Origin of the sequence: Planktomarina temperata RCA23 (assembly GCF_000738435.1) — a bacterium.
Classification (GTDB): Bacteria; Pseudomonadota; Alphaproteobacteria; order Rhodobacterales; family Rhodobacteraceae; genus Planktomarina; species Planktomarina temperata.
This window is the reverse complement of record NZ_CP003984.1, coordinates 2799848-2857518: the sequence shown is the minus strand read 5'-3', so window position 1 is coordinate 2857518 and position 57671 is coordinate 2799848. Positions and strand designations below refer to the sequence as shown.

Sequence of the window (57671 nt, the reverse complement as noted above, 5' to 3'; positions counted from 1 at the left end):
ATTTGCTTTCTGATTTCTTGCGTTCCGAAAATGTTTGGCGCGCTTTTATGACTTTGATGGCCGCATTGATGGCCAGCACAGTCATTCTGATATTTGCTTAAACGCGACATCGGATTAGCGCATGATGAAGGGATTGGCGACCGCGGAAGCCGTTGAAATCATAATGCTCTTGGTTTGTAGATACTGGTAAATCGCGTTCTGGCCGTTCTCACGACCCAGTCCGGAATTCTTGTAACCGCCCAGCGGGGTCATGTAGCTGATCACGCGGTAGGTGTTTGCCCAAATGGTCCCCGCCTGAAGTCGTTCCGAGAAATGTTTGATCTTGCGAATGTCCTGCGTCCACACCCCCGCAGCAAGGCCATAACTGCTGTCATTGGCGATGCTCAGCGCTTCATCAGCGCTGTCAAAGGGAATGACAGACAGAACTGGGCCAAATACCTCTTCCTGTGCAATGCGCATGTCGTTGCGTACTCCGCCAAAGATGGTGGGTTCCACAAACCAGCCATTGCCCAACTCTGGCCGGTCGGGTCTGCGGCCGCCCATCAGGGTCTCCGCGCCTTCGCCTTTGGCGACGTCGATGTAGCCCAGAACCTTTTCCAGTTGTTGCTCGGTCGTGACCGGACCCACCTGGGTGTCAGTATCCATCGGGTCACCTATCCGCGCGGTTCTGGCGAGCTTCAGTAATTTGTCGAGGAACGCGTCATGGACACTGTGCTCGACCAACAGGCGTGATCCGGCGATGCATGTTTGGCCCGAGGCGGCGAAAATGCCCGAGATTACGCCGTTTACAGCATTGTCCATTTCAGCATCGGCAAAGACGATATTGGGGGATTTTCCACCCAGTTCCAGCGTCACCTTCTTGAACGTCCGCGCGGCGACCTCTGAGATAAGCCTTCCTGTCTTTTCAGAACCGGTGAAGGCCACTTTGGCGACATCTTCATGTTCGACTAGGCTGGCACCGACTTCTGCACCAAATCCTGTCACCACGTTGAATACACCTTTGGGCAAGCCAACCTGATCCACGATCTTTGCCAGTTCCAATGTCGAGGCCGAGGTGAATTCCGACGGCTTCGCGATAAACGTATTGCCAGCCGCCAACGCCGGAGCGAGTTTGTAGGCCAACAACAACAACGGCGAATTCCACGCGGTGATACCAACACAGACACCCAGAGGCTCATAACGGGTGAAGTTCAGCATATCGGGTTTATCAATCGGGATTACGCTGCCTTCGATTTTGTCGGCAAGACCCGCGTAGTAATAGAACCACTCGGGCACGTATTTCAGCTGAAAGAACATTTCGTTGAACAGTTTGCCGTTGTCCTGAACCTCGGTGCGGGCCAGCGCCTCGGCGTTATCGGCAATCAGGTCACCCAGCTTGCGCAACAAATGTCCGCGATTGGTGGCCGTCATGCCCGTCCAATCGTCCGAGCGAAAGGCACGTATCGCCGCTGCAACAGCGTGATCTGCATCCTCTTGCTGCCCACGAGGGATCACGGCCCAAGGCGCACCCGTGTAGGGGTTCTTGCTTTCGAATGTCTCTTTGCCCGCGGCATCTGTCCACGCGCCGTCGATATACATCTGGTAGGTTTTCATGTATTCTCTCCGATTGAAAACCCGTCAGAGGTCCGCGGGTTTAAGTGTTTTGCCCAGGATCATGTCAGCGGCTTTTTCCGCGACCATCATCACAGGTGCATTGGTGTTGCCTGAAGGCATGACAGGCATGACCGAGGCATCCGCGACGCGCAGCCCCTGCAGGCCACGCACCCGAAGCTGGCTGTCGACGACGGCACCCGGATCCCCATCTGGCCCCATTCGAGCAGTTCCGATCATGTGGTAGACCGTGATGCCCTCGCGCCGCGCCCAATCCAGTAACTCGTCATCGCTTTGCAGATCTTGATCAGGGTTGGTTTTGCCTGTCAGCCAAGGCTGCAGAGGCGCTGTTGTCATCAGCTTGCGCCCCAAGTGGATTGAGCGCAGCAGCACCTGCTGATCGCGCGGATCAGAAAGGTAGTTTGGATTTATCTCTGGCGGATCAAACGGATTGCGCGACACAGGTCGTACATACCCATGGCTTTCTGGACGCATTTGCCAGACGCCAACAGTCATCCCCGGCATATTGTCCAATAGGCCAACGGTACCTTCGCGGAAGCTGGCAGGCGTCATCACATATTCAAGATCCGGGGTTTCCAGCGCATCTGAGGATTTCCAGAACAGATGTGTCAGAGATGGACTGACAGACAACAGGCTGGGACGGCCCCAAAGCCATTTCACAACCTCAAGCCCCAACGGGAGACCCCGCGCCATTGAATTGAAAGTTTTGACGCCCTTCAGGGTCGATACCATGCGCACGCCATAGTGGTCGCGCAGATTATTACCGACGCCGTGTAGATCGACCCGTACCTTAATGCCCAGATCGCCAAGAACTTCGGCAGGACCAATGCCTGATAATTGCAGCAGTTTGGGCGTGTTCAGCGCTCCTGCACACAAGATCACCTCGCGCCGTGCACGCACCTCAACTGCATTGCCCTCGCGCCCGTCGCGCAGATATCGCACACCATTGGCGCGGGTGCCCTCGAACAAAATTTCAGCCACCTGCGCATTAGTGTGTATATCAACATTGGGCCGCTTGCGGGCTGGACGCAAAAACGCTTTGGCCGCGCTATAGCGATAGCCTTTGTGGATAGTGCGCTGGAAATACCCGGTTCCAGCCTGATCGCCACTGTTATAGTCAGGATTGCGCGGGATGCCCATTTGGGCGGCACCTTTAATAAACGCCTCACAGACGGGATGGATCAGATCAAGATCGGTGATCGGCATCTCACCGTCGCGCCCACGCACCGCGTCGTCACCTGGCCCAATGCGCCGCTCGGAGCGTTTAAAATAGGGCAGTACATCGCCGTAACTCCAACCCGTGTTGCCCATCTGCGCCCAGTTGTCGTAGTCCGCACTTTGACCGCGCACATAATTCAATCCGTTGATAGAACTCGACCCGCCAAGCACACGGCCCTGCGGTAAGGGGAAGCTTCGGTTTGCGGTTGCAAGTTCTGGTTTGGATTTAAAGTTCCATGTCATTTTGGGTGAGTAAATGTTCTTGATGTACCCAGCAGGGATATGGATGAACGGATGTCGATCCTTGGGGCCTGCCTCAAGCAAACAGACCGAAGCTCCATCTGCACTCAGACGGTTCACCATGATCGACCCAGCAGTGCCACCGCCGACAACTATATAATCAAAGGTATCTGCCTTACTGGCCATGATAGCTCCTGATCATGACATATGCGGTGCTTAACCTGCTCATTTCAACAATTGTTCTTCCATGCTGGTGCGCAGCTTATAGGCATCCGTGGTTCTGTCTATTTTGATGTCATCCCAGGTGATTGCTGCACCTTCCTTTACGGCCCGGATCAGTGGCACATTATGTGCTAGTCCCAGCGGCACATTGCCTTGCCGTACCGAAGATACTGCGGGCCGCAAACCGCCCGATACCGTATAGCCGCCTTCTCCGTCCAGCATCTCGCCCACGGCCAAATCGCGCTTGGCAACTGCGGCACAATCGGCATTAAAGCAAATTGCGGCACCTGTTGCCTCTGCTCTCAGCGCCACCGACGCAACCGACACAGCGAGTTCCAAACCAATCATATGCCAGCGCTTGTAGAGCGTCATATATTTTCCCGAGGGATCGGTCACGACCTTGTATTCCTCGAAGCAGTTTTTCAGATATTCGGTATCGGCCTCGAACACGACCCAGACGCCTTTGCGAATATCATAGGGGATCTGTTCGCCTTCGCGGGTCAGACAGGACACGACGTCAACCAGTCCCTTGCGCTCCAACACGCCCCCTTCTGATTTTGGCCGCATCAGGGTGGGGATGTCGTCGATCCCACCTGGAGGGAAGATCAACCCGTTCTCGGGTGCTTCCAGCCCGGTCGCATTGGCAATTGCAGCAGATTCAATGGCCGGTTTCGACCCGTCAAGAAAGGCGTTGAACATCTTGGGGTTCAGGCGTCCACGCTCGGCCTGTTCACTGGTCAGGCCCCAATGTTCCCAAACCGTGTCGGGTGTTGATTGGCGAAAATGTGGCAACCATTTGTGGCCGCGGCCAGCAGCCACTACGCTAAAGCCACAGGTGCGCGCCCAATCGACCAGATCACTGGCCAACGCAGGCTGGTCGCCATAAGCCATTGAATAAATCACGCCGGCCTCGGCCGCTTTCTGGGCCAGACCGGGACCGCAGAACGCATCCGCTTCGACGGTGACGTTGATCACGTTCTTGCCCTGCGCGAAGGCTGCCAGACAGTGCGTCACAGCGGCCAGCGGATTGCCGGTTGCCTCGATGACAATGTCGACTGCCGGATGGGTAATCATCGCCTGCCAGTCATCGCCTACATAGGTTTTGCCCGAGATAGCAGCGTCATTAAGGCTTACCGCGCTGTGGGCTTCATCGGACCAGCCAGCCAGCTTCATATTGGATTTTGCGTTTGCCGGGATGAGGTCAACCACACCCACGATGTGAATGGCGGGGATGCGCAAGGCTTGCGCCAAAAACATTGTGCCGAATTTTCCAGCCCCGATCATCCCAATCCGAATAGGGTTACCGAGGGCTGCGCGTTCCTGCAATTTCTTGAAAAGATTCATGGGGTCACCTTATTTTCTGGTTTTGCCGGATTGCGTGAGGAAATCGAAATCACAGCCATCAGGAGCCTGAAGGACTGCTCGTTCATAAAGCGCTCGATAGCCGCGCTTGTGCCCTTCGAGTGGAGCGAATTCACCAAGTCGGTTGGCGATTTGCTGATCTGGTACCAATAGGTTAATGGATTTGTCTTTCACCGACAGGCGAATGCGATCGCCGTTTCGAACAGCCGCCAATGGCCCGCCGGCTCCTGCCTCGGGAGAAATATGCAGAACGATTGTGCCAAAGGCGGTACCCGACATACGCGCATCCGAAATGCGCACCATGTCTTTTACACCAGCCCGCGCCAGTTTTTTTGGGATCGGCAAATAACCTGCCTCGGGCATGCCTGCGGCGATCGGGCCCGCGCCTTTCAGCACCATGATGTCACCCGCTTTGATATCTAGGTCAGGGTCATCAACGCGCTTGGCAAGGTCTTGCAGACCCTCGAAAACGATGGCGCGACCTTCGGTTTCAAAAAGAGCGGGTGTTGCTGCAGCGCGTTTGAAAATGGCACCATCGGGGGCGATATTGCCTTTGAGCGAGATTAACCCGCCTTGATCCGAGACAGGCTTCTCAAATTCTCGGATCACTCGGCGATCGACCCAATCCATTTCTGGTTCCAGTCGATCCCCCAGAACCTGACCGGTCACATCGACCGTATCAAGATGCAGCAGATGGCGAATTTCACGCAAGATTGCGCCCACTCCCCCGGCTGCAAAGAAGTCTTCCATATAACCGTCGCCTACTGGTTTCAGGTCCACCAGCACAGGCGTCTCATCTGAAATCTGGTTCAAACGCGCGTTTGGAATGCGAATACCCAAGCGCCCGGCCACCGCGGTCAAATGCACGATCGCATTCGTCGAGCCACTGACGGCCATCAAAACCCGAAAAGCGTTTTCGACCGATTTCTCCGTAATGATCTCGCTGGGCAGGCGCGGATTAGTTATCAGATCGACTGCTGTTTTACCGCTGAACTCAGCCGCGACCAGCCGATCCGAATGCACTGCTGGGATTGCCGCACTTCCAGGCAACGACATACCTAGCGTCTCTGCAATGCATGCCATTGTGCTGGCCGTACCCATGACCGCACAAGTGCCGGCAGTTGTCGCCAAACGCCCTTCAACAACGTCGATTTCTTCGCGCTCGACCTCGCCCGCGCGGTATTTGCCCCAAAACTGGCGGCAATCTGTGCAGGCACCCAGCCGCTCACCCCTGTGGCGACCTGTCATCATCGGGCCTGTAACCAGTTGCACAGTTGGGATGTTGGCCGATGCGGCACCCATCAATTGAGCGGGCACCGTTTTGTCACAGCCACCGATGAGCACAACAGCATCCATCGGCTGCGCGCGCACCATTTCCTCGGTGTCCATGGACATCAGGTTACGATAGACCATGCTGGTGGGGTTCAGGAAAACCTCACCAAGGGATGTTGTGGGAAAGGGTCTTGGCAATGCGCCCGCCGCCAGAACACCCCGCGAAACTGCTTCGACAAGCTCGGGCATTGTGCGATGGCAGTTGTTGAAACCTGATCCCGTTTCGGCGATGCCGACAATCGGCTTGCGCAGCATTTCCTTTGACAAGCCCATGGACCGCGCAAAGGATGAGCGCAGGTATTCGGCAAAATCCTTATCGCCGTAATTGGTCAATCCGCCGCGAATGCCGTGTTCTTCACTCATGCTTTGTGCTCCTTGAATGTGGTCGCGCGAAAATCCGTACCGAGCAAACGCTCAAACACTAGGATCATTCCACCTTTGTCCTTGTCGCCATGGCCTTCCAACAGGGCCTGCTGATAGGTTGCCGTTGCTGCGGCCAAAACTGGTGTGGGGAAGTTGTGGCGTGCAGAAATCTCTGAGCCGCTGATCAGGTCTTTGTAGGCAGCCTGCATGGGGTAACCCTTGCTGAAATCGCCTTGCAGGATATTTGGAACGAAAAATTCCGAGGCATAGCTCCGGCCGGTTCCGGAATTCACCACCTCTGCAACCTGCTCGGGATCAATCCCCAATTTAACCGACAGAGGCAGAATCTCTGCGAGGGCCGCCGCGTTGATATCAAACAACAGCTGATTGACCAGCTTGGTCAGCTGCCCTGCGCCCGCATCGCCCATGTGCAGAATCTTGGATGCCATAGTGGAGAGCGCTCCCTGAACTTCTGCCAGATCGCTTGCGTCACCACCAACCATCATAGTCAGCGAACCGTCCTCGGCTCGCTTTTGCATGCCGGAAACCGGCGCGTCGAGAAATCGTAGGCCAGCAGTCTGTAGGCGGTCCCTGATTTCCAACGTCGCGCCATATTCAATGGTGCTGGTGTCAACAACGACCGCGTTTGGTTTCAAGTGTTGCGCCAATCCTGTATTTGAATCGAACAGCGCACTATCGACGATCTTTGCAGCAGGAAGGCATGTAATCAGGACATCAACGTCAGAAAATTGGTCGAGCTTGTCTGCTCTTTTAGCACCGTATCGCTCAACTTTGGCAATGGCGCTTGCATTTTGGTCATAGACCAATACATCATGATCGTGAGCTAGGTTGATCGCCATTGGCGCTCCCATTTGTCCTAATCCAACAAAACCAAACCTCATCGATTACTCCTCTCTATTTATGACGTGTTTGTACGCTATCATCACTTTCGGTTTTACAAGGCATACCGAATGGCGACCCCCCCATTCGACTCTTGTGGGTTCACATTGAGAAGTTTTCATAATTGGGAGTGGTCTCGAATTGACCGTGAGTTGTCTGGTAAGATCAAAAAAGATATAAATAAAAAATCTGTTCGTTGGCGTTTTAAAATGAATCCACTCAAGACGCACAGGACGGGTTTGCATCCCCGTCCAATGACGAAACACTCCCCATTTGCCACATGAAACCTGGCCCGGGGTTCCTGGATCATCTTGCTTAGGTCTGTGGACTGGGGATCAAGAGCCAAGGTCCACGGATAGTAGAGCACCCATCCACGTTTCCGCCTTCAGTGTTACCTGTGCACAGGTGTCGTTGGATAGTTTTGCTCGGGCCGCGGTCCTTGGACCAACGGCAGAGGGTTGCTGTACGTAATCGCTACAGTTGATCTGTAGGGCTAAGGACCTCTCACCACTATTGTAAGGCCCCGCGCCTCTGACCGCGGGCCTTAAGTATTAGCCTTGTAAATTCATTGGGAGGGGGTTTTGTTTGACACCACCAACTGAGGAAGCAGACATTGCGTTGGCCAAGCACTAACGGCTGCTATGCGGACAAAGCGGCCTTTTGCAGCTGCGGCTACTGCTGACGCAGCAAATGTTGGCACTTGCAGCGCTGGTCATTTTGCGGTGCAGCACTTTTCACCGAACCGGCCGTTCAAACGGGCCGATCTTGGTTGTTCTCAAAATGGCCTTTCTCAGCGGCCTTTTCTAACAAACGAGATGCGGACAAATCTACCTTACGCTGTTCTGGTCTTTGTTTGGCTTTCTGCACTTTTCTCGGCCAAGGCCCTAAAGGGTGCCACGAGCGTGGCTACCGTCAGCGCTCATGTGCCTAAGGCAGTGTTCGACAATTGAGTACATCTGGCTCATTGTTGCCGCCAAGGTGAGGACAGCTCTGTTTAGTCGTCAACATCAATCATGTTCGCGCTTTTTCAAACGCTTCCCAGGCAGTCTCAAACGCATTGAAATCGAACCCTGGCTCGCGGGCTGGACCAAGAACCAGATGTTCGGTGTCTTGCATCTTGCGGATCGCGCGTTCCAAATCGGGGATGACGTCTGGCGGGATCACAACGGCGCCGTGTCGATCCGCGTGTACCAGATCGCCCGGATTGACTGTCAGACCGAAAACCTGAACCGCAGTATTCACCGCCGTCACGTGGACAAAGCCATGGCTGGGACCAATCGATCCCGCGACGACCGGATAATCCGGCGCCATGTCACCCAAGTCACGCATGACGCCGTTGGTCAGCGTCCCCGCCACGCCAAATCCTTTGTGGATCGTCGTATTCACCTCGCCCCAGAAGGCGCCAATAGCATTTGGAAAGTCCTCATCCTCAATGACACAAGCCGCGGGCTGCGGAGCTTCGGAGATCTGTTTGTAGTAGGCCATGCGGCGCGCACGCACGGTTTTGGGCGGTTCTTCTGAAGGGGCAACAGCGGCAATTTTTGCGGTGCTGGCGTAGCCGACCAATACGCCGGTCGGCTCGTTGATCAACATCGTGCCGCGCGTGAAGTCGTTGAAGCCGCGCTTGCCTTGCGCCACCTCGATCGCATTGCAGACCGTGGGCGTGTCGACCGATATCAGAAGCTTATGTAGCGATGGTTGCATGTGAATTACTCCTCTTGCCAACGCTCAAGCGCGGCGCGGGTTGCGTTGGGGCGTTCCAGCGTGGGGAGGTGCCCGGCGTCTTGTATGATAGTCAAAGTTGCTTGTGGCATCAGTTCAGCCATCAGTTCGTGGCGATGTAGCGGGCAAAGACGGTCTTGCGCTCCGGTGAGGATCAGCGTGGGTTTGTCCCAGTTTTGAAGTGTTTGTTTCTGGTCCGGACGGTCTCTTAAGGCGACAGACTGGCGCACGAAGACCTCGGGGCCAAGGTCCAGAGCCATCTCCATACACAAGTCCAACACATCACTTCGGTGCGGGCCATCGGCGAGGTAGTTTGGCTTCATCTCGTCTCGCATGACGCTGTCCAATTCCCCCACCATAGCTTTGTCAATTTGGGGTTGGCGCAGCGCCTTGATTTGGTCGGTTTCCGCTTCGCAATTCGTGTCCATCAGACAGAGACGGGTGACCCTGTTCGGTGCCTGCCGAATGACTTCCATCGCAACGATGCCACCCATCGATAGCCCACCCAAGGCGAAGCACTTGGGCGCCTTCAATAGTACATCTGCGGCCAGTGCCTGAACGGTGTCATGATGCGAAATGGCAAAGCAGAGGTGGGTCGGCATGTGTTGGAACAGCCGCCCGTCGCACATCATTCCGGGCAAGAGAACAAGGGTCATTTGACTTGTGCGGCTCCTGCGGACAGGGCGGCAAGCTTTGCATATGCGATTTCGGGATCAACAGCACCGTATCCGGCGAAGGTTCCAAAACCACAATCTGACCCAGCGATCACGCGATCATGGCCAACGATGTCAACGAAACGTTCGATACGCTGCTGCACAAGGTCGGGATGTTCGACGAAATTGGTGGTCGTATCGACGACGCCGGGGACAAGGATTTTGTCGTCGGGAATGTCCGCTTTGCGATCGCGGAAAACGGCCCATTCATGGCCGTGGCGGGGGTTGGAGGTTTCAAAGAGCAATTTATTTGCCCCCACCGACATCAGCGTGTCGAACATTTTGGACATCGGAATGTCGCAGACATGCGGCCCTTCGTAATTCCCCCAACAAATATGCACCCTTACACGGGACGGATCGATGCCTTCCAATGCGTGATTAAGGGCCTCAACATGAGAGCCTGCGATCTTGAGGAATTCATCATCAGAGAGGTCGTTAAACAGCATGTGGCGGGACAGCGCGAGGTCGGGGCAGTCCAGTTGCAGATCAAGGCCACTGTCTACAATCGTGCTGTATTCGGCGCGCATCGCGTCGGCGAGGGCCGCGAGGTATTCTTCGCGCGTTGCGTAAAAATCGTTTTGCAAAAACAGTGAGATAACACCGGGGCTCGCCGCGTTCATGAAACCGCGTTCAATGCCTTGCTCAGCCATGCCTGCCCTGAGATTGGCGATGTCTTTTTCCAACTCGCCTTGGCCTTTGGATTTCACCTCGCCGACACACATGGGGCGGGCGTATTGCGGGGTGCCGCCATCATCCGCCAAGCGCTTGAGGAAACTGGGGAACTTCTTCAAATCGGCAGGCGCATTGCGGGGGCTGTCGCCGTCGAAACCTGTGTAGCGATCTTTGACGTAGGTGGCGTAGCTAATCTTGGAGGTTTCCCCGTCGCTGACGATATTGACACCCGCGGCCACTTGTTTGGCAACGGTTTCTGACACGGCTTTGGTCATCGCTGCATCAAATGCGGCTTGGTCGAAGTCCTCGCGATTTTCGCGGGCGAAGATGAAATCCACGACCTCTTGGGTGCGTGGGAGGGAGCCGACATGGGACGTTAAGATCTTGGACATTTTGAGCCTTTCGAATGAGTCACAGTGCGTACACTTCCTGTACACAATCTGTATGTACAGCGGTGCACAGGGAGCGCGTTAACCTTTCCACGTCAGCCCAGCGGGATCGCCCGTGGCTACAATGTGATAAAGGCTTGCCTCGCCGGTCATTGACGGGACGGCGGAGTGGGCGAGGTTTTCAGGGACGGACATGGTGTCGCCCGGCGCTATGGTCGATGAACCGCCATCCCACGTTACCTTCCAATGACCGCGCATCGGCATCAGGACCGAAGGGTATTTGTGGCTGTGCTTGGCCTCCGTCGCGCTACCGCGCGTGATGAAATCGACCTCAAAGCCGGGCTTGTCGCGCAAGATGCCATTTTCGCCTATGACTTTGGCTGGCTTTTTGTCGGCCAGTGCCATGAGGTCCCAATAACGGGCGACGTGGTTGGGCAGCACGTCTGCGGTCGTTGGTTCGGGGCGCTTGGCGAGTTCTTCGTCCGACATCAAGGGCATCGGGGCGACACCTTCGGGCAACTTTTGCTGGCGCTTGGTGTCATAGAGTTTGCCGTTCTCGCCGAGGATCAAGCCGTGCTCAGCGGCGTTTTCGATAACCTGTGGCGCCCACATGACGCCACCACCTGCATCGTCGCCGCCAAGGATGGCCATAATCATTCCGTAATCCGTGCCAATATTCTCAAAACCACGGAAAATACCTGTGGGGATGTTGATGATGTCGCCCTCTTCCAGCGTCACCTCGCCCGCGTCCCCCCAACGGCCCCAGAAAAAGCGCCATTTGCCCGACAGCACAAAGAACGCCTCAGCGGTGTGGTGATCGTGCAGGGAGTTGGTCACACGCGGAGGCTGGCCCGCGGCACCGATGTTGAAACCGTGCGGGATGCCGATATGGACATGTTGGTCTGGCGATTCAGAGACTCCCCCACCGATAATGGTGAAGTTCTCTTTCTGGTCACTGCCCGGGGTATGGGCGTCGATAAAGGCGGTTTTGCAAGGTTGCAGATCGCCGTAGCGAACGATGCGAGAGTCCATTTCAGTTGGCGTCATTGCTGTGTTCCTTGCATCAGAATTTGTTTCCAGATCGCGATTTCGTCGTAAAGGGCGCACTCGCGGCGAATGGTGGCGTCTTGCGGGCCGCTCGCGTTGCAAAACGGGCCGTATTCTGCGTGGCACATGCCCATCACATGAACTTTCGCGCTCGTCGGTTTGCCGAAAGTGCCCCAACCGGAATGCGTGCCATCCAACGACCAGCGGATCGCGGCGCGCGGGGCCAGCATGTCCCCGTCCATGCCGATCTGGTGGTGGATCGTGAATTTAGCATCCGGAAAAGATGACCGCAGACCCAGCCAGAATTTCGTGACGCTGTCGTGTGAGAGAACGGTTTGCGCGCCCGCGTATTCGCAGTTTACCGCGCGGTCGTAGTCTTTTGGTATGGTGTGAAAGTCGAGATCCATGATGCGCGTCAGGGTGTCGGCGTACCGTTGGCCCCAAGCATTGTCATTACCTTTGGAGTTGTAACCGCCGTCGATGTCTTGGTCCGGCGTAAACGGCTTGGGCGCCGCATCGGGCCCGCCTTCAGCCTCGATCAGTTGGGCCGCATAGTCGCGCGGGTCCATGCCCAGTTGGCGCACGATCCCGCCGTAGTCCCGCACCAGCCATTCGTCATAGATGCAGTCATCCTTGGCGGCGCAATCGGCGATGACGCGCACGGTCCATGGCTTGCCGGTCGCAGCACCGAATTGACCGTCTCGGGTGTGGGTGGCGCGGGTGATGAGGCGGTGAGAGGACAGCAGGCCAAATTCGGGATCGTCGGAGAAGATCACGTCATCGCCAAGCAATTCGCGGTCTGGAAATTCGTTAATCGTCGCCATCGTTGCGGCCATGACAGCCCCATTCCCGCGCTGGATGCCCATGGGCGAGCGCACGACGATGTCTTTGGCGTAATAGTCGTGCAGTGTGCCGACGCCGCGGTCCTCCCAAATCTCTTTGGTGATGCCGATGATGTAGTCGGGAAAGTCTTTCCAGCGGTTTGAAAAACCCTTCATAGCGGTGATCCTTTGAGCGGTTTGGAGGAGCCTCTTTGGATAAGAGGCCCTTCTATTTCTATGGTTTGCGTATAAGTGTCTTGGCCGTCGATGGCGGACATAAGGGTGTCGATCGTGGCCTCGACCATCCGGTTGACGGGTTGGCGTACAGTGGTGAGGTCATAGGCGGGCCAGGAGGCGAGCGGCACGTCGTCATAGCCGATGATCGCGACGTCATCGGGGATCGAAAAGCCCATTTGGCGGATCTCATCCATCACGGCGAAAGCCATGTGATCATTACCCGCGAAGATCGCGTCGGGGCGGGTTTCGCCTGCCATCAACTGGCGGGCCGTGGCGGCGGCGACGTTGCGTTTGTACATGCCGTCGATGATCGCGAAGGGCGTGAGGCCAGCGCCCGCCATTGCATCCTCGAACCCTTGCCGACGGTCGCGCCCCGTGAGAGAGCCTTCCCAGCCAGCGATATGGGCGATGCGTGTGTGGCCTGCGTCGATGAGGGCTTGGGTGGCCATCGTCGCGCCTTTGATGTTGGCGGACGTGACCGCCGAAAGACCGCTACCGGGCTGTCCACGGTTGAACAGGACCACAGGAATGCCTGCTTTGACACACAGCTCCGTGAGGCCAGAGGACATCGAGACAGAAGCGGCGATGATGCCATCGACCTGATAATCGAGCAGGTCTTGCACGACGTTTTCGATGCCGTCGGTGGAATTGGAGACGGTGAAGATCAGGATGTGATAGCCCTGCGCCTGTAGTGCGTTGGAGAGACGTTCAAGGGCTTCGGGGTAGAACTGGTTATCAAGATAGGCGACGATCAACCCGATAATGCGCGACTTGCCGGTGATCATTGCGCGGGCCAGCACGTTGGGGCGATAGCCGAGCTGCTTGGCTGCTTTCTTTACCTTCTTGGTGGTTGCGGGACTGGCCGACGCGCCCGAAAAAACGCGGCTGACAGCGGATTGGCTAACGCCAGCCATTTTAGCAACTTGCAGAGAGGTAATTTTCGCGCCCATCAGTCTGCTGTCCAACCTCCGTCGATGATCAAATGCGTGCCGGTAATCAACGCGGCGGCGTCAGAGGCGAGGAAGGTGGTCGCGCCCATGATGTCGCTCACCTCGCCGACGCGCCCAAGTTTGATCTTTTCTTCGATCCAGGCGCGGCGTTCCGGGATGGCGAGGGTTTGCTCGCCAAGTGGCGTGCGGATGAAGGTCGGGCAAATGGTGTTGACGCGGATCTGGTGCGGGGCCCATTCGATGGCCATGCTTTTCGTCATGCCTTCCAGCGCGTGTTTGGTGGCGCAATAGACGGCACGGTCGAGGCCGCCAACGTGGCCCATTTGGCTTGAGATATTGATGAGGGAGCCGGGTTCTCCGGCTTCGATCAGTCCTTTGGCCACGGCGCGGGTAAGGAAATAAGCAGCCTTGACGTTGAGGTCCGTGACGGCGTCGTAGTCGGCCTGTGTGGTGTCTGTCGCAGGGGCGTGGCGGGCGAGACCAGCGGCGTTGACGAGGATATCGAAGGGGCCGTGGGCGGCGATGGCGGCCTCGGTCGCGGAAATGTCGGAGATGTCGAGCGGGAGGGCGGCGGCCTCCCAGCCCTGCGATTGGAACGCGGCCGCCTGTTTCTCAACCGCCGTGGCGGTGCGGGCAACCAGCGTGACGTGGGCGCCAGCCTCGGCCAAGGCTACGGCGCAGCCTTCACCGATGCCGGAGGTCGCGCCAGTGACCAACGCGCGTTTGCCGTCAAGGCGCATGGAAGGCGTGCGCGGAAGGCTCATGAGAACTGGCTTTCCGGTAAGGAGATGGGGCCGAGGTTGCGGGCCTTGTTGAATTCGCCCATTCGGGCAAGCACGTCCACGCCCAACTGTCGGTAGATGTCCAAAAGGTCGATCAGGACCCAGTTTTCGCGGATCAAACCATCCTCGACGCGCCAAAAATCAAGCGAGCGCATGAGGATTTCTTTGCCTGCTGGTGCAAGCCCCATCCATTCGCCCTCAGATACGGTCAGACGCATGTTCGGCCAACCAGTTTCGCAGACGTAATTGCCCTGGGCGAACCAATGGGACGACAAATCGCCCATGGCATCAAGTTTGCGGTCGGGCATCGCCTTGAGGAACGGGATTTGGTGCCAGTTGCGAAACCCCGCAATGCCGCGACCCGTGCCGATGCCCGCAGGCCCGTACCAGTTGTTGCGCGGGTGCCAGTATTTTTCCAAATTCATCACCGCCGGATCGGGATTGGCGGGATATTTGCAAAGGTCATCCAGCATCGCCAGCACATGGGCCATCGTTGCGTTTCCGTCCCCCTCCGCCGTCAGGCCGTCTTGGGTCATCGGCGCAGGGGTGGCGAGGAATTTGCCAAGCTGCGGAGCGAGGGGCCAGGCGTTCGCCTGCATCATCAGCTCTGGTATGTCCCACAGGATTTGCGCCTCGGTGATCTTACCATCCTCAAGTTTGAAGAACTCGTGGTAGCGCATGTGGATCAGGTGGCCCGTGGGTGGAATATTCAACCAAGGGCGCAACATGGTGCCCATATAATTGCCCATGCAGCCGACCCAGTCCTGACCTTCCGGCGTGGTGCCTGACAGCACAATCATGTCGCGGCGCTCAAGGTCGGGGATCGCGTCGAGCAGCGGGGCATAGGCGGTGTCCCACATGTCCGCGCCCGTCACAGTGTCCATGGGGTGACAGATGTGGATGGTGGCGTCAGGTGCAAAGGTTTGCGCAACCACTTTGGCGGAGTCCGGCGTTGCGGCTGCGAGCGCATTTCGCAGAGGAAACAGGGCGGGGTGGAGGCTCACTCGGCGGCCTCGCGGTAGGGCGCGCCAGTGCCGTAGGGGACGTTGATGCCGCCGTAGCGGCGCACGCGGATATTGCATTGCTCGGCATGGCCAACGAAGCCTTCAAGCATGCAAAGGCGTGAGCCATATTCGCCGACCAGTGTGGCCGCCTCGTCAGTGGTAATTCTTTGATAGCTGTGGGTTTTCAGGAACTTACCGACCCACAAACCACCAGTGTAGCGACCAGCCTTTTTGGTGGGCAGCGTGTGGTTGGTGCCGATGACTTTGTCACCGTTGGACACGTTGGTGCGCGGACCAAGGAACAAAGCACCATAACATGTCATATGCTCAAGGAACCAATCATCGCGATCTGTCATCACCTGCACATGTTCAGATGCAATGTCGTCAGCGACGGCGAGCATCTCGTCATAGGTGTCACAGACGATGACCTCGCCGTAGTCTTCCCAGCTCTTTCCGGCGGTGTCGGCGGTCGGGATGATTTGTAGAATGCGGTCGATTTCCGCCAGCGTATCCTTGGCGAGCTTTTCGGAGTTGGTGAGCAAAACGGCGGGAGAGTTATAGCCGTGTTCAGCTTGACCCAGCAGGTCCGTGGCGCAGAGTTCGCCATCAGCCGCCGTCTCATCGGCGATAACCATGGTTTCGGTCGGGCCAGCAAACAAATCAATGCCGACGCGCCCGAACAGCTGGCGTTTGGCTTCGGCGACAAAGGCGTTACCGGGGCCGACGAGCATGTGGACAGGCTCAATCGTTTCGGTGCCAATGGCCATGGCGCCAATCGCTTGAATGCCGCCCATGACGTAGATTTCGTGCGCGCCACCGAGATGCATGGCGGCAATCACGGCTGGGTTAGGCTCACCCTTGAACGGCGGCGTGGCGGCGATGATACGCGGCACTTTGGCGACGGAGGCAGTGGCAACTGACATATGCGCGGACGCGACCATAGGGAATTTTCCGCCGGGCACATAGCAGCCAACCGATTGAACGGGAATGTTTTTATGCCCCAAGATCACGCCGGGCATGGTTTCGACTTCGATGTCGAGCATGCTATCGCGCTGGTGTTGGGCGAAGACCCGCACCTGTTCTTGCGCGAACTTGATGTCGGCCATTTCGCGCGGGGTGACCTTGGCGATGAGGGCCTCGATCTCAGCCTCGGACAGGCGGTAGCTTTCACGGTCATACTTGTCGAATTTCACCGACATTTCACGCACGGCGGCATCGCCTTTGGTTTCGATTTCTTTCAAGCCATTTTCGACGATCGCGCGGGTTTTGGCGTCGTCTTCGGCGCGTGCCTCAAGGGAGCGGGCAGTTTTCAGATGGCGGATGGTCATGAGCAGTGCTCCTCGGGCGTGGTCGTTAAAGCTTGGTCAGGGCGAGCAGGTTACAACCGCTCGCCACTCGTGGCGTCAAACAGATGGCAGGTCGCAGCTGGAATTGTCGCGGCGACAGTTTCGCCAATTTTGGCGCGAAAATCTTTGTCGGCCTTCACGGTTGCGATGGCACCTGCGATGCGGAACGTAACCATCGTGGCATCGCCCAAAAGCTCCATGGAATAAACTGGCGCATTCACGGACGGAGCATCGCCGCCGATTGATGCGTCTTCGGCGCGGTAGCCCAGCGTGACCGGGCCTGAGAGCGTGCTGTGCAGACCAGTGATCTTGACGTCCTTGCCGGTGAAAGTCCCGCCTTCGATCGTGCCCTCAAGCAGGTTCATGGCAGGAGAACCGATGAAGCTGGCCACGAAGGTATTGGCTGGGTTGTCGTAAATGTCCGTCGGGGAGCCGACCTGCTGCACCACGCCTGCGGACATGACGACAACACGGTCCGCCAACGTCATGGCTTCGATCTGGTCGTGGGTCACATAGATCGTGGTGACCTTTAACTCGTGGCTGAGGTTTTTGATCTGGGCGCGCGTAGAAACACGCAGCTTGGCGTCGAGATTGGAGAGCGGCTCATCCATCAGGAAAACGTTGGGCTGGCGCACGATGGCGCGGGCCAAGGCCACGCGCTGACGCTGACCACCGGAAAGTTCGGCGGGTTTGCGGTGGAGGAAATCGTCGAGCTCGACCATCGCCGAGGCACGCATAACGCGTTCTTTATGCTCGGATGAGGGAACTTTGCGCATGCGCAACGGGAAACGGATGTTTTCGTAGACATCGAGGTTGGGGTAGAGCGCGTAGGACTGGAACACCATCGCGCAATCGCGGTCTTTGGGCTCAAGGTGGTTGATACGTTTGCCATCTACCAGAATGTCGCCTTCGGTGGGGTCTTCCAGACCTGCGATCATCCGCATGGTCGTCGTCTTGCCGCAACCCGACGGGCCAAGAAGGACGAGAAATTCCTGATCCGCAATGGTAAGGTCAAAGTTCTCGACTCCGACAAAGCTGCCCCAGCGTTTGTGGATATTCTTGAGCTGAATTTCGGCCATGAGGGCGCCTTTCTTGCAAAGGTATGCAACAGGTGTAAATCTGATTCTATTATCTGCGCAAGTTCTTTTTGCACCTTTATTACATAGTGGATCTCTCGCAGGTGCAGCATTTTAATTTTTACAGACCGTCCCAATTTTTTCCTTGATTTGCGGTTAAGTTGGCCGTTTGATTGCAAACGTATGCACGGCGTTTCTTGATTCGCCAGAATTTCTTGATTCGCCAGAATCGGTGCGCCTAACGAAAAGCTAAATACGTACTGAACCATTAGGGAGACTATAATGACCAAATTTACCAAACTGATCGGGGCCACAGCTGCCGCCCTGACGATGGGCACAGCCGCCTTTGCGGATGGCCATGGCTGCACCGCAGAAGGCCGGTTGAGCATCATCGGTAACGAATTCCCAGCGATCCAATCCGTCGCAGCTCTGGCGCAATCCTGCGAAGGCATTGAGGGCGAAGCAAACCTGACGGCTGATCACCAGACGCTGAACCTTGCTGGTATGTCCGGCAATCCCGCTGAATACACATCCGCGATTGTTGCGAACTCTTCCATCATTGCGTTGATCAACGACGGCGTGATCCGCCCGCTCGACGATCTGGTTGCTGAGTATGGCGCGGACATTCCGGGTCACATGAAGATTTCTGTTGATGGTCAGATTATGGCGATTGCGTTCATGGCGAACGCACAGACGCTTGCCTACCGCTCTGACGTGCTTGAGCAGGTCGGTCTCGAAGTGCCAACATCCTACGAAGAAATGCTGACAGCTGCTGCGGCAATCCGCGAAGCTGGCATCATGGAAAACCCTCTGGGTGGTGCTTATGCGTCCGGTTGGAACCTCGCGCAGGAATTCAACAACATATACATCGGCCACGGCGGCGAGTTCTTTGAAGCTGGCACAGCCAATGTCGCCATCAACAACGAAGCTGGCGTTGCCACGCTTGAGATGATGAAGGCGCTGTCCGAGTACATGAGCCCTGACTTCCTGACACACGATTCCAACGGCACTCAGGCTGAGTGGGAAGCAGGCAATGTGGCCCTGATGAACATGTGGGGCTCGCGTATGGGCAACCTGATGGACGACGAAGGGTCCGCACCGGAAGTCTATGAAAACACAATGGTTGCTGGCCCATTGATGGTCGGTGACAGCGGTGTTCCAGCGACGACACTTTGGTGGGACGGTTGGACCGTTGCGACGAACGTCAGCGACGAAGATGCGGCGGCAACATTCCAAGCGTTGGCACATGCGGTTTCCCCTGCATTGCTGAACGATGAGACCATGGGTCAGGCCGTTTGGCTGATCGACGGTTTTGAGCCACAGCCCGTGAACGAAGGCGTTTTGGCGGCGGTTGCTGCGGGATCCAAGCCATACCCGATGGTTCCGTTCCAGGGTCTTTTGCACTCCGCACTTGGTGCTGAACTGTCTGACTTCATGCAGGGCACCGAGTCAGCAGAGCAGGCTTTGGCAGACGTTGAAGCAGCCTACGCCGCTGCGGCAATCGAAGCTGGCTTTGTAACCGAGTAAGCCGACTAAATCAGAGCGGCGCGCATCTGTGCGCCGCTCGAACCATCTCATTCTTAAGATCGCAACGCGAAATTGCAGCACAACACTTGGGGGCCAGACGTGAATCACAAGACCTTCCTAACCTTTGTCGCTCCGTCGCTATTGGCTATGCTTTTGCTGATCGTGTTCCCCGTGATCTCGGTGGTCTTGCAGTCGTTTCACGCCCAACATGAACAAGTCATGGAAGTGGTTGAAACCTGTGGTCCGTTCGGGTGCACGCAAACGACCTCTGTGAACCAAGAAATCTCACTCGCCTTGCAAGAAGAAAAACCCTTGGGGCGCTTTGTGGGCTTTGATAACTATGTGAACCGCGGCCACCTTGCTTTTTCCGAAATGGGCGAAGCTTGGCGCACATCCATAGGATGGGGCGACTGGTGGAGCAAGGTGATGAACCTGCCCTTCTACAGCGCCATTGTATTTACGCTGACCTTTACCTTCATTGTGACGCCGCTGACGATCGTCCTCGGATTTTCGATCGCGATTGCAGTGAACTCCGCCTCGCGCGCCATCAAGGGGCCTTTGATCTTTGTGTCGTTGCTTCCATTCATCATCACCCCCTTAGTCGGGTCGCTGGTCTTGTTCTGGATGGTCGATGCACGCGGTATCTTGGGGTATGCAATTCAGGCGATAGCAGGCAACCCCGATTTGAGCGTCAAAGCCTCAACCCCAATGATGTGGATCATGCTGATGTTCTACGGGATTTGGCATGCGGCGCCTTTTGCCTTTGTTGTGTTTTACGCCGGTCTGCAATCGGTCAGTCAGGACGCGGATGAAGCGGCGATGATTGATGGCGCGAACCGTTGGCAGCGCGTGCGTTATGTCACGATCCCGCACATCATGCCACTTGTGACCTTTGTGGCGTTGATCCAGCTGATGGACAATTTCCGCGTCTTCGAGCCGTTGATTTCGTTCAGCGCAGAGGCGCATGCCCAATCGCTTTCGACCTATATTTTCTCGGACCTTGGCGGAGAGACGCGGTTGCTGAACTCGGCTGCGACGACCTCACTTTTGACAGTGTTATGTGTCGGAATTCTTCTGTCCCCCGTCCTTGTGCGCACGTGGCGCGATTTCAAGAGAGCCTGACCCATGAGCACAGCCAACCCCCGCAAACAACCGGCGTCACTCCGGATCATCCTGACTGGGTTTTTGGTCCTCTGGGTGATCATGGCAGCCTTTCCGTTCCTGTGGACCCTTTGGGGATCCTTCAAGGTTGAGGGCGATTTCTTCTCAAAAGCGAACTGGGTCTATGCCCTGACCGGTGAGTCGACGCGGGTCGAAACCGGTGGCTCCTTTACGGGCGACGGATACTACGGCGCTTGGGTCACAGAAGAATTCGGGCGCGCGGTGATGAACACATCGATTGTCTGCTTTTGTGTTGTGACGATTTCACTGACGTTGAGCACGCTTGCGGGCTACGCGCTGTCGCGGTCCACATACAATTATGCGTTTTGGATTCTGATCGCCGCATTGATGTTTCGCGCGATGCCGCAGATCACATTGGTGTCCGGTTATCTTTTGCCGTTTTATGAATGGAACCTTTGGGGGCGTTTGGGGACAACAATCGTTGTGCTGGTCGCCATCAACCAACCCTTCAGCCTGTGGATGATGACCTCCTTTTTCCGCAATATTCCAAAGGACCTTGATGAAAGCGCGATGGTGGACGGGTGTAACCGGTTTCAGGCGTTCCGCCATGTGATCCTGCCGGTCATGTGGCCCGGTGTTGTCACGACGGGGCTGTTCAGCTTCTTGCTGGCCTATAACGACTTCCCTGTCGCCGCGATGCTGCTGGATCAGCAGAACCAGACGATGATCCCGAAGATTGCGTCTTTCCTTGGCACCACGCAAACCAAAGGCAACGTCATGTTTGCGGTCGCGTCGGTTGTGTCGGCCACGGCACCGTTGTTCGTGTTGATCCTGTTCTTCCAACGCCAGATCGTGTCAGGTCTGACGGCAGGCGCTGTTAAGGGATAAGAAATGTTTCAGGACCAAAAGGCAGTTGTGCGCGCATTTTACGCGGACATGAAAGGTGCGACCGCTGAGACGATTGAGGCCGTACTGGCCGCCCATACGACCGCCGATTGGCACTGGCGCGGGATGCACCCCTTCTATGAACAACACGGCGCTGGCGATGTGGCGCGGGTGTTTTGGGGACCTTTGCTGACGTCTCTTACACGGTTGCAGCGGCGCGAGGATATCTTCTTTGCGGGCGAAAACACCGTGGGCGAAGGGATCTGGGTCGTGTCCATGGGGCATCTGATGGGGCTGTTTGATGCGCCGTGGCTTGGGATTGTCGCGACGGGCAAGATGGCGCTTCTGCGCTATTGCGAATTTAACCGCGTGCTGGACGGACGAATTGTCGAAACCATGCTGCATGTAGATATCCCCCACTTGATGATCCAAGCTGGGCAAAATCCGTTTGGGCGCGCCACTGCAGCGCATATGGTGCAGCCGGGGCCGCAAACCCATGACGGGATGTTGCGTGAGCCCCAGCCCGTTGACGCGGGTGTTGCGACCCTGAACGCGATCAACGCGATGATTGGCGATCTTGGGACGTGGCAGTTGGGGCTGCCCTTGGAAGAAGAACTCGCCCGGACGTGGCACGATGATATGATCTGGTGGGGCCCTGCGGGAATTGGCGCGACCTACACGATCGAACGCTACGCCAAACAACATTCAGGCCCGTTTCGCTCGGCGTTTTATGATCGATCCTTTACCGGACATCGCGCGAAACTGGCCGAGGGTCACTTTGGCGGGTTCTTTGGCTGGCCCAACTTTACGGCGAAACACAAAGGTTTCATGGGGGTTCCGGCCAGCGATATAAATGCCGAATTCCGTGTGATCGATATTTACCGACGCGAAGGCGACAAACTGGCCGAAAACTGGATATTCATCGACCTTCTGTATTGGATGATGCAACAGGGCGACGACGTGCTAGCCAAAATGGCCGGGATCGTGGGCACCGAATATTCACCACCAGTGTAAGTGACAGTAGTCAGCTAGGATGGGGAAACTCCATAACACCACCTTTTGTACCCTCTGGATTCGACCATTTAGTAATTTGGGTTAGCGATCTTGAAAAAGCACGGGCGTGGTATCAGACGATTTTGGGGTGTCGGCCAGGCTATGACTATCCTGATCTTGCGATGACCCACGTGTGGTATGGCCCGGTTCTCATTGGCTTATGGGACGTCAACGACTCACGTTCCGCTTATGCTGCCCCAACACAACAAGAAGGTGAAAACGTACACCATATCGCGTTTGCATGGCACGGTGCAGCAGAAGAAGACGTTTGCCGCCACCTGCAATTTTACGGGGTCAAAATCTTAAAACGGCTGCGTCAAGTTGGTGGCCGTGGATTTGGCCTAGCTCTATATTTTTAAAACCCCTGGGGCAATCTGATCGAACTAAAGGGCCCGCCAGACTATCAAGATCCGTCTGATATCCAAACGGAGTTGTAGGGAGCTGCGGATTGTATGAATGGCCGGTTTTTCCGCTGCTTGGCGTCGTCGGGTTTTTCGATCACGCAGCATTTATTACGCTGCGCGCGCATGCAGCGAGAAAATCAAATTCACAGTATGGGCTCACAGCGGCCTTCCGCGCTGCGGCATAATCTTCGCACCAAAGGCCATTCCGACCGACGTGCCCGGCCCAAAGCCGACCTCCATCACCTAGTCAACATGCTGCGCTGCGGCCCGTCGAAGTGGACTTTCATCCATTGCGCAGCATTTTATCGGGTCAAACGTCGGTGTGCGGACGAAGCCGTCATTAGCTTCCCAAGCCGAGACAGCTGCTTTAGGAAATCCCGCAGGAGCACTTTCACTTGCAAAAGCGCATCGCTGGTCTATCATTTCTGAATGGATAATTCTAATGCTCAGTCTGTTCATGCGAAATGCTTTAACGCATCGATGAATCTGATGGCCGCTCGTTCAAAGCGACCAGGTAGAATACCTTTTGCTAGAATGCGTGCGGGTCCGTGCATCCCGATTGATCACGCAGCCTAACAATTCAAATCATCTCAAAAGGACTACGTCATGATATTCCACGATAATGCACCTGTGTACGCACCGGCGGACGCCCGGCGTCAAAGTGGCGCTTCTTCCATTCATCAAGCGAATAAACTCCAATATAAATCCTATTGCGACAAACTGCGTCTGGACGCAGCCAATCTCGCCGGAGATGCCTCTAAGACGTTTTTCAGCGCAGATGCACAGATCAACATTTCAGCACCCTTTGATCTCCTCAGCGGTTCTGCGGGGATGATCGACACGTTCTTTCAACCGCTCCTCACCGCGATGCCCGATCTTTATCGCCGCACGGACCTTCTTTTCGCAGGCCACGCCAAAGGCGGCGACTGGGTGACTGGGCACGGCCACTATGTTGGCAGCTTCCAAAAGGATTGGATGGGGATACCAGCCACAGGCCAGGTTATCTTTCTCCGCTATGGCGAGTTCCACCGGATGGAAGATGGCCGTGCTATCGAAAGCTACATATTCGTCGATTTGATAGATCTTCTACGTCAGATCGGCCGCTGGCCACTCACCGTTGCCAGCGTTGGCGAAGAATTTTTCATCCCGGGTCCGATTACTGGGGATGGTCTTATCATGGACCTGCAGGATGCTTCAGAGAGCGAAAAAAGTGTCAACATGGTCTTCGATATGCTCAAACAGCTTTATACAGAAGATGAAGCATGGCGGCCCTACTGGCACCAAAACATGATGTGGTACGGGCCAGCAGGCTATGGAAGTTACATCGGTCTCGAAGGTTTTGCTCGTTTCCAGATGCCATATGAGAGTGTTTTTGATCCGCGCCGCAAAGGCGAAGCCATGATGACCTGCCCCGTCGGATCGGATCTGGATCTCGCCGTCAAAGGCCACTTCACCCGATTTGGTGACGGCAACTATGTTGCTTCCGGAGGTTGGCCATCCCACGGAGGCCATCTTGCAAAGGACTGGCTGGGCGTCAAAGCCGAGGGTCAGATGTTTACCGCGCGCGTGGCTGACTGGTGGCGACGCGAGGGCGATTTATTGGTTGAGAACTGGGTCTTTGTCGATCTAATTGATATGTTGCGACAACTTGACTATGACGTCTTTGATGCCGCGGATGTGAAGCTGGTTCTCTGATCGCTGAGAGCCGATTGCGCCAGATGAATAGAGGCCATGTCGTCAGAAGCGGTCATTTGATACGATTGATGACATCGTCACTATGGGCTCTAAGCAGCCCTTCGCGGCGATTTGAATTAATGACTGCTTTAGTCCAATGCCTAAAGTAGAGATATTGCGCCAAGAGGTGAGGGAACTGGACCACGCTCCTTGAACTTATTGTTGGCATTGCATGCTCATAGTTGAGGTTGGAAGATTTTGCTTAGGGGCTGTCCCTGGATCAAGCTACACATTGCTAGTCACTGCGTTCAATTTGGGCTCTTATTAATCCTCACAAGCAGATGCCGCTGAGCAAAATTAATCCCAAACCCAAATCATGGATTTATGGCCCAGACTGTCATTTTCAGAGGTCCAAGGTTATCGACAATTAACGCGCGAAGTTAAGCGGGTTGAGTAGCGGACCCGTGAGCCTGGCTAACCTGAGCAAGGATCTGCGCAACCTTTGGTGGCGTTATTTCAACTAAGTGTGCGCCCTCGTGCTGCATCGTGATTTATGTTATTTTATAACACTCATATAGGGGTGTTTCGAATGTTAACAAAAGATAACGTTAAAATTGGGTTAAAGACGCGTTTTGGCCCTGATTGGCCTGGAGTCCGCTGTGGTGCACGAACCAAAGCTGGTGGCGCATGTCAGCGTCCAGCAGTGAAGCTGACGGGCAGATGTACGAGGCACGGCGGCAAATCTACAGGACCTCGCACCCAAGCCGGCAAGGATAAAATCGCGGCACTCCACACTACTCACGGGCGATTTACAAAAGAAAAGCGCCAGGCTGCCAAAAAACGCGCTGAGGTCGGGCGCGCAGTCCGTTCAGAGATCAAGCAAATTGAAAAAAGTTTAGTTGAACAGGGTATCCTAGATCGAAACTGGCGCAAAGATTGGAAACTATAGCCGAGGTCCAAGGTTCACGATCCTTAGGCCGGGGTTACTGCAGCAAAGCGTGATAGCAGACAGCCAGAACGCAGAAGGGGGGCACCCCAGATCAAGGCCCGTGGTCCTTGGTCCTTGGTCCATGGGCCTTGATTGTTTGTCCAACAAATTCATTCGGGCCCAATTTCATTGGGGTCTTTGCCTTTGTGTAACACGGCCGTTCGACCCTCGCGCCGCTCAACCCAGTAGCCCGGACAATGCTGATCAATCTTTTTCAAGACCCTAGACCGCTGATCTGGGCTCTCGATCCCTGCACAATCCCACACCTGGGCTGTTAATGTGACTTTTGAAACTTCGGGCGTAGACATTCTCATAAATGCCCAGGCTACCAAGATCAGCCTTGATGTTGGATCGGGAATGTTCTGTCTTATGCACCCAAATTTAACAGGTCCTTTTAGGAACAGTGCATCCCGTTTGGCTCTCTGAGCGGCTCTCATATGGCTCATATTACTACCCCATATTTATATTAAAGGAGAATAATAAGGATATAGATACGGTGCCGCTGAACGCGCGTAGGTGTCCCGCGGAAACCGCGTTGGTTATCCTTAAGTTCTATCCATGAGACCCATGATTTGGTCCCACATTTGTTGGCCATGTTCGTCCATGTAGCGATCTGGATGGCGGACGATATCTGCATCAACCCTGCAAATTTTACCCGCGCCCAAGACTGCCTCACTGGCTTCTGACATACATTCTTTCAGTCTTACGACCTCTGAATCTATTTGATCACTGGGTGCCTCAATCAGAAGAGCGTCATGTATCGGAGCGCAGAGTTTGATATCGCGCTCTACCGCAAGGATAGAGGCAATACGCATCATCTCTGCGCCATGCGCCTGCATTGGCCAGTTCAAGAAAGTATTGGCCTTTACATCACCTGCGGTCACTTGGATGGGCCAGCCGAAGCAGGTTTCCAATTTGAAGCCGAGCAATCCACGATCTTTGTTGTTTTCGGCCCAGGCCCAAAACTTACGATAGGTCTCGCGGTGCTTTTGGAGCAGCGACTTCGCTTCCAGTTCGTGGATCTTAGCGGCCTGAGCCACACCATAGGCGCTCATGCCATAGTTGGTGCCCAGAACCACCGACTTACAGCGGTTACGGATGCCTTTGTGGGTATCTTTCGTTGCCCCTGGCGGCGCTAGACCCGCCTGGATTGCAAATGCAATATAAGGATCGCCACTCTGATAAGCCGCCCAAAGGAGGTCGTCGTCTGAGAGCGCAGCGGCGATCGCAATTTCTTGCGAAGACCAATCACAATAGGCCAAAGCCGCCCCCTCAGTGGGCTTGATTAAGCCACGTATCCATTTTGCAGGACCAAATATGAATTTAGTGGTGCTCGGTTGGTTGCGACCCGTCTTTGCGGCGAGGGGCGATAGGAGCGTTCGGTTTCGTCCATCTCGCCCAACTGCGAGGTTATTCAGCTTGAATTCACCTAATGTTTTCCGCAGTTCATGTAATGGCTGCACGATAGGATAACGCTTACTCATGTTACTGAAGGTGTTGCGATCAAGCGCGAGGCGACCACTATCCAGCCGAGGCCAAGGAATCGTCCCATGCGCGAGATAGGACTGAAACAAAGCCTCCTTAAAACGGCCATCGACGTAGACACCATACTGAGCGTCTACATTTTCGATGAGGTTTAGCTTTATGTCCTCCCAGTTAGCGTTCAGCTTGTCGAACATGTCTAAATCTATTGGAATGCCGCGGTGTTGCATGGCCCCAACTGCTTTCATGTATCGCCCGCGCAGTATGGCCTGATTAAACTGTAGCTCGGACCAAGGTGCACGTTTCAGCATCGCATCTAACAAAGGACCAAGTGCAATGACGTCCTGCTGACAGTAATCCAAGATTGCAGAGCGTTGAGCCTCGGACCACGGACCTCCAGACAGAATCAGATCGCGCATGCTGTCTTTTTCTTCAGGGACAAATTGCTTCAGCCCATAGAACTGTAGAGCACTGACCAGTGATTTTCTGCCAACGTTAGGATCACCGTTCGTTTGGCATCGGAATTCTGCGAACAGGTCAATGACCGACACGTTGATAGTCCAAGATAGGGCAACCATGCTCTGCACCTCTGCGGGCGCAAAGTAGCTAACGATGGCAACATCCTCCCCCGTTTCAAACGGGGGAGTGTTCATTTTGCCCAGATCATCACGCCAATATCTGCTCACTACGCCTGATCGGAGATCTTGGATAACCATACAAACGATTTTTGGTACCTCGCCATCTGCACCACAGTATTCAAAATCGATCGAAAGGATCTTTCGAAAGGGTAGGTTGGCACTGTTTGTGTACATCAGTCCCGCCCTTCTAATTGGCGCAGAGTGGGGTGATCGCGATCTTCAATGACCCCAGAGCTTCCAAAAGCTATCTCTAATAGGTCTTCAAATGGTGTCGTGGGCCACACTGGTTCTGATAGCTTGCCCACTGCGACGTGATAGTCGTAGAAACCGCCACTGGTATCGGCTTGCATCTTCACCCAGCTATGCACCGCGACCTCGGCTATCTCGCGGTGCGTTTGGTGATACTGATTTTCTTTACCTTCTTCGGGCGGTAGAGGAACTGGCCAAAGAAAAACCTTCCCTTGTCTGTTCATTCCTAAGCACAGGGACACGTGTTTTACGCTTGTACCAAAAAGATGAGCAATGTCAGGCGCGACCAAATAGATGCGCTCCTCATCCTTTGGCTGATATATGCCGCATGAGATCTGATATTCGTCACTGGAAAGGCACCTGACAAATTCTTCCTTGTGCGGCTTCTTAATCGGTAGCCTGATTATAACCTTTTGTGCGACAGGATCGTTGGCATCCATGCTCTTCATTTTGAACTTTGACGCATCAAAGCGCGTTTTGCTTGCTGGGTCCTTACTCATGACAGTTCCTCCATACGCTTTGCGAGCCATTGCTCGACTTCAGTACGGATCCACGCAACACGATTGGGTCCAATGCGTCTGCGCTTTGGGAATTCGCCCTGGTCTTCCAGGCGGTATAAATGCGCGCGGCTGTATGGAATGCGGGCATCGACCTCATCTGCTAGCATCAGATCAGATTGTACAAATTGCGGTTTCATCGAATATCTCCTTCTCAGTTCGACTAAGAGGAGACTGCATCAGGTCACTTCCTGAATGGGATGGGGGGCGTTCAGGAAATCACGTAAAATCGGTAAGTCGGCGATATCCGTAGTTTTTGATTAAATTTTCTATGCCGGGAATATGAACGCTCAAGTGGGATTTACTTTTCACCAAATCGAAGTCGTGATTTTGATCATGGTTATCAATCATTTTGGCTAGCTTCTTTTTGCTCCCAATCCCAATAACAGTTCTAGCATCAGCGATCAGTTTGTTAAGGAGCTCTTCGTCCTTGTTGGCTTTGTGAAACTTCCAAAGCAGTACAGCTGCGGCTCTCAGGTATTGTTGTTGAACGCCCAGTTTCTTGCCAGCCTTCCGCCCGCCCAAGATTGTGGCAGAAGGACCTCCGTGTAGTACGTCTACTTGAAGCCCAAAAATCTCCAGGTTCGCCTTAGAATAAATTTCGTTCTCCCGTTCTTCAAAAACTTTCAGAAAACTTTGGATCGCTGAAAACTTCATCAGTTCTTCCTGATGTTCGTTTTCTGAAAAATTGAGTGAAGCAATGTCGATGTCCTGGATCAGGCAGCGGATGCGTTCCAGTCCCGTTGAGATCATTTCGTTAGAGATTTGTGATTGAGATGGCTTTGGTCCCTCATCTTGACGAATGGCATGCGTGAGCTTGATACAAAGGGCCCCTGCTTCATTGATTTTGTTTAACACCTCACTCATTTTTGGTTGCTGTAGTAATGATCTTGCCTAGGTCCAAAACCCACTGCTCCATAGCTTCTCGTTTCTGGTCCAGATAATCATACCTGTCGTAATAAACGCTGCCGACATCCACTAAGGCGTGTCCTTGCAGCCTGTTGCGCATCTCCAGGGGAATGCTCATTGAACCAGCAAGGGTTTTGAAAGTTCGACGAAGATCGCGGGCAGAGAAGGACTGCATTCCACTATTTTTCACAAATATCGTTACAGATTTGGTGAGGCTGTCATATCGCCGGGGCCCGCCGGTCCCTCGTGCCGGAAATAAGAAGCGTGGATCGCGTGTCGTTCTGCCGATGTCATCGAGTATTTGTATGTGCAGCTCAGCCAAAGGAACGAGATGCGGTTCGCTAGTTTTGCCGCGCGTCTTTCGACGTTCTCCCGGGATCGTCCACAATTTCTTTCCTAAATCAAACTCGTCCCAAGTTGCATGGAGGACCTCTTCCACCCGTTGGCCGCTTGCCAGTATGAACTTCAGTGCAAGATGCATCTGTGGCGTTAGTAGATTTGTGCACCACAGCTCTCGGACCTCGGCCTCTGATAGTGCGCGCTGTCCTTTTGGCTTTCGGCTAAGCGTCCGTTTAATTGTAGCAACAGGGTTGTGTTCGATCCTGAATCTGGGGGCTTTCCCGCGCCACCTGGTCATCGATTGCGCGTGAATACCAAGCTCAAATGCGGCCCTTAAATAGGCGCGAACGTTATCTGAGTGAACCTTTGCCCCTCTTTGCGCGATAGCGGCTAGGATATCTAATACGTCATCTCGGGATATGAGATGAGCAGGGCGCGATAGTAGAAATTGGGGGATATCCTTTCCTTTGATACGATTAACTTCTTTAGCTGTGCGCTTCCCGTCTTCTTCAAGATCGGCAATATACAGTTCAAGCAAGTCACCTAATGTGCCCAGAGATCTTTGCTCCATATTGTGCGCGATCGCCTGCTGTTTTTCTCTCGCGAGGTCGGTGCCGTTATCGATGCGCCCGCGGTATTCCAATGCCAACCTTCGAGCGTCAGCGAGTTTGGTGGCTGGGTACTTCCCCAAACTAATCTGCTTACGCCGGCCGTCTTCTGGGCTTGTATACGACAGGAAGAAACTCTTCGCGCCTGATGGGGCGATCGTCAGGCCGAAGCCGCAGACGACAGATTGCGTGTCTCGCAAGCGATAAACTGTGTCTTTGGGCTTTGCGTCTCGTATCTGTTTGTCTGTGAGCATTATTGCCGCGTTATTGCTACGTTGTGAGTGTTACATGAGGGTATCTCATCAAGTTGCATCAGACAATCACAATTCGAAATGGTTCATTAAACAATGATAAAATTTGGATAAATGAAGCTGTATTAGATCTCATAAGGTATAAATACCACCTCACTCATAACCTGAAGGTCGTAGGTTCAAATCCTACTCCCGCAACCAAGTGTTTCGATAGTATTGCAAATGGCCGCCCTCTGGGTGGCTTTTTGCGTTTGTTCGGGTGATTAAGGCCTGAGAGTGTGCATCCAATCCAAACTGTTCTCAGTGACCCCATCGGGGTGGTATTCGGCGCCTAGGGGGCGGGTCCAGCCGAGCGCCTCTATGGCGGCGAAAACCTGTGTATAGTCCAATGTGCCTTGATCGGGACTTTTGCGGTTGGGGAGTGAGGCAAATTGAATGTGACCGATGAGGGGAAGTCGCGCCTGCAATTGGGTGATGACATCGCCCTCGCTGCGCTCGACATGATAGCAATCAAACATCAATTTGAGGTTGGGTTGATTGACTGATGTAATAATCTCTTCGGCCTGCGCTAAGCTATTGAGGAAATACCCCGGCGCATCGTAGCGATTGAGCGGCTCGATCAAAATCGTGAGTCCACTTTGCTGGGCCTGATGGCATGCATGGGTGAGCGCCGCGCAAAAGCTTGCCTGCGCGGCAGCTCCCGAGGCTATACCGGCCATCACATGCAGGCTGCGCGCCCCAATGTCGTCGGCAAAACTCAAAGATTGGTCAATGACGGCGCGTGCGAGGGCTTCGTGTCCGGGGAGGGCGCTGAGACCGAATTGGCCGATGCCGCCTGCAGATTTAGGCGTGTTGAGCCCCAACATTTCAAACCCTGTCTCCTTCAAGGCGGCCCTGATCTCTGCCTTTGGCGTGGCGTAAGGCCAATGGCATTCCACAGCCTCAAACCCTGCGGCCTTGGCGGCGCGAATGGCGGCGGGCAAAGGCAGATCGGCCCAAAGAAAGCCAAGGTTGGCTGAGAATGTCACCATGCTGGAGCTCCAAAGCTGGGGTCAGATCCGCTTGGCTCTGATGTGAAGGCGGGCGGCGGGCGCCATAGGGCGCAGATTAGGGCGGCGGCGAAGGTGGCGCAAGCTATCTGGCCACCAGCTGGGTTTTGCGCCGCGCCGGTCATGTAGCGGCTTTTCATTGCCTTCGACACTCCGTAAAAGGGGCGCGATCTTCCTCTGAGTGGTGAGTAGACCCCGTGGCCCCTGTTTGTGACCTTGAAAGCGCTGTGCCAATGCCTTGGCGCCTTACCGCCAAAACTGAGGCGATGACCGCTGAAATCGCGGTATCCCTGGCGGAGTTGCTCGGCCCGGGCGATGTGGTGCTGTTGCAGGGCGGCTTGGCGGCGGGCAAGACCTATTTCACGCGCCATCTTGTCCAAGCGCTTGGAACTCAAGACGATATATCCAGCCCCACCTATACGATCGCCAATATCTATCAGACAAAGCGATGTGATGTGTTGCATGTGGATGCCTACCGCCTGTCTGGCGCGCAGGAATTTTACAATCTGGGGCTTGAAGAGGAGATTGAAACCGCCATTTCAATCATAGAATGGGGCGGCCGGATTGAGGAGGCTTTTGACGCATATCTGCGCATCACCTTCTCGGCAGTTCCTGAGCAGGACGGCGCGCGGGTTTTGGAGATTGCAGCTATGGGGCAGCGGGCCCATCGTCTTTTGACGCAGTTTCAACAAAGGTGTTCGCGTGAATGGCTATGATATCGCTTTTGTTGCAAAATTCTGCCGGTCAAATGGCTGTTGGTTTGGGAGAGGGCGACCGGCTGATCTTCGACAGCTCGCGGGATGCCGCTTTGGTGGGCTTGCGCAATGTGCAGGCCCATGTGCAAGCGGGATTGGATCAAACTGGCAAGGCGATGTCCGACGTGGGCTGTGTATTTGTCGATACTGGGCCCGGTGGGCTGGGCGCGACCCGCACCACTGTGGCCTTTGCCAATGCTTTGGGCTTCGCCGCGTCGATCCCCGTGATCGGTCTGCATGCTTTTGAGCTGATTGGCCGCCATGTATCAGCGGGCGGGGAGCGGCCGGTGGTCTGTATTCGTCCTGCTGCGCGCCCAAATTACTACATCGGAAAAGTCGAAGCCGGCGTGCTGTCACAGTTTCAGTTTACGGATGTTGAGGCGGTGAAAGAGTTTGTGCGCGCGCATCGCGACATTGCGGATTTCGCCGGGAAATTTGCCTTCCCCAATGTCGAAAATGCGCCCGATGAGATCTGGCCGGTGTCACAGGGAAACTCTGCGTCTATGGAGTGTTTTCTAGCCTTAGGATTGGAAAAATATCAAACATCCCCGCGCAGCACACGCGTGTTTCCAATCTCTGAAAATTTAAGTGTGACCGCGCAATGACCGGGGGCGCTTTGTCCAATGATTTGGCGAACCTGCCGCGCATCGTCGCGGCTTTGCGGGCCGGTGGAGTGGTGCTTTTACCAACGGATACGGTTTTAGGGCTTGCCACTTTGCCAAATATGCAGGCCGGTGTGGATCGCCTCTATGCATTAAAAGATAGGCCTCGGGCCAAGGCTCTTCCGATCATGGTGGCCACGTCAGAGCAGCTTGTCGATCTTGGCGTGCTTCTCACACCAACCATCGAGCAGGCTCTGGCCAGTCCGTTTGTGCCGGGCGCTCTGACGATTGCCGCAGAGATTGATCCTCAAACTTGCCCAGATTGGCTGGCCGGTCGCCGTGAGATCGCCTTTCGCATTCCTGATGCGCCGCTCTTGCTGGCACTTTTGCGCCAGGTTGGCCCGCTGTTGGTGACAAGTGCCAACCGTGCTGGCCATCCGACACCGGCGAATGCTTCTGCGGTTCTCGCGCAATTGACGGATGCGCCGGATTTGGTTGTGGAAGGGCCGGCAGGCGCGGACGTGGCCTCAACCTTGATCAATTGCACCCAGTCTCCCGCTGTGATTGAGCGTTTGGGCGCGATATCGCAGGCGCAATTGGCTGAATATTTGGAGGTGCGCCATGGGTGATTTGGTGCTGGGAATTGAAACCTCTTGCGATGATACCTCTGTGGCTTTGGTTGATCAAAATGGTCAGATTGCGGCGATTGAAACCGTTTCGCAATATGAGGTCCATTCGGAATTTGGCGGTGTTTATCCCGAATTGGCCAGCCGCGCACATCTCGAAGCCATTTTGCCCACCATTGAAACTGTCATGGCACAGGCCGGCGCAGGCCGCCTGGAACTTCGTGCCATTGGGGTTACGCGCGGACCGGGGCTCATGGGATCGCTTTTGGTGGGCTTGTCGACGGCCCAGGCTTTGAGCATGGCTTGGGATCTGCCCTGCTATGGAATTAACCATCTGCGGGGACATATCCGCAGTGTGGATCTAGAAGAAAAACGCCTCACCTATCCAGCGCTTGTCATGCTGGTGTCGGGTGGGCACACGCTTTTGGCCTATCTTCAAGACCAACACTCCTATGAGCTTTTAGGCACCACGCGCGATGACTCAGTTGGGGAATGCTACGACAAGGTGGCTCGCACACTTGGGCTGGGAATGCCCGGCGGTCCGGCGATTGACCGCATGGCCGCCTCTGGCACCGCTCGGATAAAATTTCCACGGCCAATGATTCATTCCGGCTATGAATTTTCCTTCTCTGGGCTCAAATCTAGTGTGGCGCGCTATGTGGAAACCCATCCAGAGTTTGTAATCGATGACGTCGCGGCCTCCTTTGTGGATGCCTGCTTGGACGTATTGGGGGCCAAGCTGCGCCGTGCCATCGCGCAAAAGCGGCCCGCCTCGCTGGCCGTGGTTGGCGGTGTGGCGGCAAGCCGTCAGCTGCGTGCGCATATGCAGCAGATCAGCGAGGAGACGGGTGTCTCCCTTTGCCTGCCGCCGCAAAAATGGGCAACAGATAATGCCGCAATGATCGCGCTTGCGACATGGGACTATATTGCCCAGAATGCGCCACAAGAGTTAGATCCGAAACCCAACCTACGGTTGGTTGACGCCTGACTTAAAGCCGGCTTAAAATATCCTGCGCAATGGAAAACCCGCTGGTAAAAGCGGCCTCTACGCGCCCTCTAATGAGCCAATCTCCGCAGGCGCCACTTTGGGACGCATGATCTATGAAATGGGTTTCACCGGTGCGTTTTTGGCAATTTGCGTAGCGCCATTGGTGAATGGCCTTGTGGTCTGCATGGCTGACATCCTGGCCAATCACCAAGCTTACCTGCTCTAGCAGGTATCGCAAAGCTTCATTGCGATCCATACTGTCGTGCTGTGTTGCCCAGTCATTGCTGGAGTGAACCAGCAGGGACGTCGCAGCATTACGGTCGGGTTTAGAGGAATTCACTGAGATCCAGCTTATATCTTCACCACGCACTAAGGCGGCTTGGTAATCTAGTGCGAAACCGGCCTCAAACCCAAGCATGAGCGTGAAGCATCCTTCCATTTGTGCAGTTTTAACCTTGGTGTAAAATGATGTGTCTTCTGGCCATAATGCGGCAGCTTGTTGCGCAGGAATGGCCGAAACAACCCAATCAAACTGCCCTAGGTCGTGACCGGTGTCTCCTTTAAGCAACCAGCCTGTTGAGGTCTTGCGCACCGCGGTCACCGGCGTTCCCAGAGCGAGGCGGAGATCTTGACTCAGGAATTTCCCGACCGCATTCATACTTGGCGAACCGACATAATGAGGGTTTTGTGCATCCCATTGCCGCGATTTTGCAATTTGGCGATTTTCAATTTCAACAAAGGTAGCGTCCCAGCATTTGATCACGTCCTGGCGCAGCATGGGCGCCAAGAATTCTTTGAATGCGTTGGATTTTGCGCTGAAAAATTGGCACCCATGGTCAAAACTATAGGGATCTGCACGCCGCGTCGCTAGGCGACCGCTTGGTCCTTTGGCCTTGTCGAACACCGTCACCTTGGCATGGTCATGCAAGATATTTGCTGCCGTAAGACCCGATAGCCCGGCGCCAATGATTGCGATGTTTAACATGAAAATTCCAATACCCTTTAACTGCCGCCGCTTGCCATTTGTGACGTCGATATCTGCGATTGAAGGTCAGATATAGTGAGGCGGAGTTTTATCAATATCACGAGAGTATTTTGGGCCATTAAAAATTGCTTGAAATGACTTTGGTGGTTTTGGGTAAGGGCCATGCATTCGGATGTTTCGAGGCCTCAGAAAAGAGACAATTGGCCGTCATTTTTAGGTTTTGCTTTGCGTGTTTTGGTCGACTGGGTTTTGCGGCTTCCCAATTTGAGGAAAACGGAATTTGCCGCAGATCGAAACTCTGGGCCATCCTTGACCTCACAAATCTTTTGCTTTGCTGCGCGTGTCGCGGTGGTATGATCCACGATGGGGGCGGGGTAGTCCTGCCCATGACTCAAGTTGCTGGACGACATAAGGTTCGGTGTGAAGGCCCAGGGTTCGTGAATAAAGTCATCGGGAACATCCTTAAGCTCTGGGACCCATTTGCGAATAAAAACACCTTTAGGGTCATGCTCTTTGGATTGCTTGATTGGGTTATAAATGCGAATGGCATTAATTCCCGTGACGCCGGATTGCATCTGCATTTGGCTGTAATGAATGCCGGGTTCATAATCTGTAAACAGGCGCGCCAAATGAGGCCCTGTGACACGCCAATCGAGCCAAAGCTGATAGCTGGCGAAACTTACGAGCATGGCACGCATGCGAAAAGTGATCCAACCTTCAGCGGTAAGATTGCGCATACAGGCATCGATAAAGGGGTATCCAGTTTTCCCATTTGCCCAGGCTTGAAACTGCTTAGGATTATGCGCCGTTTCGCGCAAATTTGCAAACGCGGGATGCATGCAATGCGTCTCAATTTCGGGCTGATCTTCAATCTTTTGAATGAAGTGGCAACGCCAGGCTAAGCGCGATTCAAATGCGCGCAGGTTTCGTCCAAAACTCTTATTTTCTTCTGGAGATAACTGTCCTCGCCGCTTGGCAATCGATTGGCTAACCTCTCGTGCAGACAGCGTTCCAAATGTGAGGTGGCCAGAAAGGCGAGAACAGTAAAACTCTGACTGGTTTGGCGCAGAAATGTGCGAAAGATAACCGCGAGAACGATGATTAAGAAAGCTCCGAAGATCTTTTACAGCCTGAATTCGGCCACCTTTTTGAACGCGGCCAATTGGCAGATTTCCAAACATAGGGTCGCATTTGTCTGGCAGCGGATCTGATTGACAGCGCTCAACAGATGGCAGGGCATTGGGCCTTGGATGAATGGCTTCCATCATGCGCTTGTTTCGGATGTTTGACCAACTGTCGCGACTGCGTAATTTTCGCACTATGCCATTTGTAGGGGTGGTTCTTAGTTCGATATCGAGACCGCTGCACAGGTTTTGCACTGCAATATCTCGCTGGTACGACCAGAGGTTCCCAGTTTCTTCATGGGTATATATCGTGCCGATATGATAATCTGAATGTAGCTGTGCAAAGATGTCGGCAGCATGGCCAATCTTTATGATCAATTCTTGCCCTAACTCTCGCAGCTCTTTGTTTAGGTCGCTCAGACAGTCATGGATAAAATGCCAATGACGCCGCGATGCATCTGGTTGGAGCCACTGATCGGGCTCCACGATATACAGGGGAATGACGGGCGCGTCTTGGCGTGAAGCCGACAGGAGCGGGGCATGATCATTGACCCTTAGATCGCGCTTGAACCAAACTATGTTGTGTGTTTGTGACATTTTAAGCTTTTGGTTGGTGCGGATTGTTTGTGCGATCACACAGGGCGTATGAGAAATGGGCGGAATTGTAAGTATCAATTGGATTGGTCATAAACGCAAATTCCCCCTGCAAGGGATCCCATATTAAAGCTTTAGGCAGATGGGGGATTGAACTGCCAAACTCCTCGCCATGGTCTTGGTATATTGAAACACCATCTCCCTTGCATGATTTTGATATAGTGTGATCCTAAACTCCGACCATAACAAAATTTAAGTGATCCAATAGCGCTGGGACTGCGTAACTAAAAAGAACATTTCTTCTCCCTGAGTAAATGTACAACTCTGCGGCTGGTCTTTCGGGGCCAGCCGCTTTTTTTTTGGATTTTGGATTAGCTTATCTTCGCCATGGCTTGGGCAAGATCGATGGTCAAGTCTTCTACCTTTTCAAGGCCAATATTGAGCCGTACAATCCGGCCACCAAAATCCTGATTGGGGCGCTGTAAATCTGGATAGACCACCGCAAGGCTGTGTACCCCACCCCAGCTCATTCCAATCTTAAAAATCTTCAGCTGATTTATAAACTCCACAACCTGGCCTGCGGCAATGGTATCCTTAAAAATGAAAGAAAACACGCTCGTTGATCCGCTAAAATCTCGCGCCCAAGTGTCATGCCCCGGACAAGACGGCAGTGCCGGATGAAGCACCTGCGCGACCAAAGGGTGATCAACCAGCCAATTTGCAATCTCAAGGGTGTTTCGTTCCAATACCTCCAACCGAACAGCCAGGGTTTGCAACCCGCGCAAAGCCAAGCTGCAATCATCGGGCGAGACGGCAAGGCCCAGCTGCTGATAAATTGGTCCAAGCCGTTCGTAAGCGGCTTTGTCACGCGCAGAAACCGAGCCAAGCAAGAGGTCGCTGTGACCGCCCACATATTTTGTGAGCGCCTGCATACTGACATCAACACCATGTGCGAATGCGTCAAACATCACGCCAGCCGCGTATGTATTATCCAGGGCCACCGCAACGCCGCGGGCATGGGCGGCTTGAACGATAGCGGGCACATCTTGCACCTCCATCGTGACAGAGCCTGGGCTTTCGCACCAAATGAGGCTTGTATTTTCGCGGATCAGCCCGTCAATCCCAGCGCCGATCAAAGGGGCGTAGGCTTCGACCTCAATATTCAATCCACGCATGATACCTTCGGCCATCGCCTTGTTCGGCCCATAGGCGGAATGCGGCACCAAAGCATGGCTGCCGGCTTGGCAATAGGCAAAATAGATCAGCGCAATAGCTGCCTGTCCCCCGGGCACGATAAAGGTCTCAGATGCTCCTTCAAGCTCCGCAAGTCTTGCCGCCAATTCCAACGTCGTCGGTGTTCCATAAAGCCCATAGGAATAGCCATACTCGGCTTGCCGCCAATCATCTGTCACGACCGCTTGATCGTGAAACAACACCGTTGAGCCACGATAGACAGGGACGGCAAGCGAGCGGTAATCTTGCCGCGCCTTCAAAGAAGGGTTCAATAATTTCGTGCGCCAATCCATGTTTATTCCTTACTTTTATGTCTTCTGGCACATTCGGCCGCCCCATCAAACACGATACATCCGTTGCCATTGGTTAACCCTCGGGCGTGCACTTATTTAGATGTCTTGGTCCGGAAGCTGGGCATGAAACAAGCGCCCAAGGCCTGCGACTTCATCATGAATTCCAGCCAGTCGCAACAAATGCCAAGCCAAAGCATGATTGCTGGCTGTCACAGGCTTGCCCAATGCCGCTTCCGCTTGCCCAACAATGCCCGCCGCACGCAGACTGGTGCAGGAAATAAAAACGCCATCCACAAGATCATTTTGGCCAACTGCAAGCGCTGCGTCCAAGATTGCTTCAGGCGTGATCCGTCCGACCACCCGATCATCCTGTTGGTAAAAGGAGCCGACAGATTGAATGACAATACCAGCCTCCTCAAAGCGCGCCTGCATCAATTCTGTGACATCGGGACGGTAGGGGGTTACAAGACCGAGCCGCTTGACCCCCAATTGCTTGAGTGCAGCTTTCGCCGCCGTCAAAGGGTTGCTGGTCGGCACAGTGGGGTGGTGGCTTTGTATCAACTCGGAAACCCGCAGCTCTCCAATGATCGTACTGCCAGAGGTGCAGCCATAGCCAATGGCTTTAAGACCAAGATAACCTGGCAAGAGCGCTGCGGCCTTTGGAAGTTCTAACTCCATTTGCACCAGCGTGTCTGGCGTCACCTCCGCATCATTGGCGAGGCGTGCGTGATAGAGTGCAACCCCTGGAAGATCGGCCATATGCCGCATCTCCCATTCCATGGTTTGATCAGATTCAAGTACCAATAATCCAATCCGCGCCCGCGCGCCCGCGCCAAGATCTGTCTTGAAATCCAGCCGGGCAATTTCTGGCGTATTTAGTGTGGACTCTGGCAAGCTGTGCCTCCTGAAGTTTTATAGTTCGAACCTTGCAATGGCGCCGGACAGAAACACAATCTTTTTGTCACTGAATGGGGCTCATTTCGACATGGGAAATGGGGCGTGCATCGTAAGAAAAGATCGCGCTCAACCCGCATCGCCGAATAGAGGCTAGAGTACTTGAGTGTCCGTAATTCGTAAGCAATGTGGACGTTTAATCTGTCAGGTTTAAACCGTAATCGTCAATCAGCTGTGGCCAATCACGCATGAATTTCTTGCGCGCTGTTGGGGCCATTTTCGCCCAGCCCCTGTTTCAACGGCCCTGCGCGCAGCTTCCACCGCATGATCCCCACAATGACGCATGGTCGTTAACGGTCAAGTATTTCCCAGGTGGCGATCGTGGGTCTCGTTGGACATTGAATGGGTCGGTCGAATGGGGGCGACTGAACCGCCTCACGCCGCACCAACCTCGCTTGAGGTGCAGTTACGACCCGTATTCTCGGGACCTATGGCAGTACGCCCAAAGTCAATGCGCCGAATGAAATCGTATTATTGGTGATGGTTAGGGGGATCGTTAAACTGTCTTCCGATCCACCTTCGATCGCAAGGTTCACCAAAATTGTATAAAAGAACTCTTCAAGATCTGGTTCGATATATCCCAGACGTTTCACCAAACTAAATAAAGTTTTCCAATTCTGCACTGTAAGATTAACATTACCGTTGAGAGCTCCGGCCTCGCTACTCACCAATTTGGCGTCCAACAAAACTGATATGTCACCGTAGTTAATAAGAGCCTCGTGTAACAGCAGCATTCGCAACCGAGGTGCGCCACTTGCCATCGTCAGCCGATCAAGAGGTTGTGATAGCTGGGCCTCGGCAGAGAGGGAAATATTTTGAATTCTTTGGTAATCGCTGCCCAATCCAACCAACATATTTGACAGGTTCAGGTTCTGAATTTGCGCGGTCACCTGGTAGTTTGTTTCTGTATTTGGAGAGGCGCTTACATGGGCAGACATTGTCTCAATCTCTGCTCCTGTTATCCCCTCAAAGGACAGGATAACATTTTGGAAATTTGCGTCTAAATTCCCGAGAGAGAGTTGTAAGTTAGGTTTGAAGAAAACACTTAAATCCGCAAGCTCAGCGTCAATTCCAAGCGATCCGATCGAACCTGAGATGCTGTGAGGGTCTGATAAATCTACGTTTATTCTGTTCGGCTGATAACTTTTAGCCTCCACAAGGACTTCCTGGGTTGCCCATGTGAACCTGTCTTTAGCCCCAATTTCAATTTCCGTGATCCCGATTGCGAAATTTTGGGGGTAGCCCGTAACGGAGGCAACTTCAAATTGAGCTGCAGTTCCTGAAATTTGCGGGTTTTGACTGGCCAGAGAAATGCCGCGTTCAATGGCGTAAGCGAAAGCTGTCCAATAGCCAGTCCAAATGAAAAATGGAATGGCTATGAGCAGTGCAATTCGTTTCACAAATTTAGTCATTATCGCAATACCAAAGCCTTCAAACCTAGGCGCATCAGGGACAGTTTTAAGCCAGGATCATTGAAATGGCCACCAGCATTGGCCGGAGAGCTCCCCCGCCTCCGTCGTAGGATTGATCGGATCAGGACGCTTTTGCCAGTTCCGCTTTAAGTGCCGCGACATATGAATTTCGTGCCGTTTGATAAACAGAAATTTCGTTTTGCAGTTTTCTCATTTGGACTTCCAAGAACTGAAGACTTGCAAGTTGGGCCTTGCCATTGTCTGTCAAATCTTCGGTGTTGTAATCTACATTATCGACTGTAATTTTCGGCATTTCATTTCCTCTGTATGTTTAGTCAAAGAGCGATGCGATATCGACGCCTGACTTTCCTTGGATCATTTCACGTTTCAATTCTTGAATATAACTTTTTTTGGCTCGAGTTAGCAGAGCGCAAAGGTTGGTTGTATCCTGAATTTGCTTATCAGTATGTTGCAGCTTTTCTAATATAGCCTTTGCATCTACGCTAAGGCTATCCAGGTCGTGTTCAACACCATCAATTTTGATTTTTTGCGACATGATGTGTGTTTATTTTTTTGCGCTTTTAAGCAATTCGCCTTTAAGCGCGGCCTGGTAGCCGAGACGCGCGGTATCAGAAATCGCCCACTCATTTTGCAACTGTCGAACTTGGTGATCTACAAACTGAATATTTGAGAGCTGAGCTTTCGCGGCATCAGTCATGTCACTGAACTTATATTCAACGCCATCAACGGTGATGAGCCCTGTGGATTCTTGGTCCATTTTCGCCTCTTTTTCTATTTTGTTACTTTGCATATTCATCGCTCCGGCTCCAACAATAAGTATCTTAAATACAGTGTTCGCCGTAACTTAAGATGTCTCTAGCTAAATAATAAACGAGCCGTGTATCAACAATACTAAACCGTTGAAATTTGCTCATGTGTTTCATTTTTGACGCTATTTAAACCTTCAGTAATGGGTTGCAATTCTCCTGAGGTGATTACTCATATGATATGTTTGTCACCTCGGGTAGGCGGGGTGTTTCTCTATTCATCATGAACCGTTCCAACTCCAAATTTAGCTCCTCACTCAGGATTAGTGATTTCCGACTTTTCTTTTCGCTTTTGGTTTTTACAAGGCTTCCTTCCTCAATCTTGAGTTTAAGGAAGGCGTAAAGCGTCATTGGGTTTTCTGTTTTGGTGTGAAGCATATCGATGTAGTTCCAGATGCCATAATCGGGGTTTCCGTCCAATTGCGCTATCGTGAGAAGCAGTTCCCACCGGCTGATATTCTTCATAAAAGGGAAGAGTATCGATTTGGTATCAACGGCCTTCAAAACGAGCAATTCATCTGCAATTGTCATTTTCAAAAACCTTTCTGGTTTGGTATGTGTTGATCCAGAGAATTAATCACGTAGAGCCAACTCTTTAACTTTTGAAACGGGTTGCCAGATATAGTCGAGAACGGTCCGCTTTCCGGAAACCACATCCACGGTTGCTGTCATGCCGGGAAGCAAGACCACTTCTTCGCCCGTTTCCAAGGTAATACCGCTGTCGATAGATATATCGAGTAGGTAGTATGAACGACTGGCACCTCCGGATGTATCAGTGATGGCATCGGGGCTTATGCTTGTTACATATCCGTCAATAGCGCCATACTTAGAGGAGTCATAGGCACTCAAACGGATGCGTACAAAATCGTTCATACGGATGCTCGAAATGTCTTTTGGATCTATTTGAGCTTCGAGTTTAAGCGCCTCTCCCGTCGGCACAATTTCCAGTATCACATCCCCCGCTCGGACATATGCACCAACAGTTTGAAAGTTGATCCGATTAACAATACCGTCGACCGGCGCGCGTATTACTGTGCGTTTAACCCGCTCTTGTAGCGCGGGAACAAGTGTATTGACCTCACTTAATTCGGCAACAACGGTATTAAGCTCTTCAAGCGCACGGCGCTTATAGCTGTCGAGGCCATTTGATATCTCGTTTTCAACTTCCAAGATGGCAGACTGTGCGATCGCGACCCGGGCTACCCCGGCCTGAATTTCGCCAGACATGCGCTGTTCATCACGGCGCAGCTCCAAAAGCCGCGTTTCGGGCATGATATTTTGGCGCACCAGCGGATCAATGATGGTGATTTCATCCTTGATCAGGCCCAGCATATTGCGTGACGTCTCAAGGGCCTGTTGAGATGCTGTTAGATCTTGCTCCCGTTGGATTTTTTGCAGCTTCAGGATAGACATCAGCCCAGAGAGCTCTTTGCGCTTGGCAAGGTGTAGGGCCTCTTCAGTTGCGGCCGTATCCTTGGACTGCGCCATCATAGATGCGTCAGGCGCAAATTCTAATCCTCGGCTTTCTGCCTGTAGGCGAAGCTCCCTGACAAAGAGTGTTGCAGCCCGTTGCTGAAGCTTATCCAATTCTGACTGCAATTCGATCGGATTGATTTCGTAGAGCACATCATCCGTTTGCACGAGGGCGTTTTCATCAACAGAGCGCGATAAGATCACGCCAGACTCCGATGACTGGACCATTTGGTTCTGGGTGGTGGATACAATTTTCCCATCGCCCCGCGTGACATTATCGAGCTCGGCGATGGACGCCCAGCCCAATACCGAGACGATCAAGGCCGCAATGACAAAGATGATGAGAGAGTTGCCGAAGCCCTCACGCTCTTCCATTTCTCGGGATAGTTTTTCGAATTTTGATTTGGCCATAACGCTCTCTTATTCTTATTTTTTCAGCTCACCGGGAGGGGAATCGAGGATGATATTCCCTTGGTCCATGACGAGGACGCGGGTCACGAGATTGAGCAATGTGTTTCTATGCGTCACCGCAACCATGGTTCGATCTGTCAGGTAGTCGCCAAGGCGCTGTAGGATTGCGGCCTCCGTTGAGGAGTCCATGGAGCTTGTTGGTTCGTCAAGAACCAAGATATTCGGCTCATGGAGGAGCGCGCGGCTGAGGTTGATTGACTGGCGTTGCCCACCAGACAACCCAACACCGCGTTCTTTGATCTTCAGGTCATAGCCTGCTGGATTGCCTTTTATGAAATCGTCCGTTCCAGAGAGCTGGCAGATTTTCAGCAGATGCTCATCGTCATACTCATAGTAGCCCAGTTGGATATTCTCGCGAACTGTGCCAGAGAATAGCCAGGTTTCCTGTAGCATCACGCCTAAATTACGTTGCAGGTCGGATTTATCAATTTGACGCAGGTCTATACCGTCTAAAAGAATAGATCCGGTTGTGGGTTGGATCAAGCCGGCGCAGAGTTTCGCAAAGGTGGATTTCCCCGACCCCATCCGGCCTAGAACTGCCACTTTTTGGCCTGCTGGGATTTTAATGGAAAGACCCTTGATTAGCGCATTCTTCGCACCAGGAAAGGTGTAGGAAACGTTTACAAACTCGATATCACCTTTGAGGACTGGGCGGCTCAATCTTTGATCGGAGTCTGCAACGCCATCTGTCCGATTCATCAACTTATCAATTGAGCGGAAAGCTTGGCGTGCGGAGTTGGCCCGCGACAATGCCGATGCGACCTGACCAAGGGGCGCAAGGGCCCGTCCCCCCAGAATGACCGCGGCGATAAGTCCGCCCATCGTAAGTTCTTGGGCTTGGATCAGAAACACCCCGTAAAAGATTGTTGCCACCTGAGCGATTTGTTGAATTGAAGCTGCCGAATTGATCGCGAATTGTGAAAAAATTCGGGCTTTTAGGCCAAGTTCAGATTGATCCGTTGTCGCGGTTTCAAAACGGTTTTTCATTAGGCGTCCGGAGCCGGTGGCCTGGATCGTGTCGAGACCATTCAAAGTTTCGACCAGCACGGCTTGTTTCGACATGCCCGTTTGCATGGCACCTGAGGCGAGGTGGGCTAAGATTGGTTGAATAGCGACGCCAATGATCAACACGCAAGGGACTGCAAGCAAAGGCACAATCGCGATATTTCCACCGATCAAGTAGACCACATAGATAAAGAAGAAGATAAAGGGCAAATCCACAATCGCCACGAGCGTTGCAGAGGTAAAGAACTCTCGCAGCGTGTCAAATTCTCGAACGACACTTGCCACCGCTCCCGAGCTTTGATTGCCAGCGTCCAATCGCAGCGTGAGAATTTTGTCGAACACCATGCGCGACATGCGCGCGTCTGCCCGCTTGCTGGCCCGGTCGATAAAGTTGGCGCGGAGCGACTTGGTTAAGAAGTCAAACCCAAGTGCGATCATCACGCCGATGGATAGGGCAATTAGCGATTCAATAGCCTCATTGGGCACAACGCGGTCATAGACCACCATGACGAATATTGATGTCGAAACGCCCAAGAAATTGGACATTGTGGCCGCTAAGATCACTTGTATGTAGAGCCATTTGCCCTGTGCGAAGGCCGAATAGAACCAGCGCTTACTCGATTTGGCTTTGGCATTGCTGTCACGACGCGCTAAAATAAGGTGACCGGAAAACTTGGCCGAAAACTGGTCTTTCGACATTTTTCTGATTTTAAGTTTATTTTCGATACTTGCGTATTTGACGGTGCCGTCCGATTTGATCTCGGTCAAAATGAACGCGCCACCATCCTCCCAGAACCCAATCATTGGGCAATGGCTCTGTGCCAGGTTGTTGGCTGAGATACGACCAAAGCTGGCGACATAGCCGATCTCGCGTAAAACGCTCACCATTTCGGCCGGTGAAAACGTATTGCTTGACGTGGCCGGCAGGTCGCGTATCGCCGCTTCGCTGTAGGCTTCGCCTTGATCGCGAAGGAACCTCTGGAGAGTGAGCACCAGCTCGCTTTCGGTCGAGTTTGACGTGTCCTCTACGGCGCGCTCACCGTCTGTTACGCCTTGCGGGTCCACATCCGCTTCATCAGCGCTATGGTCCAGAGGTTTTGATGCGGTCAAATCCGTCATTTTGCTGCCTTAATTATGGTCTTATTGGTGTTAATTCCCAGTCGCTTTGACAAAAGGCCCGAGCTGGCGAGCATTTCGTAGTCAATTTTTAGGAGCTCTGAGGCGACCGATATTCTTTGATCAGAGGTGCGGTAGGCTTTCTCTTCGGCCTGAATCAATTGGCGAACTGTCGTTTGGCCCGTCGCAAGTTGCGACCACATGATTTCAAGCTCATTTTGAGACGCAGCTTCTTGCGCAACGAGTGTGTCAAGCGAGGCGGTGAGCGCGGTACGTCTGCTCAACGCCGTATCCAATTCTCTTTTTCCGGCCAGCTTTGCTCCTTTGAGCCTTTGCTCCGCCGCCTTCAAATTGGCAGCCTGTGCGGCGGTATTGGCTTCGCGTCGTCCACCGTCCCCAATGATCCACGACACTTCTAAACCGATTGCATAGGTTGTACGCTCGTCCTTTTCCATTGGCGATGCCATACCGGCCTTGAACCCGACGGTTGGTTTTTCACGACCTTGTGCCACAAGTAAACTCTGTTTGGCGGATAAAACTTGAGCGGCTGTCTGCGCCATTATTGGTGCACGGTTCCAGTTGCGTTGGATATGGGTCAGATCTGCGGCTGTGAGAAGCGATGGCGGCGTGGTTAGATTTTTCGGGACAGCTCCAAAGAATTTCATGTAGCTGGCTTCCGCCGCTGCAATTTGAGCATCAAGATTTGCTTTTTCCAAAGAGAGTGCTCGAGCGGCAATTTCTGCGGAGGCGCTGGCGCTCTTGTCGACCATACCACTCGCAACAAGCGTTTCCATCTGCGTCAGCATTTTCTCGGTTTTGGTCATGAGCGCCTTAAATCGTGTGTCGCGCATGTTCAGTGTGTCGAGGTTAATCCATGAGACCGCGGCATCTTTTGCGGTGGTATTGGCTGCGAGCGCCACATCCATTTCTGCGATGAAGGCATTGGCCCGTGCCTGGTCTATTCTGGCAACGCTGGAGCCGCCATCGAAGATGAGCTGACTGACCGAGAGGTTTGCACTGGCGCCGCGTTCCGTAGTGGAGGCCAAACCAGCGCCATCCTTAACAGTTTGACCGGCATTAGCGCTCGCAGAAATTTGGAATTCTCTATCTGCATCTGCAACTAAAATTTCACTTAAGGATCTATTATAATTGCTCATAGATACGATATACTCAGGTGAATTAATCACGATTTTGGAGAGATCATTTTTGAAATCGCCTGAAAGAGCTTTTGCAAGTTTTGGTTGGGATAAAATATCAGATGATACATTTGATAAAGCATTTACTTCAGAGTTAAGCTTTGCCGTCGAATATTGCGGAGCGCCACACGCTGATAGCGCAAACATCGCTGTAACTAAGGCTAAATTTTGATGCTTCATGCCTAATTTCCTTTTCCCATTGATCTGCAGTTCGAATCGTAACGCTTAACTACGGGTACAGTAGCTATATCGTTAATGAAAGATTAAATTTTAACAATAATGCCATTAAAACCGCGGCTTCAATGAGTTTTAAGCTGTATGAAATATGCGTTAGTTATTCATATTGTTATACATTTTATTAAATTATATTGTGAATTATTGACGGATTGTTTAGTATTTTTTAAACATAATTTAATATATTGAATAGATTCATGGCGCGTGGTTAAAAAGGTCAGTGAACATTTATGTCTGGAGAAAGAAACTATGACCATCCAACAACACGCGTCTTTCGATTCAAGCGCTGCTGAGTTGAACGCAACCAGCAAGCTCGTAAAAGCTTGGGAATCCAAGAACGCTAAAAACGCAGCCAAAGCCGGTGGCATCTCGCTAATGGCTCTGTCGCTCGCAGCTTGTGGCGGCTCAAGCTCAACGCCTGACAGTGGCAATGGCTCTGGCTCTGGTAACACTCCGGACGTTACGCCCGTTACAGTGGCTCTGTCTACTGGTACAGATACAGTCACTGGTACAACAGGTGCGGACACGTTCAACGCGGGTTTGTCGTCCGCTGGCATTCAGACTCTCCAGGCTCTTGACTCTGTAAGTGGTGGTGCGGGCATTGATACTATTAACATAACCCTGACGGGCGATGTAACTCCAAACCTGACCGCGGTTGAGACTGTTAATGTAACCACTGCGGCTGCTGGTGGCGCAACGCTTGATCTTTTGGCAGCGAGTGGCGTTACTTCCGTTTCCAACACTGGATCCACGTCGTTGTTGACCGTCAATAACATTGGCGCAAGCGTTACCGGCATCACGTTGGCAAATTCTTCGGCGGGAGCGTCATTCGACTTCCTGGATTCTTCGGTAACTGGAACTTCCGACGCAAAAACCTTCACAATTTCCAACGTGTCTGGCGGTGTCGTGACTGTTGATAATGCGATCGAGTCGATTACTCTTAACTCCGTCGGGTCCGCCAACACTGTTACAACGTTGACGTCTAATGCAGACACCCTTTTGATCTCGGGATCCGCTGCTTTTACTCTTACAAATGCGAATACGACGGCGGAAACCATCACATCTACGTCGACTGGTGCTGTGACTTTGACTTCTAATAACGCCAACGCCACTACGGTTACAACAGGAGCCGGAGCCGACAGCATTACGATGTCGCCAACTGCTGCGAAGGTTGAGACTGTTTCGCTAGGTGCCGGCAACGATAAAGTAACGTTTACGGCGAACCTGGCTGACACTGATGTGTTGAACGGTGGGGACGGGACTGACACACTGATCAGTACGTTTGCGCTTCTTGACGGCCTAACGACAGCGACTTCAACTGTTGAGTTGGTAAGCAATTTTGAGACGGTTGAGTTCACTGATGCGTTTACGGCTGGTCAGACTTTTGACGTTGCAAGCGTTCAGAAGGCAGGTATTGCTACCGTGACCCTTGATGGAAATGGTACTGCCGGTGCAGCAACAATCAATTTCTTAGCTGGTAGTTCCACGCTAAATGTTGCCGGCGCACTTGGTAACGGTTTGCATACGTTTGACGCGGCTGGGACAGCAACGACAGACACTTTGACAGTTGCAAATACAGCTGCTGGTGCCAACTTCGCCAACCGCGCCATTACGACGACAGACTTTGAAACAGTCACGTTCAATTCATCAGGGACTGGTGCGGCAACGACCCAACAGCTTGGCGCGGTAACTGCGACTGCTTCAGCTGGTGGCACTGCAACGGTGAAGTTCACGGGTACCAATTCTGTAGATGTGACTGGTGCGATTACAGCTGCTGCTGTTGACGCTTCTGGAATGACTGCACAGGCGACTGGTACATTAACTTTTGATATGAACGCAAACGCACTGGTTGGCACGGCGGGCGGTACTAGCACGATTACTGGCTCTGCTGGCGACGATGTTCTCATTGGTGATGCCGGCGATACCACAAATATCTCAGGTGGCGCGGGCAAGGATACAATTACTGGTGGATCCGACGCCGAAACACTCTCCGGCGAAGCGGGAGATGATACAATTGTTGGTGGTGGCGGTGCCGATACCCTAAATGGTGGTGATGGTGCAGACACAATTACAGGCGGCGCGGGCAAGGATACTATCAGTGGTGGTGCCGGTGCGGATATAATTACATCGGGTGCTGGTGACGATACCATTACTGGCGGAGCGGGAGATGATACCGTAAATATGGATAGCGCCCTTACGGGTGCGGACACTGTTAACGGTGGTGAGGGTATTGATACACTTGCAATGGATACCCTTGCTACGGTCGCAACCTCGGTTGGAGTGACAAATTTTGAAGTACTGTCATTTGACACTGGCGGTCTTGGTGCTCAGTCAATGGCCGTGTTTACCAACAACAGTGGGTTCACTACAGTCGATGCTAACGTTGCGGGTGTTGTAACCATCTCCAATGCAGCTGATACGCTAACTACGGTTCGTAACACTCTGACAGGTGGTTCAATTGTGTTGACACGCTTGGTGGATGGCACCGGAAATTCGCTCACAGTAGAAGCAGACGATAGTGCGGCGGCCACTAGCCAAGGCCTTACTACTTTCCTCGCTGTGACTGCTAACGATGAAGAAACCATTTCTATGGTAAGCGGGTCGAACGCAGCTGAAGATCTGACTATCAGCACGCTTAATGCATCAGATCTCACAACACTCAACATGAGTGGTACGGCTGATGCGACTGTTACAACCCTTGCTGGGGCAACAAAGATTGCAACAGTCACTTCAACAGGATTGACAGGTAAGGCTACTGTAGATGCTAGCGTATCAACAGTTGCGATGACCATGACTGCGGGTGCTGGTGGGTCGGACTTCACATCATCTGATTTGGCGGACACACTTACTGGTGGCGCTGGAATCGACGATCTTACAGGTGGTTCAGGGTCGGATACAATCACTGGCGGTGCTGGTAATGATATCCTTGATGGTGGCATCGGATCTGATACCGTATCAGGCGGCGCAGGGGATGACGCAATTACGGGTGGTGTTGGTGCTGATAGCCTCTCCGGGGGCGCTGGTGATGACACCTTTGACCAGGCTACCGCTACACACTCATTGGCGGCTACTGCAGTGACGGATGCGTCGACTGGTCTAGCCATGGCTGCTGGTGTGGCGCTCGCTGTTGGGGATACTATTACCTTTGGCAATGGTTTGGACATCATTACTGACTTTACCGCTGGTGGTACTGACGACGATGTAAACGTTGTTACTAATGGCGCAGCGACAACTGCCTTGGGTGAAGCGAATAACTCAATTGCTACAGACTTGCAGTTCCTGTCAGGTAACTTTGTCGCTTCAACTGGTGTTTTCACAATCACCGCTGATGGCGCTGGGTCCGATACACTGATTTTGGAATCTCAAGATGCTACTGCTGATCTCACGGTGGCTGGTGAATTGAGCATATTCTTGCTTCAGGGCGTCGATAGTGATGATCTCACCGCTGTAGACTTTATCTAACTAAAACATATATTCCCCCCCCGTCTTAGATGGGGGGGGTATTTTGTCTTTTCAAAAGCGGTTTCAAGTTTCTGTAAGGACAAAAATACTTCTGAGGAGAAGCAGTAATGAAAATGACTAAAATTGAGTTGGCGTCAGTCGAGTTGCTAGATACAAAAGCATCGGTCGCCGTTAGCGGCAAAAGTAAACGCGCTGCTAAACTTAAGAAGGCCGCAAATGCTGGTGGTTTGTCATCTCTCACACTTCTTGTGGCTGCCTGTGGTGGTGGTAGTGACACACCGGCTCCTCAATCAACCCTACTTACTCTTACGAAATCTGGTGATACATACTCGGCCTCTGCCGTAACGGGGTTCGCTCTTAACGACAGCAGCTCGGCAAAATTTGCGGTAACCGATGACACTGTTGATAACGCTTATTCAATCACACTTACTGCGAGCGGCACTGGTACGCTTGAATTTGACTTTGCTGATGCTGACGATACTGTAACCTTGGATGCGAGCAGTACTGTAACGGGTTTCACAACGTTAAAGATTACCGATGGAACAGTCGACGCAACAGCCGCGGATCTCTCCTCAATCACGCGTGTCGAAGTTGCCTCTGGTGCGATATTGAGCCTGGCTCAAGTTAAAGAAATTCCGACTCTGATCAGTAACGCATCGACGGGTTCGATCACGATTGAGGTTGCTTCTTCTGCTGAAGCCGATGAGCTCGTTGCCTTGCTCACAGCCGGCACTGTGTCAGTTTATGGCGAATCCAGCAATATTACTGTTGCAGCATCCAGCGACGCAGACGAAACACTGACCACCGAGGTTCTCGCTACCAAGCAAACTGCTGCGGTGGCCGAGGTTAAAGCTGTTTCTGAGGCGCCGGCTGACAGTGGTGACAGTGGATCTGGCGAGGACAGTGGTGAAAGTGGATCTGGCGAGGACAGTGGATCTGGGGACGACAGTAGTGGTAGTGGTTCCGGAGGCGGCGGAGGCGGCGGCGGCGGCGGCGGCGGCGCGCCGATATTTGGACTGACCCAAACAGATACCTCTGCGTTCAGTGTTTCTAATGGGTTTGGAAATGTGGACCTAACAACCGCTGGTGGCGCGCTCTTCTTCAATACAGCTGACTCGGGTGGTGTTACGAAGTCGAAAGCGGCTGTTACTAGCCTGACCGTTGATACAATTACATTAACAAGTACCGCAGAGGCCGTACACGATGTAGCCGTGTCCGGTACAGGTGCATTGACCGTTACGGCAAGTGACGGGGTTCAAGCCTTGACTGTCGGAACTACCGGAACGAACACAGTCGATCTAGGCGCAGGAGCCGATACGATCACTGCCTCCGCAGGAACAAACACCATTACGACTGGCTTGGGAGCAGATGAGGTTACTTTGACGACCACGTCTAACCTGCAGACAGTAAATGTGACATCCGAGGCCGCCGTGACGACGGTCCTTAATGCAACCGGGGTTGGTGCGACGTACGCCGCTAACATTGTAGGACTTGCCGCTGGAACTGTTTTGAACGCCACTGGTTCGACCCAAGCGGTAACTATCACAGGCAGCGCGCAAGCCGATACCATTAATGCTGGCTCGGGTGTTGACACTATCACTGGTGGTGATGGCGCTGATGAGATTGATGGTGGCGCTGGTAACGATATATTCATAATTGCTGATGAGGCTCATCACGATCCTGGTGAAACAATTGTGGGTGGCGCTGATACGGATACGATCCGTTTTACAGCTACCGATGCTGCCACGCTAACTCTTGATGCGAGTACAGTTGTTGAAGAAGTCGCTATCGCGGCAGCTGATGGTACCGCAACTGGTACCACTAATGAAAGTATTGACGCATCTAACGTAACTTCAGCCACTGCGATTGCTCTCACAGGTAACGCTGGCGACAACACGCTGACTGGTAATGCTCAGATTAACACCATCACAGGTGGTGCAGGTGTTGACACGATCACAGGCGGTGCCGGGGCCGACGTATTGGCAGGCGGTGATGGGGATGACATCTTCAATTTTGCAAATATCGCCGAAGTCAATGCTGATACCTCAATCGATGGTGGTAACGGGACCGGTGACACCATGGTTGTGACTGCGCAAGTTACGGCGACCTCTAATCTTGCTTCAGGAGCAACAATCTCAAACGTAGAGAATTTAACCCTCGCGGCCGGATCCACAGCCATAGTTACGCTGGATGGGGATATGACGGGTGTGACTATATCTGATGGAGGAGCTCTTATTGCGACGTCCGCTGCTTCTCAGGACGTTAATGCAATTGCGTTAACAGACGCCGAAGTGCTTTCGCTCACAGGGTCTACGACAGCGACAGTGTCCTTCGCCAATGGTGATGTTACAGCCACGGCTTATACAGGTGCGTTGACGGTTACTGGTACTGGTACAACCGGTCAGTTTACGACGGGTACAGCTTCTAGCTCGATTTCGAGCACTGGCACTACAGCAATCGTTGCGACTGCTATGGCGGATGATCAAACGCTGAGCACTTCAGGTGCGGGTGCCACAACGATCACTGGCTTGAGTGCAGATCTGACAGATACATCTACCAAAGCTCAGGATATTACAGTTGCATCAGTAGCCACCATAACTCTTGGTTTGGGTACTGATACAACTGGTACAGATGCAATCAATGCGAATGCTCTGACCGATGGTCAAGTTGTTACTCTGACAGGTGCCAACGACGCGACAGTGTCCTTCGCCAATGGTGATGTTACAGCCACGGCTTATACAGGTGCGTTGACGGTTACTGGTACTGGTTCAACCGGTCAGTTTACGACGGGTACAGCTTCTAGCTCGATTTCGAGCACTGGCGCTACAGCAATCGTTGCGACTGCTATGGTGGATGATCAAACGCTGTCCACTTCAGGTGCGGGTGCCACAACGATCACTGGCTTGAGTGCAGATCTGACAGATACATCTACCGCAGCTCAGGATATTACAGTTGCATCAGTAGCCACCATAACTCTTGGTTTGGGTACTGATACAAATGGTACAGATGCAATCAATGCGAATGCTCTGACCGATGGTCAAGTTCTTACCATGACAGGTGCCAACGACGCGACAGTGTCGCTCGTATTGGGTGACTTGACAGCAACTGCCTATACTGGCGCCATATCTGTTACTGGGACCACTGGTACCAATGTTATCACGACAGGTAACGGCGATGACGTTATAACGGGTGGCGCAGGTCGAGATGTGATGACTGGTGGTGCAGGTGCCGATAAGTTTGTGTTTGCAGCTGGTGCTGCTGATACAGTAGCTGCTTCTAGCTCTGTTGCAGGTATTGACCTAATTGATGGCTTCGTCGCTAATGGGGCTGCTGCTGATACAATAGATCTGACAGTTACTGTTGGAAGTGTGGAGAATGCTGTAACCGGCAGCGTGGATGAGGCAACCTTCATTGCAGATATGAACACTCTCTTGAATGTTGGCTCTGGTGCAGGCTTCAATACCGGGGGCGGCGGTGGTACTATTACCGCAGCGTTGGTAACCACGAACGCAGGTGATCTTAGTGGTAAGACATACCTTGCTGTCGACCTTAACGCAGATGATCAATTCAGTGCTGCCGACTTTATAGTTGAGGTTACAAATTTCACAAACACACTGCTTGATACTAACGTATTTGTTTAACCCAAACACGGTATCTTGCGGCGTAATTAAAAAACAAAAGCCCCCGCAGCAATGTGGGGGCTTTTATGTGTGAACGTGTGTGTTCGAGTTGCACTTGTTAAGCTTGCTGACATCGACATACCACTTACCGTAGAAAACGCCATTTTTATGGCCTATAAGTTGCCTGTGAAGCTTGTAATTGTAGTTAGATTAGATGATTTAATAGGGATGACTTAAAGAGAGATACTCGAAGGATACTAACCATGACCGAATCTAAAACTATCACGATCAATGACAAAGAGTACATTCTTGATGACCTGTCCGACGCCGCAAAAGCGCAGTTGGGTAGCATGCAGCTCACTGATCAAGAAATTGTTCGTCTGCAGCAACAACTGGCAATTGCCCAGACAGCTCGCAATGCATACGCGCAAGCGCTGAATGCGGAGCTGCCTAAGGACGCCTGACAAATATGAGATTGTCTGAAGTTGATTTAACCATTATTTAATAATTGTGTTAACTCGCTGAGTAGGTTCTCGCGATGCGCTAAGTGTTTAGCTAAAATCAAGTCCTACCAATAGGCAGGGCTTTTTTCGTGATACACTTGTGAAACACTCTTACACCCAAAGGAGACCACCCTATGAAACAACTCTTACTTGGTGCTGCCCTCGTAGGCGTAGGCACAGTCATTGGTGCTCTATCCTCAGATAATACCAGCGGTACAGCTAACGCTCAGTTTGCCCCGCCCAGCGTTCAATCTGGTGATGCGCTGTGGCATTTGCCCAAGTTCGGCGAACAAGGCTGGTTTCTTCATGCCAACAACGGACGGGTGCGGGCCTGCAACATGGACAGAGTGAGTGTGGTTGGCGAGCGCACAGCGCCACGCTGCTCAAAGTGGGCGGATGAATAGGGGTTTCTCCTGACAAAGAGTGAGAGACCCAAGGTCCGAGAACTACGGACCACGGACCACGGACCAACCGCCCAGACCGTAGCTTCAAGGACCATCAGCCCAGCGCCCAAGATTCTACATTTGCAGCCCTGGCAGCACTAACCACAACCCGCTCAGTATAGGCTTACTGAAGAGCGCCGACAGAGCCGCAGGGTTGATGGCTGAGCCAAGAACCACGGTCCGTGGACCGAGAGCCTAGCGCCCACTAACCCACCCAAAAAATCTTGCTTAAAGCACCCCCATTAATTACATTTGTATTTAATTTGATGTAACATACTCCCTGCGTCGATGGCCTTGCGACTGTGCTCCATTCCGATGTGCGCGGTTCAACAAACATCTTTAGGTGAGGCACTGTCCGTGCAGCTAGGACCTCGGCGCATGGCTCCTTGTTCCTGGGCCACAAGTCCAAATGAAAATACATCCGGCACAAATTGGAGGCCTAACAAGTGGAGGGTGTGGATCAAAATAGGGGCCCCCTGTTTAAGGGGAGAGGGGGTGAAGTTGCAGAAGCTTTGGGCAAGTCGAAAAGCTCAAGTAACCCCCAGTGCCCATTCAGGATCGCCCAGCCTAGTCTGTAGCCACCACTAGGTCGTCCAGATCCACAGCAAGCGCTTTTGCCAGCTTCGTGAGTGTAGCTACAGAGCCGGTCTTGCGGCCAGCTTCGATGTCGATGAGTTGGATGCGGTTGACGCCGGACCGTCGGGCCAGTTCCGTTTGCGACAACTCCCGGTGCTCGCGCCAAACTCTCAACGGGGGGTCCCCATCAAGCAGGCGATCTACCACGTTAGAGGGGATCAGATCTTCAGTCCCAGCTTTGATGCGATCAAGGATTGCTGTAGCACTGTGCAAATCGCTCATATCTTCGTCAAGCGCCTTGAGGCGAAGGTATTCGACCTTGGGTATAGTAACCATCTCATTCATTTGCATCACTCCTTGTAGGCGCTGCCGCGGGCTTTGATGTCGATAATCTCGATAACTGTTCTATCGACCATCGTTACGCGCCAGTCACCCACTCTTAGCCGCAGCATTCCCTCATAACCCTGTAACGCCTTGACATTCTTGGCCTGTGAGGTGGGATCTGCCGCATAAGCATTTATCTTATTTCGTATACGAATTGCCCAGTTTCGAGGTATCCGCAGAAGTGATTTCTGCGCGGTCTTGGAGTATACGACTTCTTTCATAAGCCTATGTAGCCAACGGCGACGATGTCGTCAATAGCTACTATTAAAGATAGAATGTCACTGTTGCGTACTCACATCTGCCACAAAGGCCGAGATCCGAGGACCACGTACCGCCATCCAACCACCGTAGCCCGCTGCATAATGGCCGACCCAGCGCTTGCCTCAATTGAGATTATGTTATAGTATAACACATCGAGGGGCTGCAGTATTTTCCTGCCACTGAAGAGGATCCTGAGGTCCAAGGTTCGTGATCCGTGATCCTTGATCCGTAGGTGTTGGCTGGAAACAAGCCCAAATGAAAATAAATCCGGCGCAAACTGGAGGCCTAACAAGTATAGGGTGTGGATCATAATAGGGGGCCCTGTTTAAGGGGGTAGGGGGTGAAGTTACAGAAGCTTTGGACAGGTCCAAAACCTCAAGTAACCCCCCATACTGTTTGGAAGGCTGGCGCTCTTGGGGTGATGGGAATTCGTGGAGATTGATGCATTGGCAGGGCGCAATAACCTGGAAGAGAGCGAGCTGCGTGGATCAAGGTCCAAGGTCGGTGGTCCACGGGCCTTGCTCCGCGCTCAAAGCACCCTGGTTCGTGTTGCGAGTTATATGTTCCAAGGTCCGTGGTTCACGCAGCGAGTATCCAGCAGTGAGGTCAAGGGCTCAAGGATCGTCGATCTGAGGCCAAGTGAATGGGAGAAACGAAAATGGACTGGAACATCATGGCCATGCGGCAGTCTTCGAGGCCTGAAAGGCGTCACACAGAGTCAGAGAGGCCCGTACGAGCGCAAGTGGGTTGTTTGGCTGGTTTTATACGGAATTACGCCAATGGCACTCAGGG

Annotated in this window: 52 protein-coding genes (1 of these 52 cut by a window edge); 16 read left to right on the top strand and 36 right to left on the bottom strand. The window is 53.2% G+C overall.

Going from position 1 to position 57671, the window contains the following annotated elements:
- On the top strand, window positions 1–101 hold the final stretch of the coding sequence (locus RCA23_RS13790) for a LysE family translocator (RefSeq protein ID WP_236631366.1). 469 nt of this gene lie to the left of the window's left edge; only the last 101 of its 570 coding nucleotides appear in the window; its start codon lies off the left edge, out of view; it ends in the stop codon at window positions 99–101.
- 13 nt (window positions 102–114) lie between these two features.
- On the opposite strand, the gene RCA23_RS13785 is transcribed toward RCA23_RS13790, so the two are convergent.
- The 15 genes from RCA23_RS13785 to RCA23_RS13715 all read right to left on the bottom strand — a co-directional run bounded on the left by RCA23_RS13785 (window position 115) and on the right by RCA23_RS13715 (window position 18010).
- Window positions 115–1593 carry an aldehyde dehydrogenase gene (locus RCA23_RS13785; RefSeq protein ID WP_044050800.1) on the bottom strand — a complete coding sequence of 493 codons (1479 nt, stop codon included), beginning with the start codon at window positions 1591–1593 and terminating at the stop codon, window positions 115–117.
- A gap of 24 nt (window positions 1594–1617) precedes the next feature.
- Entirely contained in the window at window positions 1618–3255 is a 1638-nt protein-coding gene (locus RCA23_RS13780; protein ID WP_044050799.1) for a GMC family oxidoreductase, read from the bottom strand.
- A 39-nt stretch (window positions 3256–3294) separates the two neighbouring features.
- Window positions 3295–4635: an NAD(P)H-dependent oxidoreductase gene (locus RCA23_RS13775; RefSeq protein ID WP_044050798.1), complete on the bottom strand. Its 1341-nt coding sequence runs from the start codon at window positions 4633–4635 to the stop codon at window positions 3295–3297.
- A 9-nt stretch (window positions 4636–4644) separates the two neighbouring features.
- The gene (locus RCA23_RS13770) at window positions 4645–6348 is read right to left on the bottom strand and encodes a dihydroxy-acid dehydratase (RefSeq protein WP_044050797.1); all 1704 of its coding nucleotides are present in this window, start codon (window positions 6346–6348) and stop codon (window positions 4645–4647) included.
- The gene (locus RCA23_RS13765) at window positions 6345–7250 is read right to left on the bottom strand and encodes an NAD(P)-dependent oxidoreductase (RefSeq protein ID WP_044050796.1); all 906 of its coding nucleotides are present in this window, start codon (window positions 7248–7250) and stop codon (window positions 6345–6347) included. Before RCA23_RS13765 ends, RCA23_RS13770 begins: the two co-directional genes overlap by 4 nt.
- Before the next feature lie 1009 nt (window positions 7251–8259).
- A complete protein-coding gene (locus RCA23_RS13760; RefSeq protein WP_044050795.1) occupies window positions 8260–8952 on the bottom strand; it encodes an RraA family protein in 693 nt (230 codons plus the stop codon).
- A 5-nt stretch (window positions 8953–8957) separates the two neighbouring features.
- Window positions 8958–9626: an alpha/beta fold hydrolase gene (locus tag RCA23_RS13755; protein ID WP_044050794.1), complete on the bottom strand. Its 669-nt coding sequence runs from the start codon at window positions 9624–9626 to the stop codon at window positions 8958–8960.
- Window positions 9623–10747, bottom strand: a complete 1125-nt coding sequence (locus RCA23_RS13750; protein WP_044050793.1) for a uroporphyrinogen decarboxylase/cobalamine-independent methonine synthase family protein — start codon at window positions 10745–10747, stop codon at window positions 9623–9625. The genes RCA23_RS13755 and RCA23_RS13750 overlap by 4 nt, the downstream gene beginning before the upstream one ends.
- A 78-nt stretch (window positions 10748–10825) precedes the next feature.
- A complete protein-coding gene (locus RCA23_RS13745; protein ID WP_044050792.1) occupies window positions 10826–11791 on the bottom strand; it encodes a cupin domain-containing protein in 966 nt (321 codons plus the stop codon).
- Entirely contained in the window at window positions 11788–12789 is a 1002-nt protein-coding gene (locus RCA23_RS13740) for a nuclear transport factor 2 family protein (protein WP_044050791.1), read from the bottom strand. Before RCA23_RS13740 ends, RCA23_RS13745 begins: the two co-directional genes overlap by 4 nt.
- Window positions 12786–13799 carry a LacI family DNA-binding transcriptional regulator gene (locus RCA23_RS13735; protein WP_044050790.1) on the bottom strand — a complete coding sequence of 338 codons (1014 nt, stop codon included), beginning with the start codon at window positions 13797–13799 and terminating at the stop codon, window positions 12786–12788. Before RCA23_RS13735 ends, RCA23_RS13740 begins: the two co-directional genes overlap by 4 nt.
- Entirely contained in the window at window positions 13799–14563 is a 765-nt protein-coding gene (locus RCA23_RS13730; RefSeq protein WP_044050789.1) for an SDR family oxidoreductase, read from the bottom strand. Before RCA23_RS13730 ends, RCA23_RS13735 begins: the two co-directional genes overlap by 1 nt.
- On the bottom strand, window positions 14560–15585 hold the full coding sequence (locus RCA23_RS13725) for an ester cyclase (RefSeq protein ID WP_044050788.1): 1026 nt from the start codon (window positions 15583–15585) through the stop codon (window positions 14560–14562). The genes RCA23_RS13730 and RCA23_RS13725 overlap by 4 nt, the downstream gene beginning before the upstream one ends.
- Window positions 15582–16913, bottom strand: coding sequence for a histidinol dehydrogenase (gene hisD / locus RCA23_RS13720; protein WP_044050787.1), 1332 nt, complete (start codon window positions 16911–16913; stop codon window positions 15582–15584). The genes RCA23_RS13725 and hisD overlap by 4 nt, the downstream gene beginning before the upstream one ends.
- Window positions 16914–16963: 50 nt before the next feature.
- Window positions 16964–18010 carry an ABC transporter ATP-binding protein gene (locus RCA23_RS13715; RefSeq protein WP_044050786.1) on the bottom strand — a complete coding sequence of 349 codons (1047 nt, stop codon included), beginning with the start codon at window positions 18008–18010 and terminating at the stop codon, window positions 16964–16966.
- 279 nt (window positions 18011–18289) lie between these two features.
- Between RCA23_RS13715 and RCA23_RS13710 the strand changes: the two genes are divergently transcribed.
- The 7 genes from RCA23_RS13710 (at window position 18290) to RCA23_RS13680 (ending at window position 25621) form a co-directional block, all read left to right on the top strand.
- Window positions 18290–19534, top strand: coding sequence for an ABC transporter substrate-binding protein (locus tag RCA23_RS13710; protein WP_044050785.1), 1245 nt, complete (start codon window positions 18290–18292; stop codon window positions 19532–19534).
- Window positions 19535–19633: 99 nt separating this feature from the next.
- A complete protein-coding gene (locus tag RCA23_RS13705; RefSeq protein ID WP_044050784.1) occupies window positions 19634–20656 on the top strand; it encodes an ABC transporter permease subunit in 1023 nt (340 codons plus the stop codon).
- A 3-nt stretch (window positions 20657–20659) separates the two neighbouring features.
- Complete coding sequence (locus tag RCA23_RS13700; protein WP_044050783.1) at window positions 20660–21544, top strand: carbohydrate ABC transporter permease; 885 nt, start codon at window positions 20660–20662, stop codon at window positions 21542–21544.
- 3 nt (window positions 21545–21547) lie between these two features.
- Window positions 21548–22555, top strand: coding sequence for an ester cyclase (locus RCA23_RS13695; RefSeq protein ID WP_044050782.1), 1008 nt, complete (start codon window positions 21548–21550; stop codon window positions 22553–22555).
- Window positions 22477–22953: a VOC family protein gene (locus RCA23_RS17055; protein WP_169701422.1), complete on the top strand. Its 477-nt coding sequence runs from the start codon at window positions 22477–22479 to the stop codon at window positions 22951–22953. The genes RCA23_RS13695 and RCA23_RS17055 overlap by 79 nt, the downstream gene beginning before the upstream one ends.
- A gap of 651 nt (window positions 22954–23604) precedes the next feature.
- Window positions 23605–24693 (top strand): nuclear transport factor 2 family protein, encoded by a 1089-nt coding sequence (locus RCA23_RS13685; protein WP_052377201.1) that lies wholly within the window; start codon window positions 23605–23607, stop codon window positions 24691–24693.
- A gap of 568 nt (window positions 24694–25261) precedes the next feature.
- Complete coding sequence (locus RCA23_RS13680; RefSeq protein ID WP_044050781.1) at window positions 25262–25621, top strand: HGGxSTG domain-containing protein; 360 nt, start codon at window positions 25262–25264, stop codon at window positions 25619–25621.
- Between the two features lie 584 nt (window positions 25622–26205).
- On the opposite strand, the gene RCA23_RS13670 is transcribed toward RCA23_RS13680, so the two are convergent.
- From RCA23_RS13670 to RCA23_RS16600, 7 genes are all read right to left on the bottom strand, one after another.
- Entirely contained in the window at window positions 26206–27954 is a 1749-nt protein-coding gene (locus RCA23_RS13670; RefSeq protein ID WP_044050779.1) for a DNA polymerase, read from the bottom strand.
- Window positions 27954–28529, bottom strand: coding sequence for a hypothetical protein (locus RCA23_RS13665; protein WP_044050778.1), 576 nt, complete (start codon window positions 28527–28529; stop codon window positions 27954–27956). The genes RCA23_RS13670 and RCA23_RS13665 overlap by 1 nt, the downstream gene beginning before the upstream one ends.
- Window positions 28526–28726 carry a helix-turn-helix transcriptional regulator gene (locus RCA23_RS13660; RefSeq protein WP_044050777.1) on the bottom strand — a complete coding sequence of 67 codons (201 nt, stop codon included), beginning with the start codon at window positions 28724–28726 and terminating at the stop codon, window positions 28526–28528. The genes RCA23_RS13665 and RCA23_RS13660 overlap by 4 nt, the downstream gene beginning before the upstream one ends.
- A 79-nt stretch (window positions 28727–28805) precedes the next feature.
- Window positions 28806–29453: a hypothetical protein gene (locus tag RCA23_RS13655; RefSeq protein WP_044050776.1), complete on the bottom strand. Its 648-nt coding sequence runs from the start codon at window positions 29451–29453 to the stop codon at window positions 28806–28808.
- Entirely contained in the window at window positions 29446–30696 is a 1251-nt protein-coding gene (locus RCA23_RS13650) for a tyrosine-type recombinase/integrase (RefSeq protein WP_044050775.1), read from the bottom strand. Before RCA23_RS13650 ends, RCA23_RS13655 begins: the two co-directional genes overlap by 8 nt.
- Window positions 30697–30956: 260 nt before the next feature.
- Entirely contained in the window at window positions 30957–31724 is a 768-nt protein-coding gene (locus RCA23_RS13645; RefSeq protein WP_044050774.1) for a hydroxypyruvate isomerase family protein, read from the bottom strand.
- A complete protein-coding gene (locus RCA23_RS16600; RefSeq protein WP_169701421.1) occupies window positions 31718–31882 on the bottom strand; it encodes a hypothetical protein in 165 nt (54 codons plus the stop codon). Before RCA23_RS16600 ends, RCA23_RS13645 begins: the two co-directional genes overlap by 7 nt.
- Before the next feature lie 93 nt (window positions 31883–31975).
- Between RCA23_RS16600 and tsaE the strand changes: the two genes are divergently transcribed.
- From tsaE to tsaD, 4 genes are read left to right on the top strand one after another with little or no spacing between them, the layout of a single operon-like run.
- Complete coding sequence (gene tsaE, locus RCA23_RS13640; RefSeq protein ID WP_052377200.1) at window positions 31976–32458, top strand: tRNA (adenosine(37)-N6)-threonylcarbamoyltransferase complex ATPase subunit type 1 TsaE; 483 nt, start codon at window positions 31976–31978, stop codon at window positions 32456–32458.
- Window positions 32449–33102 (top strand): hypothetical protein, encoded by a 654-nt coding sequence (locus RCA23_RS13635; protein WP_081870982.1) that lies wholly within the window; start codon window positions 32449–32451, stop codon window positions 33100–33102. The genes tsaE and RCA23_RS13635 overlap by 10 nt, the downstream gene beginning before the upstream one ends.
- A complete protein-coding gene (locus RCA23_RS13630) occupies window positions 33099–33728 on the top strand; it encodes an L-threonylcarbamoyladenylate synthase (protein WP_052377199.1) in 630 nt (209 codons plus the stop codon). The genes RCA23_RS13635 and RCA23_RS13630 overlap by 4 nt, the downstream gene beginning before the upstream one ends.
- On the top strand, window positions 33721–34713 hold the full coding sequence (gene tsaD / locus RCA23_RS13625) for a tRNA (adenosine(37)-N6)-threonylcarbamoyltransferase complex transferase subunit TsaD (RefSeq protein WP_044050772.1): 993 nt from the start codon (window positions 33721–33723) through the stop codon (window positions 34711–34713). The genes RCA23_RS13630 and tsaD overlap by 8 nt, the downstream gene beginning before the upstream one ends.
- A 1-nt stretch (window position 34714) precedes the next feature.
- On the opposite strand, the gene RCA23_RS13620 is transcribed toward tsaD, so the two are convergent.
- The 12 genes from RCA23_RS13620 to RCA23_RS13565 form a co-directional block, all read right to left on the bottom strand.
- Window positions 34715–35698: an NAD(P)/FAD-dependent oxidoreductase gene (locus tag RCA23_RS13620; protein WP_044050771.1), complete on the bottom strand. Its 984-nt coding sequence runs from the start codon at window positions 35696–35698 to the stop codon at window positions 34715–34717.
- A 185-nt stretch (window positions 35699–35883) separates the two neighbouring features.
- Window positions 35884–37419 (bottom strand): FAD-binding domain-containing protein, encoded by a 1536-nt coding sequence (locus RCA23_RS13615; RefSeq protein WP_044051599.1) that lies wholly within the window; start codon window positions 37417–37419, stop codon window positions 35884–35886.
- Between the two features lie 368 nt (window positions 37420–37787).
- A complete protein-coding gene (locus tag RCA23_RS13610) occupies window positions 37788–38942 on the bottom strand; it encodes a cystathionine beta-lyase (protein ID WP_044050770.1) in 1155 nt (384 codons plus the stop codon).
- Between the two features lie 96 nt (window positions 38943–39038).
- Entirely contained in the window at window positions 39039–39836 is a 798-nt protein-coding gene (locus RCA23_RS13605; RefSeq protein WP_044050769.1) for a maleate cis-trans isomerase family protein, read from the bottom strand.
- A gap of 488 nt (window positions 39837–40324) precedes the next feature.
- Window positions 40325–41296, bottom strand: a complete 972-nt coding sequence (locus tag RCA23_RS13600) for a DUF2125 domain-containing protein (RefSeq protein WP_169701420.1) — start codon at window positions 41294–41296, stop codon at window positions 40325–40327.
- Window positions 41297–41429: 133 nt separating this feature from the next.
- Window positions 41430–41621, bottom strand: a complete 192-nt coding sequence (locus tag RCA23_RS13595; protein ID WP_044050767.1) for a DUF6447 family protein — start codon at window positions 41619–41621, stop codon at window positions 41430–41432.
- An 18-nt stretch (window positions 41622–41639) separates the two neighbouring features.
- Window positions 41640–41864: a DUF6447 family protein gene (locus tag RCA23_RS13590; protein WP_044050766.1), complete on the bottom strand. Its 225-nt coding sequence runs from the start codon at window positions 41862–41864 to the stop codon at window positions 41640–41642.
- Between the two features lie 9 nt (window positions 41865–41873).
- Window positions 41874–42125 carry a hypothetical protein gene (locus tag RCA23_RS13585; RefSeq protein ID WP_347721364.1) on the bottom strand — a complete coding sequence of 84 codons (252 nt, stop codon included), beginning with the start codon at window positions 42123–42125 and terminating at the stop codon, window positions 41874–41876.
- Window positions 42126–42303: 178 nt separating this feature from the next.
- Window positions 42304–42666, bottom strand: coding sequence for a hypothetical protein (locus tag RCA23_RS13580; RefSeq protein ID WP_044050765.1), 363 nt, complete (start codon window positions 42664–42666; stop codon window positions 42304–42306).
- 42 nt (window positions 42667–42708) lie between these two features.
- A complete protein-coding gene (locus RCA23_RS13575; RefSeq protein ID WP_044050764.1) occupies window positions 42709–44019 on the bottom strand; it encodes an HlyD family type I secretion periplasmic adaptor subunit in 1311 nt (436 codons plus the stop codon).
- Between the two features lie 15 nt (window positions 44020–44034).
- Window positions 44035–46203, bottom strand: coding sequence for a type I secretion system permease/ATPase (locus RCA23_RS13570; RefSeq protein ID WP_044050763.1), 2169 nt, complete (start codon window positions 46201–46203; stop codon window positions 44035–44037).
- Window positions 46200–47576: a TolC family protein gene (locus RCA23_RS13565; RefSeq protein ID WP_044050762.1), complete on the bottom strand. Its 1377-nt coding sequence runs from the start codon at window positions 47574–47576 to the stop codon at window positions 46200–46202. The genes RCA23_RS13570 and RCA23_RS13565 overlap by 4 nt, the downstream gene beginning before the upstream one ends.
- 303 nt (window positions 47577–47879) lie before the next feature.
- Between RCA23_RS13565 and RCA23_RS13560 the strand changes: the two genes are divergently transcribed.
- The 4 genes from RCA23_RS13560 to RCA23_RS13540 all read left to right on the top strand — a co-directional run bounded on the left by RCA23_RS13560 (window position 47880) and on the right by RCA23_RS13540 (window position 55619).
- The gene (locus tag RCA23_RS13560; protein WP_044050761.1) at window positions 47880–51092 is read left to right on the top strand and encodes a beta strand repeat-containing protein; all 3213 of its coding nucleotides are present in this window, start codon (window positions 47880–47882) and stop codon (window positions 51090–51092) included.
- 107 nt (window positions 51093–51199) lie between these two features.
- Window positions 51200–54733: a beta strand repeat-containing protein gene (locus RCA23_RS13550; protein WP_052377198.1), complete on the top strand. Its 3534-nt coding sequence runs from the start codon at window positions 51200–51202 to the stop codon at window positions 54731–54733.
- A 242-nt stretch (window positions 54734–54975) separates the two neighbouring features.
- On the top strand, window positions 54976–55176 hold the full coding sequence (locus RCA23_RS13545; RefSeq protein ID WP_044050758.1) for a DUF6447 family protein: 201 nt from the start codon (window positions 54976–54978) through the stop codon (window positions 55174–55176).
- 173 nt (window positions 55177–55349) lie between these two features.
- Complete coding sequence (locus tag RCA23_RS13540) at window positions 55350–55619, top strand: hypothetical protein (protein WP_044050757.1); 270 nt, start codon at window positions 55350–55352, stop codon at window positions 55617–55619.
- 606 nt (window positions 55620–56225) lie between these two features.
- Here the strand turns inward: RCA23_RS13540 and RCA23_RS13535 are convergent.
- Together RCA23_RS13535 and RCA23_RS13530 are read right to left on the bottom strand one after the other, a co-directional pair.
- Entirely contained in the window at window positions 56226–56579 is a 354-nt protein-coding gene (locus RCA23_RS13535; protein ID WP_052377289.1) for a helix-turn-helix domain-containing protein, read from the bottom strand.
- Window positions 56580–56584: 5 nt separating this feature from the next.
- A complete protein-coding gene (locus RCA23_RS13530) occupies window positions 56585–56839 on the bottom strand; it encodes a type II toxin-antitoxin system RelE/ParE family toxin (protein WP_044050755.1) in 255 nt (84 codons plus the stop codon).
- Window positions 56840–57671: the final 832 nt, after the last annotated feature.

Excerpts from the sequence above, each read along its gene's own strand:
- RCA23_RS13595 (WP_044050767.1), bottom strand. The coding sequence starts at position 41,621 with ATGCCGAAAATTACAGTCGATAATGTAGATTACAACACCGAAGATTTG.
- RCA23_RS13765 (WP_044050796.1), bottom strand. The coding sequence starts at position 7,250 with ATGAGGTTTGGTTTTGTTGGATTAGGACAAATGGGAGCGCCAATGGCG.
- tsaD (WP_044050772.1), top strand. The coding sequence starts at position 33,721 with ATGGGTGATTTGGTGCTGGGAATTGAAACCTCTTGCGATGATACCTCT.
- RCA23_RS13665 (WP_044050778.1), bottom strand. The coding sequence starts at position 28,529 with ATGAGTAAGGACCCAGCAAGCAAAACGCGCTTTGATGCGTCAAAGTTC.
- RCA23_RS13785 (WP_044050800.1), bottom strand. The coding sequence starts at position 1,593 with ATGAAAACCTACCAGATGTATATCGACGGCGCGTGGACAGATGCCGCG.
- RCA23_RS13710 (WP_044050785.1), top strand. The coding sequence starts at position 18,290 with ATGACCAAATTTACCAAACTGATCGGGGCCACAGCTGCCGCCCTGACG.
- RCA23_RS13570 (WP_044050763.1), bottom strand. The coding sequence starts at position 46,203 with ATGACGGATTTGACCGCATCAAAACCTCTGGACCATAGCGCTGATGAA.
- tsaE (WP_052377200.1), top strand. The coding sequence starts at position 31,976 with ATGCCTTGGCGCCTTACCGCCAAAACTGAGGCGATGACCGCTGAAATC.
- RCA23_RS13735 (WP_044050790.1), bottom strand. The coding sequence starts at position 13,799 with ATGGGCGCGAAAATTACCTCTCTGCAAGTTGCTAAAATGGCTGGCGTT.
- RCA23_RS13780 (WP_044050799.1), bottom strand. The coding sequence starts at position 3,255 with ATGGCCAGTAAGGCAGATACCTTTGATTATATAGTTGTCGGCGGTGGC.
- RCA23_RS13695 (WP_044050782.1), top strand. The coding sequence starts at position 21,548 with ATGTTTCAGGACCAAAAGGCAGTTGTGCGCGCATTTTACGCGGACATG.
- RCA23_RS13700 (WP_044050783.1), top strand. The coding sequence starts at position 20,660 with ATGAGCACAGCCAACCCCCGCAAACAACCGGCGTCACTCCGGATCATC.
- RCA23_RS13680 (WP_044050781.1), top strand. The coding sequence starts at position 25,262 with ATGTTAACAAAAGATAACGTTAAAATTGGGTTAAAGACGCGTTTTGGC.
- RCA23_RS13550 (WP_052377198.1), top strand. The coding sequence starts at position 51,200 with ATGAAAATGACTAAAATTGAGTTGGCGTCAGTCGAGTTGCTAGATACA.
- RCA23_RS16600 (WP_169701421.1), bottom strand. The coding sequence starts at position 31,882 with ATGAAAAGCCGCTACATGACCGGCGCGGCGCAAAACCCAGCTGGTGGC.
- RCA23_RS13565 (WP_044050762.1), bottom strand. The coding sequence starts at position 47,576 with ATGAAGCATCAAAATTTAGCCTTAGTTACAGCGATGTTTGCGCTATCA.
- RCA23_RS13755 (WP_044050794.1), bottom strand. The coding sequence starts at position 9,626 with ATGACCCTTGTTCTCTTGCCCGGAATGATGTGCGACGGGCGGCTGTTC.
- RCA23_RS13630 (WP_052377199.1), top strand. The coding sequence starts at position 33,099 with ATGACCGGGGGCGCTTTGTCCAATGATTTGGCGAACCTGCCGCGCATC.
- RCA23_RS13715 (WP_044050786.1), bottom strand. The coding sequence starts at position 18,010 with ATGGCCGAAATTCAGCTCAAGAATATCCACAAACGCTGGGGCAGCTTT.
- RCA23_RS13540 (WP_044050757.1), top strand. The coding sequence starts at position 55,350 with ATGAAACAACTCTTACTTGGTGCTGCCCTCGTAGGCGTAGGCACAGTC.
- RCA23_RS13590 (WP_044050766.1), bottom strand. The coding sequence starts at position 41,864 with ATGTCGCAAAAAATCAAAATTGATGGTGTTGAACACGACCTGGATAGC.
- RCA23_RS13585 (WP_347721364.1), bottom strand. The coding sequence starts at position 42,125 with ATGAATATGCAAAGTAACAAAATAGAAAAAGAGGCGAAAATGGACCAA.
- RCA23_RS13615 (WP_044051599.1), bottom strand. The coding sequence starts at position 37,419 with ATGTCACAAACACACAACATAGTTTGGTTCAAGCGCGATCTAAGGGTC.
- RCA23_RS13670 (WP_044050779.1), bottom strand. The coding sequence starts at position 27,954 with ATGTACACAAACAGTGCCAACCTACCCTTTCGAAAGATCCTTTCGATC.
- RCA23_RS13775 (WP_044050798.1), bottom strand. The coding sequence starts at position 4,635 with ATGAATCTTTTCAAGAAATTGCAGGAACGCGCAGCCCTCGGTAACCCT.
- RCA23_RS13740 (WP_044050791.1), bottom strand. The coding sequence starts at position 12,789 with ATGAAGGGTTTTTCAAACCGCTGGAAAGACTTTCCCGACTACATCATC.
- RCA23_RS13535 (WP_052377289.1), bottom strand. The coding sequence starts at position 56,579 with ATGAATGAGATGGTTACTATACCCAAGGTCGAATACCTTCGCCTCAAG.
- RCA23_RS13545 (WP_044050758.1), top strand. The coding sequence starts at position 54,976 with ATGACCGAATCTAAAACTATCACGATCAATGACAAAGAGTACATTCTT.
- RCA23_RS13770 (WP_044050797.1), bottom strand. The coding sequence starts at position 6,348 with ATGAGTGAAGAACACGGCATTCGCGGCGGATTGACCAATTACGGCGAT.
- RCA23_RS13560 (WP_044050761.1), top strand. The coding sequence starts at position 47,880 with ATGACCATCCAACAACACGCGTCTTTCGATTCAAGCGCTGCTGAGTTG.
- RCA23_RS13660 (WP_044050777.1), bottom strand. The coding sequence starts at position 28,726 with ATGAAACCGCAATTTGTACAATCTGATCTGATGCTAGCAGATGAGGTC.
- RCA23_RS13645 (WP_044050774.1), bottom strand. The coding sequence starts at position 31,724 with ATGGTGACATTCTCAGCCAACCTTGGCTTTCTTTGGGCCGATCTGCCT.
- RCA23_RS13745 (WP_044050792.1), bottom strand. The coding sequence starts at position 11,791 with ATGACGCCAACTGAAATGGACTCTCGCATCGTTCGCTACGGCGATCTG.
- RCA23_RS13730 (WP_044050789.1), bottom strand. The coding sequence starts at position 14,563 with ATGAGCCTTCCGCGCACGCCTTCCATGCGCCTTGACGGCAAACGCGCG.
- hisD (WP_044050787.1), bottom strand. The coding sequence starts at position 16,913 with ATGACCATCCGCCATCTGAAAACTGCCCGCTCCCTTGAGGCACGCGCC.
- RCA23_RS13655 (WP_044050776.1), bottom strand. The coding sequence starts at position 29,453 with ATGAGTGAGGTGTTAAACAAAATCAATGAAGCAGGGGCCCTTTGTATC.
- RCA23_RS13610 (WP_044050770.1), bottom strand. The coding sequence starts at position 38,942 with ATGGATTGGCGCACGAAATTATTGAACCCTTCTTTGAAGGCGCGGCAA.
- RCA23_RS13650 (WP_044050775.1), bottom strand. The coding sequence starts at position 30,696 with ATGCTCACAGACAAACAGATACGAGACGCAAAGCCCAAAGACACAGTT.
- RCA23_RS13580 (WP_044050765.1), bottom strand. The coding sequence starts at position 42,666 with ATGACAATTGCAGATGAATTGCTCGTTTTGAAGGCCGTTGATACCAAA.
- RCA23_RS13575 (WP_044050764.1), bottom strand. The coding sequence starts at position 44,019 with ATGGCCAAATCAAAATTCGAAAAACTATCCCGAGAAATGGAAGAGCGT.
- RCA23_RS13530 (WP_044050755.1), bottom strand. The coding sequence starts at position 56,839 with ATGAAAGAAGTCGTATACTCCAAGACCGCGCAGAAATCACTTCTGCGG.
- RCA23_RS13620 (WP_044050771.1), bottom strand. The coding sequence starts at position 35,698 with ATGTTAAACATCGCAATCATTGGCGCCGGGCTATCGGGTCTTACGGCA.
- RCA23_RS13685 (WP_052377201.1), top strand. The coding sequence starts at position 23,605 with ATGATATTCCACGATAATGCACCTGTGTACGCACCGGCGGACGCCCGG.
- RCA23_RS13760 (WP_044050795.1), bottom strand. The coding sequence starts at position 8,952 with ATGCAACCATCGCTACATAAGCTTCTGATATCGGTCGACACGCCCACG.
- RCA23_RS13635 (WP_081870982.1), top strand. The coding sequence starts at position 32,449 with ATGGCTATGATATCGCTTTTGTTGCAAAATTCTGCCGGTCAAATGGCT.
- RCA23_RS13750 (WP_044050793.1), bottom strand. The coding sequence starts at position 10,747 with ATGTCCAAGATCTTAACGTCCCATGTCGGCTCCCTCCCACGCACCCAA.